This is a genomic window from Pseudarthrobacter enclensis (assembly GCF_001457025.1).
In the GTDB taxonomy this organism is placed as follows: Bacteria; Actinomycetota; Actinomycetes; order Actinomycetales; family Micrococcaceae; genus Arthrobacter; species Arthrobacter enclensis.
This window is the reverse complement of the sequence record NZ_KQ758605.1, coordinates 57,672-113,990: the sequence shown is the minus strand read 5'-3', so window position 1 is coordinate 113,990 and position 56,319 is coordinate 57,672. Positions and strand designations below refer to the sequence as shown.

At 67.9% G+C, this 56,319-nt stretch carries 54 protein-coding genes and 3 tRNA genes (2 of these 57 running past the window's edge); 16 read left to right on the top strand and 41 right to left on the bottom strand.

Features of this window, described 5'->3' with window-relative positions; all coding sequences use genetic code 11:
* Positions 1 to 745 carry the 3' portion of a DUF4439 domain-containing protein gene (locus tag AS031_RS15935; protein ID WP_228379654.1) on the top strand. 479 nt of this gene lie to the left of the window's left edge, so the window shows 745 of its 1,224 coding nt (coding positions 480–1,224); its start codon lies beyond the left edge, outside the window; its stop codon occupies positions 743 to 745.
* A gap of 10 nt (positions 746 to 755) precedes the next feature.
* Positions 756 to 1,886 carry an aminoglycoside phosphotransferase family protein gene (locus tag AS031_RS15930; protein ID WP_058269143.1) on the top strand — a complete coding sequence of 377 codons (1,131 nt, stop codon included), beginning with the start codon at positions 756 to 758 and terminating at the stop codon, positions 1,884 to 1,886.
* 8 nt (positions 1,887 to 1,894) lie between these two features.
* Here AS031_RS15930 and AS031_RS15925 read toward each other — a convergent pair whose 3' ends face one another.
* From AS031_RS15925 to dxr, 11 genes are all read right to left on the bottom strand, one after another.
* Positions 1,895 to 3,292, bottom strand: a complete 1,398-nt coding sequence (locus AS031_RS15925) for a pyridoxal phosphate-dependent decarboxylase family protein (RefSeq protein WP_058269142.1) — start codon at positions 3,290 to 3,292, stop codon at positions 1,895 to 1,897.
* Positions 3,293 to 3,380: 88 nt separating this feature from the next.
* Positions 3,381 to 4,175, bottom strand: a complete 795-nt coding sequence (locus AS031_RS15920; protein WP_058269141.1) for a sulfite exporter TauE/SafE family protein — start codon at positions 4,173 to 4,175, stop codon at positions 3,381 to 3,383.
* 9 nt (positions 4,176 to 4,184) lie between these two features.
* On the bottom strand, positions 4,185 to 5,996 hold the full coding sequence (locus AS031_RS15915) for a proline--tRNA ligase (RefSeq protein ID WP_058269140.1): 1,812 nt from the start codon (positions 5,994 to 5,996) through the stop codon (positions 4,185 to 4,187).
* Positions 5,997 to 6,407: 411 nt separating this feature from the next.
* Positions 6,408 to 7,148 carry a hypothetical protein gene (locus AS031_RS15910; protein WP_228379653.1) on the bottom strand — a complete coding sequence of 247 codons (741 nt, stop codon included), beginning with the start codon at positions 7,146 to 7,148 and terminating at the stop codon, positions 6,408 to 6,410.
* Positions 7,149 to 7,193: 45 nt separating this feature from the next.
* Positions 7,194 to 8,084, bottom strand: coding sequence for a GNAT family N-acetyltransferase (locus AS031_RS15905; protein ID WP_058269138.1), 891 nt, complete (start codon positions 8,082 to 8,084; stop codon positions 7,194 to 7,196).
* Positions 8,047 to 9,213, bottom strand: a complete 1,167-nt coding sequence (gene ispG, locus AS031_RS15900) for a flavodoxin-dependent (E)-4-hydroxy-3-methylbut-2-enyl-diphosphate synthase (RefSeq protein WP_058269137.1) — start codon at positions 9,211 to 9,213, stop codon at positions 8,047 to 8,049. Before ispG ends, AS031_RS15905 begins: the two co-directional genes overlap by 38 nt.
* A 30-nt stretch (positions 9,214 to 9,243) precedes the next feature.
* On the bottom strand, positions 9,244 to 9,537 hold the full coding sequence (locus tag AS031_RS15895; RefSeq protein WP_058269136.1) for a YciI family protein: 294 nt from the start codon (positions 9,535 to 9,537) through the stop codon (positions 9,244 to 9,246).
* Positions 9,538 to 9,631: 94 nt separating this feature from the next.
* Positions 9,632 to 10,174 (bottom strand): hypothetical protein, encoded by a 543-nt coding sequence (locus AS031_RS15890; protein ID WP_058269135.1) that lies wholly within the window; start codon positions 10,172 to 10,174, stop codon positions 9,632 to 9,634.
* Positions 10,171 to 10,908, bottom strand: a complete 738-nt coding sequence (locus AS031_RS15885; RefSeq protein ID WP_058269134.1) for a MarR family transcriptional regulator — start codon at positions 10,906 to 10,908, stop codon at positions 10,171 to 10,173. Before AS031_RS15885 ends, AS031_RS15890 begins: the two co-directional genes overlap by 4 nt.
* Before the next feature lie 191 nt (positions 10,909 to 11,099).
* The gene (locus AS031_RS15880; protein WP_058269133.1) at positions 11,100 to 12,431 is read right to left on the bottom strand and encodes a M50 family metallopeptidase; all 1,332 of its coding nucleotides are present in this window, start codon (positions 12,429 to 12,431) and stop codon (positions 11,100 to 11,102) included.
* An 18-nt stretch (positions 12,432 to 12,449) separates the two neighbouring features.
* Positions 12,450 to 13,634 carry a 1-deoxy-D-xylulose-5-phosphate reductoisomerase gene (dxr, locus tag AS031_RS15875; RefSeq protein WP_058269132.1) on the bottom strand — a complete coding sequence of 395 codons (1,185 nt, stop codon included), beginning with the start codon at positions 13,632 to 13,634 and terminating at the stop codon, positions 12,450 to 12,452.
* A gap of 86 nt (positions 13,635 to 13,720) precedes the next feature.
* Between dxr and AS031_RS15870 the strand changes: the two genes are divergently transcribed.
* A complete protein-coding gene (locus tag AS031_RS15870; RefSeq protein ID WP_058269218.1) occupies positions 13,721 to 15,190 on the top strand; it encodes a lipase maturation factor family protein in 1,470 nt (489 codons plus the stop codon).
* A 13-nt stretch (positions 15,191 to 15,203) separates the two neighbouring features.
* On the opposite strand, the gene AS031_RS15865 is transcribed toward AS031_RS15870, so the two are convergent.
* Genes AS031_RS15865 through AS031_RS15835 form a run of 7 tightly spaced genes read right to left on the bottom strand, consistent with a single transcriptional unit; the run spans position 15,204 to position 23,146 of the window.
* Positions 15,204 to 16,067, bottom strand: coding sequence for an HpcH/HpaI aldolase/citrate lyase family protein (locus tag AS031_RS15865; protein WP_058269131.1), 864 nt, complete (start codon positions 16,065 to 16,067; stop codon positions 15,204 to 15,206).
* A gap of 15 nt (positions 16,068 to 16,082) precedes the next feature.
* A complete protein-coding gene (locus AS031_RS15860; RefSeq protein ID WP_058269130.1) occupies positions 16,083 to 16,622 on the bottom strand; it encodes a MaoC family dehydratase in 540 nt (179 codons plus the stop codon).
* The gene (locus tag AS031_RS15855; RefSeq protein ID WP_058269129.1) at positions 16,619 to 17,392 is read right to left on the bottom strand and encodes a CoA transferase subunit B; all 774 of its coding nucleotides are present in this window, start codon (positions 17,390 to 17,392) and stop codon (positions 16,619 to 16,621) included. The genes AS031_RS15860 and AS031_RS15855 overlap by 4 nt, the downstream gene beginning before the upstream one ends.
* Before the next feature lie 2 nt (positions 17,393 to 17,394).
* A complete protein-coding gene (locus tag AS031_RS15850) occupies positions 17,395 to 18,162 on the bottom strand; it encodes a CoA transferase subunit A (protein ID WP_058269128.1) in 768 nt (255 codons plus the stop codon).
* Positions 18,163 to 18,207: 45 nt separating this feature from the next.
* Entirely contained in the window at positions 18,208 to 19,371 is a 1,164-nt protein-coding gene (locus AS031_RS15845) for an acyl-CoA dehydrogenase family protein (protein WP_058269127.1), read from the bottom strand.
* A 1-nt stretch (position 19,372) separates the two neighbouring features.
* A complete protein-coding gene (locus AS031_RS15840) occupies positions 19,373 to 21,532 on the bottom strand; it encodes an acetyl/propionyl/methylcrotonyl-CoA carboxylase subunit alpha (protein WP_058269126.1) in 2,160 nt (719 codons plus the stop codon).
* A gap of 6 nt (positions 21,533 to 21,538) precedes the next feature.
* Entirely contained in the window at positions 21,539 to 23,146 is a 1,608-nt protein-coding gene (locus tag AS031_RS15835; RefSeq protein ID WP_058269125.1) for a carboxyl transferase domain-containing protein, read from the bottom strand.
* A 168-nt stretch (positions 23,147 to 23,314) separates the two neighbouring features.
* Here AS031_RS15835 and AS031_RS15830 point away from each other — a divergent pair, with 168 nt between their 5' ends.
* Entirely contained in the window at positions 23,315 to 23,989 is a 675-nt protein-coding gene (locus tag AS031_RS15830; RefSeq protein ID WP_141688853.1) for an SACE_7040 family transcriptional regulator, read from the top strand.
* On the opposite strand, the gene AS031_RS15825 is transcribed toward AS031_RS15830, so the two are convergent.
* Genes AS031_RS15825 through pdhA form a run of 3 tightly spaced genes read right to left on the bottom strand, consistent with a single transcriptional unit; the run spans position 23,986 to position 27,595 of the window.
* Positions 23,986 to 25,389, bottom strand: coding sequence for a dihydrolipoamide acetyltransferase family protein (locus AS031_RS15825; protein ID WP_228379652.1), 1,404 nt, complete (start codon positions 25,387 to 25,389; stop codon positions 23,986 to 23,988). The two genes, AS031_RS15830 and AS031_RS15825, sit on opposite strands and share 4 nt — an antisense overlap.
* Positions 25,390 to 25,397: 8 nt before the next feature.
* On the bottom strand, positions 25,398 to 26,408 hold the full coding sequence (locus AS031_RS15820) for an alpha-ketoacid dehydrogenase subunit beta (protein WP_058269122.1): 1,011 nt from the start codon (positions 26,406 to 26,408) through the stop codon (positions 25,398 to 25,400).
* Positions 26,408 to 27,595, bottom strand: a complete 1,188-nt coding sequence (pdhA, locus tag AS031_RS15815; protein WP_058269121.1) for a pyruvate dehydrogenase (acetyl-transferring) E1 component subunit alpha — start codon at positions 27,593 to 27,595, stop codon at positions 26,408 to 26,410. The genes AS031_RS15820 and pdhA overlap by 1 nt, the downstream gene beginning before the upstream one ends.
* 192 nt (positions 27,596 to 27,787) lie before the next feature.
* Here pdhA and AS031_RS15810 point away from each other — a divergent pair, with 192 nt between their 5' ends.
* Positions 27,788 to 28,261, top strand: a complete 474-nt coding sequence (locus AS031_RS15810; RefSeq protein WP_058269120.1) for an Lrp/AsnC family transcriptional regulator — start codon at positions 27,788 to 27,790, stop codon at positions 28,259 to 28,261.
* A 139-nt stretch (positions 28,262 to 28,400) separates the two neighbouring features.
* The gene (locus AS031_RS15805; protein WP_058269119.1) at positions 28,401 to 29,036 is read left to right on the top strand and encodes a hypothetical protein; all 636 of its coding nucleotides are present in this window, start codon (positions 28,401 to 28,403) and stop codon (positions 29,034 to 29,036) included.
* Between the two features lie 80 nt (positions 29,037 to 29,116).
* Here AS031_RS15805 and AS031_RS15800 read toward each other — a convergent pair whose 3' ends face one another.
* A complete protein-coding gene (locus AS031_RS15800; protein ID WP_058269118.1) occupies positions 29,117 to 30,733 on the bottom strand; it encodes a solute symporter family protein in 1,617 nt (538 codons plus the stop codon).
* Positions 30,730 to 31,113, bottom strand: coding sequence for a DUF485 domain-containing protein (locus AS031_RS15795; protein ID WP_058269117.1), 384 nt, complete (start codon positions 31,111 to 31,113; stop codon positions 30,730 to 30,732). The genes AS031_RS15800 and AS031_RS15795 overlap by 4 nt, the downstream gene beginning before the upstream one ends.
* A 182-nt stretch (positions 31,114 to 31,295) precedes the next feature.
* On the opposite strand from AS031_RS15795, the gene AS031_RS15790 reads away from it, so the two are divergent.
* The 5 genes from AS031_RS15790 to AS031_RS15770 are packed head-to-tail and all read left to right on the top strand — an operon-like array spanning position 31,296 to position 35,735.
* Positions 31,296 to 32,477, top strand: coding sequence for a sensor histidine kinase (locus AS031_RS15790; protein WP_058269116.1), 1,182 nt, complete (start codon positions 31,296 to 31,298; stop codon positions 32,475 to 32,477).
* Positions 32,478 to 32,500: 23 nt separating this feature from the next.
* On the top strand, positions 32,501 to 33,217 hold the full coding sequence (locus AS031_RS15785) for a LytR/AlgR family response regulator transcription factor (RefSeq protein WP_058269115.1): 717 nt from the start codon (positions 32,501 to 32,503) through the stop codon (positions 33,215 to 33,217).
* On the top strand, positions 33,214 to 33,564 hold the full coding sequence (locus AS031_RS15780; protein ID WP_058269114.1) for a DUF485 domain-containing protein: 351 nt from the start codon (positions 33,214 to 33,216) through the stop codon (positions 33,562 to 33,564). The genes AS031_RS15785 and AS031_RS15780 overlap by 4 nt, the downstream gene beginning before the upstream one ends.
* The gene (locus tag AS031_RS15775; RefSeq protein ID WP_058269113.1) at positions 33,561 to 35,027 is read left to right on the top strand and encodes a sodium/solute symporter; all 1,467 of its coding nucleotides are present in this window, start codon (positions 33,561 to 33,563) and stop codon (positions 35,025 to 35,027) included. The genes AS031_RS15780 and AS031_RS15775 overlap by 4 nt, the downstream gene beginning before the upstream one ends.
* A gap of 18 nt (positions 35,028 to 35,045) precedes the next feature.
* Complete coding sequence (locus AS031_RS15770) at positions 35,046 to 35,735, top strand: hypothetical protein (protein WP_058269217.1); 690 nt, start codon at positions 35,046 to 35,048, stop codon at positions 35,733 to 35,735.
* An 18-nt stretch (positions 35,736 to 35,753) separates the two neighbouring features.
* Here AS031_RS15770 and AS031_RS15765 read toward each other — a convergent pair whose 3' ends face one another.
* From AS031_RS15765 to rpsB, 6 genes are all read right to left on the bottom strand, one after another.
* Positions 35,754 to 36,338: a DivIVA domain-containing protein gene (locus tag AS031_RS15765; protein ID WP_058269112.1), complete on the bottom strand. Its 585-nt coding sequence runs from the start codon at positions 36,336 to 36,338 to the stop codon at positions 35,754 to 35,756.
* Between the two features lie 91 nt (positions 36,339 to 36,429).
* Positions 36,430 to 37,356, bottom strand: coding sequence for a phosphatidate cytidylyltransferase (locus AS031_RS15760; protein ID WP_058269111.1), 927 nt, complete (start codon positions 37,354 to 37,356; stop codon positions 36,430 to 36,432).
* Positions 37,356 to 37,913 (bottom strand): ribosome recycling factor, encoded by a 558-nt coding sequence (frr, locus tag AS031_RS15755; protein ID WP_058269110.1) that lies wholly within the window; start codon positions 37,911 to 37,913, stop codon positions 37,356 to 37,358. The genes AS031_RS15760 and frr overlap by 1 nt, the downstream gene beginning before the upstream one ends.
* A gap of 124 nt (positions 37,914 to 38,037) precedes the next feature.
* The gene (gene pyrH, locus AS031_RS15750) at positions 38,038 to 38,775 is read right to left on the bottom strand and encodes a UMP kinase (protein ID WP_058269109.1); all 738 of its coding nucleotides are present in this window, start codon (positions 38,773 to 38,775) and stop codon (positions 38,038 to 38,040) included.
* 149 nt (positions 38,776 to 38,924) lie between these two features.
* Positions 38,925 to 39,761: a translation elongation factor Ts gene (gene tsf / locus AS031_RS15745; protein ID WP_058269108.1), complete on the bottom strand. Its 837-nt coding sequence runs from the start codon at positions 39,759 to 39,761 to the stop codon at positions 38,925 to 38,927.
* A gap of 126 nt (positions 39,762 to 39,887) precedes the next feature.
* The gene (rpsB, locus tag AS031_RS15740; protein WP_058269107.1) at positions 39,888 to 40,727 is read right to left on the bottom strand and encodes a 30S ribosomal protein S2; all 840 of its coding nucleotides are present in this window, start codon (positions 40,725 to 40,727) and stop codon (positions 39,888 to 39,890) included.
* A gap of 447 nt (positions 40,728 to 41,174) precedes the next feature.
* Here rpsB and AS031_RS15735 point away from each other — a divergent pair, with 447 nt between their 5' ends.
* The gene (locus AS031_RS15735; RefSeq protein WP_058269106.1) at positions 41,175 to 41,756 is read left to right on the top strand and encodes a M23 family metallopeptidase; all 582 of its coding nucleotides are present in this window, start codon (positions 41,175 to 41,177) and stop codon (positions 41,754 to 41,756) included.
* A gap of 10 nt (positions 41,757 to 41,766) precedes the next feature.
* Here the strand turns inward: AS031_RS15735 and AS031_RS15730 are convergent, their stop codons facing one another.
* The 6 genes from AS031_RS15730 to AS031_RS15705 form a co-directional block, all read right to left on the bottom strand.
* Positions 41,767 to 42,957 (bottom strand): acyl-CoA dehydrogenase family protein, encoded by a 1,191-nt coding sequence (locus tag AS031_RS15730; protein ID WP_058269105.1) that lies wholly within the window; start codon positions 42,955 to 42,957, stop codon positions 41,767 to 41,769.
* Between the two features lie 190 nt (positions 42,958 to 43,147).
* A tRNA-Ile gene (locus AS031_RS15725) sits at positions 43,148 to 43,221 on the bottom strand.
* Between the two features lie 72 nt (positions 43,222 to 43,293).
* On the bottom strand, positions 43,294 to 44,487 hold the full coding sequence (locus tag AS031_RS15720) for a glycosyltransferase (protein ID WP_058269104.1): 1,194 nt from the start codon (positions 44,485 to 44,487) through the stop codon (positions 43,294 to 43,296).
* A 116-nt stretch (positions 44,488 to 44,603) separates the two neighbouring features.
* Entirely contained in the window at positions 44,604 to 45,512 is a 909-nt protein-coding gene (locus tag AS031_RS15715) for a DMT family transporter (RefSeq protein ID WP_058269103.1), read from the bottom strand.
* Positions 45,512 to 46,135, bottom strand: coding sequence for a CDP-alcohol phosphatidyltransferase family protein (locus AS031_RS15710; protein WP_058269102.1), 624 nt, complete (start codon positions 46,133 to 46,135; stop codon positions 45,512 to 45,514). The genes AS031_RS15715 and AS031_RS15710 overlap by 1 nt, the downstream gene beginning before the upstream one ends.
* 153 nt (positions 46,136 to 46,288) lie before the next feature.
* Positions 46,289 to 47,143: a phage holin family protein gene (locus AS031_RS15705; protein WP_058269101.1), complete on the bottom strand. Its 855-nt coding sequence runs from the start codon at positions 47,141 to 47,143 to the stop codon at positions 46,289 to 46,291.
* 178 nt (positions 47,144 to 47,321) lie between these two features.
* Here AS031_RS15705 and AS031_RS15700 point away from each other — a divergent pair, with 178 nt between their 5' ends.
* The 3 genes from AS031_RS15700 (at position 47,322) to AS031_RS15690 (ending at position 49,248) form a co-directional block, all read left to right on the top strand.
* A complete protein-coding gene (locus AS031_RS15700) occupies positions 47,322 to 48,545 on the top strand; it encodes a multidrug effflux MFS transporter (protein ID WP_058269100.1) in 1,224 nt (407 codons plus the stop codon).
* 78 nt (positions 48,546 to 48,623) lie between these two features.
* Positions 48,624 to 48,791, top strand: coding sequence for a complement resistance protein TraT (locus AS031_RS15695; RefSeq protein WP_228379659.1), 168 nt, complete (start codon positions 48,624 to 48,626; stop codon positions 48,789 to 48,791).
* A 49-nt stretch (positions 48,792 to 48,840) separates the two neighbouring features.
* Positions 48,841 to 49,248: a hypothetical protein gene (locus AS031_RS15690; protein ID WP_058269216.1), complete on the top strand. Its 408-nt coding sequence runs from the start codon at positions 48,841 to 48,843 to the stop codon at positions 49,246 to 49,248.
* Positions 49,249 to 49,300: 52 nt separating this feature from the next.
* Here the strand turns inward: AS031_RS15690 and AS031_RS15685 are convergent.
* The 5 genes from AS031_RS15685 to dusB all read right to left on the bottom strand — a co-directional run bounded on the left by AS031_RS15685 (position 49,301) and on the right by dusB (position 54,179).
* Positions 49,301 to 49,373, bottom strand: a tRNA-Asn gene (locus AS031_RS15685).
* Positions 49,374 to 49,508: 135 nt separating this feature from the next.
* Positions 49,509 to 49,581, bottom strand: a tRNA-Asn gene (locus AS031_RS15680).
* A gap of 105 nt (positions 49,582 to 49,686) precedes the next feature.
* A complete protein-coding gene (dnaG, locus tag AS031_RS15675) occupies positions 49,687 to 51,639 on the bottom strand; it encodes a DNA primase (RefSeq protein WP_058269098.1) in 1,953 nt (650 codons plus the stop codon).
* Between the two features lie 52 nt (positions 51,640 to 51,691).
* Positions 51,692 to 52,963, bottom strand: a complete 1,272-nt coding sequence (locus AS031_RS15670; RefSeq protein ID WP_058269215.1) for a deoxyguanosinetriphosphate triphosphohydrolase — start codon at positions 52,961 to 52,963, stop codon at positions 51,692 to 51,694.
* 34 nt (positions 52,964 to 52,997) lie between these two features.
* The gene (gene dusB, locus AS031_RS15665) at positions 52,998 to 54,179 is read right to left on the bottom strand and encodes a tRNA dihydrouridine synthase DusB (protein WP_058269097.1); all 1,182 of its coding nucleotides are present in this window, start codon (positions 54,177 to 54,179) and stop codon (positions 52,998 to 53,000) included.
* Between the two features lie 142 nt (positions 54,180 to 54,321).
* On the opposite strand from dusB, the gene AS031_RS15660 reads away from it, so the two are divergent.
* Entirely contained in the window at positions 54,322 to 55,536 is a 1,215-nt protein-coding gene (locus AS031_RS15660; RefSeq protein ID WP_058269096.1) for a globin domain-containing protein, read from the top strand.
* Positions 55,537 to 55,542: 6 nt separating this feature from the next.
* Here AS031_RS15660 and AS031_RS15655 read toward each other — a convergent pair whose 3' ends face one another.
* Positions 55,543 to 56,319: the 3' portion of a YibE/F family protein gene (locus AS031_RS15655; protein WP_058269095.1), read on the bottom strand. It continues 753 nt past the right edge of the window; 777 of the gene's 1,530 nt are visible here — the last part of the coding sequence; its start codon lies beyond the right edge, outside the window; the stop codon is at positions 55,543 to 55,545.

The following is a 56,319-nucleotide window of genomic DNA, read 5'->3' as shown; positions in this document are numbered from 1 at the left end:
CGGCGCAGGGACCGCACAGCTCCTCGCCGCGTCGGAACTCGCCGCAGCTGCCGGGGATCCCGGTGCAGTGGCCGGCGCCGCCACCACGCCCGGCACCGCTTCCAGCCCTGTAGGCGGAGCGCCCGTGGGCAGTGCCGATGCTGCCGGAAGCCCCTCCCCCGCTCCCGGCTCCGGCAGGGGCGGGACACCGGGCCGGTGCCCTGCTCCCGCGCCCGCCGGCGGCCAGGAGTCAGCCACCGGCGCCGCCCCGACGGAGGCTGCACCGGAGCTCGGAGCGCCTTTCGCCGGGTCGGCGGACGCAGCACTGTCTGCTGTGCTGCAGGCGGGGCAGCAGGCTCTCTATGGCTACCAGGCGGCCATGCCGAGGCTCGCCCCCGCGGACGCGGGATCGGCGTCGGACTTCCTCGAACAGCACCGGCAGCTGGTGGCGGACGCTGAAACCCGCCTCCGCCAGGCCTGCGTGGCCGCCGCGCCCCAGGCGCCCGGATACGTCCTGGACGCCGCGTTTCTTGAAGATCCCGCCCGGGGGCTGGGCGCGCTCGAGGCGGCGGCGCTCCCGGCCTACGGCGACCTGGTGGCGTTGACCGACGGCGCTGACAGGGCGTGGGCCCTTGCTGCGCTGCGGCAGGCGACGGCACGGACCGTTCGCTGGGGCGCGGACCCGGGTCCTGTTCCGGGCATCGTCCTGGACACCGCCGCGTTGCCGGTCCTCCCTGACGGCGAAGAGGCACAAGCACGGCAGTAGGCTGGAGCCGATGACTCGAGCAGCGCCCATCCCCGTCCCGCCCGACCTCACGGCACGCTACAGCGGCAACAACGCCGGCCGTGACTGGCTGTCATCCCTGCAGGGCATCCTGGCTGACCGGCTGGAACAGTGGAGCCTGGAACCGGACCTGCTCCCCGGCGCCCTTCCCTGGAACGGGCACGGCGGCGTGGTGGTGCCGGTCCGCCGGGCCGACGGCACCCCCGCGGCGCTGAAGGTGGCTTACCCCCACGACGAGGCACAGGTGGAACGCCATGCCCTCGCCCTGTGGGAAGGACACGGAGCCGTGGAGCTCCTCGAGGCGGACGGACCCACCTGTTCCATGCTCCTCGAACGGCTGGACGCCGGTTCCTCCCTCAACGAGGTGCCGGTGGAGCAGGCGGCCGCCATCTGGGGCGGGGTGGTCAGGAAGCTCAGTGTGCCGCCCGACCCCAGGCCGCAGTGGAGCCATCTTGAGCATATTGCCGCGTCTGCCGAACAGTGGAGCGACGAACTCCCAGCGGACTGGGACCGGCTGGGCCGGCCGTTTCCGCGCCGGCTTCTCGAAACCGCGCTGGAGGTCTGCCAGACACGGGGCGCCGTGGGACGCCGCGCGGCGCGCGACGTGCTGGTACACACGGACCTGCACTTCCTGAACATCCTGGCCCGCCCGGGCCGGTGCCGGCCGGACGCCGACGAACCCCGTGCCGCGCAGCGGGACCACGTTCGGGCCCCGGACGCCCCGGTACCGACGGCGGCGGACGGGTACGCAGCGATCGACCCCCAGCCCATGGTCGGGGACGCTGAATTCGCCGTCGCACCCCTGCTGTGGAACCGGCTCCGTGAGCTGCCGGCCGCCAACCCCGGAGCGGGGTTGCGGCAACGGTGCGTGGACTTCAGCGCCGCGGCCGGCCTGGATCCGGAAGCGGCCCGTGAGTGGGCCGTTCTCCGGGAAGTCCGCAACGCCCTCTGGTACGCGGAGAAGCCCGGGCACGGCGGCGACCTCGCCCGTTCGCTGTGGGTGGCCAGCACCCTGGCAGGCGAAACGCTTCCCGGGCTGCCGCCTTGGGACGCCTTGCCCGAACCCGGACAGGCCGCAGCCGCAGGACAAGGCAGGACCGGTCAGCACGGCGTAGGCGGCTGAACAGGCGGCTATGCCCGGGAGCCCCGCACGGCTGCCAGTGCGGAGCCGACCGCGTCCACCGCGGTTGCGACATCATCGCCGGCTGTCCGCCAGTTGCTGACCGAGATGCGGAGGATGTCCCTGTCCCGCCAGCGGGAACCTGACATCCACACCTTGCCGTCACCGATGATGCGGGCCGTCACAGCCCTGGTGGTGGCGTCATCCCCGAAAGCCACGCTGACCTGGGTGTACTGCACGTCGTTGAGGACCTCAACGCCGTCGATGCCGCGCAGGCCCTCGGCAATGCCGGCGGCTGCGGCGGCCAGCCCGCCCACCTGGGCGGCCACGCCGTCGCGTCCCAGGCTCTTCAGCGCAGCCCATACCGGAACGCCGCGGGCACGCCGCGACAGCTCGGGCACCTTCTCGAAGGGATCCCCCGGGCCTTCGGCATCGTGCACCAGGTAACTCGCGTGCAGCCCCATCGCCGAGCGAAGCGCCGCAGCATCCCGGACAATGGCGATGCCGCAGTCATACGGAACGTTGAGTGTCTTGTGGGCATCGGTCCCCCACGAATCCGCCTCCCCGGCACCGGCGGTGAGGTGACGCAGCCCGGGAGCCGCGGCGGCCCACAGCCCGAAGGCACCGTCCACGTGCACCCAGGCGCCATGACTCCTGGCCACGCGGATGGCTTCGGGGAAGGGATCGAAGGCGCCCGAGTGCAGGTTTCCGGCCTGCAGGCAGACCAGCGCAGGGCCCGTGCCGGCACGCAAAGCGGCGTCCAGCGCTTCCGGCACCAGCCGGCCCTGCTGATCTGCCTCGACCGGCACAGGTGCCCCGAGGCCGAGGTAGCGCAGCCCCAGGTCCACGGTGTCGTGCCGTTCCCGGCCCACGAAGCAACGGATTCTCGGTGCCCCGGCCAGCCCGTCCCGGTCCAGGTCCCAGCCGGCATCGGCCAGCAGCCGCCACCGTCCTGCCGCCATGCCGGTGAAGTTGGCCATCGTGGCTCCGGTAACGAATCCGACGTCGGAATCCCCGGGCAGCCCCAGCAGCTTGAGCAGCCAGGCGCCGGCGCATTCCTCGATCGCGGCCATGGCGGGGGTGGCGTAGCGTAGCCCGGCGTTTTGGTCCCAGGCGCTGACCAGCCAGTCAGTGGCCAGTGCCGCCGGCAGGGTTCCGCCGATCACCCAGCCGAAGAAGCGGCCGGAGGGCATCGCCATGAGGCCTGGTTCGGCTGCGCGGGCCAGGAAATCCACCACTTCAGCGGCAGGCATGCCTTCGCGGGGCAGGCTGCCGCCAAACACTCCGGTGAGGTCGTAGGCCTCTGCCGCAGGTCCAACGTGCCGGTGGGCAAGGCTGTCCAGCCAGGCTGCCGAGTGCCGGACTGCCGCTTCCAGGGCGGCGCCGTAAGCGTCATCGCCGTGTGACATACGTGCATGCTACGCCGCACCGGACGTGTCCACGAGGGCCGGCCGCGGGGCCCGTCAACGTGGAGAGGCTCCCGCACCGGCGGGCCTTTCAGGCGAAGTTCTCCTGCCAGACGTCGTAGCCGAGTTTGACGATCAAGGCCGCGACCACTGCCAGGAAGACCACCCTGACGAACCTGCTGCCCTGCTTCACCGCCGTCCGGGCACCAAGGTAGCCGCCGGCCATGTTGGCCAGGCCCAGCAGCAGCCCGTGGGCCCACAGGATGGATCCGTGTGGCAGGAAGAACATCAGGGCACCGGCGTTGGTGGCCATGTTCACGATCTTGGCCTTGGCACTGGCTTCAAGGAAGGCGTAGCCCATGGCGGAGACCAGGGCGATGACCAGGAATGATCCCGTGCCCGGCCCGATCAGGCCGTCGTAGAAGCCGATGACAGCCCCGATCATGCAGGCCACCACGTAGTGCTTGCGGCCCTCGTGCCTGAGCGCGGTGATGCCGCCGACGTCGGGTTTCAGCGCGGTGAAGAGGGCCACGGCGACCAGAGCGGTCACGATGATCGGTTTGAAGACGGTGGAGGGGAGGTTGGCTGCCAGGATGGCGCCGCCGAAGCTCCCGGCAAGGGCGATCGCCGCCATGGGAAGCGCCGTCTTCAAGTCAGGTCCCACGCGCCGGTAGTAGGTGACGGCGCTGGTCGCAGTCCCGAAGATGGAACCCAGCTTGTTGGTGGCCAGCGCCTGCACAGGGGTGATCCCCGGGACCAGCAGCAGGGCCGGCAGCTGGATCAGCCCGCCGCCGCCCACCACCGCATCGACCCAGCCGGCTCCGAAGCCGGCCAGGACGATGAGGAGGAGCGTTGTCAGCTGCAGGGATTCAAGACCGAAATCCACGCCCGCGGATCAGCTGTTGCGGACGGCGTTGAGAACGTAGTCAACGGCCTTGTCCACTGCCACGTTCTCTGCCTCGCCCGTGCGCCGGTCCTTGATTTCCACGACGCCGTCCACCAGGCCGCGGCCCACGGCCAGGATGGTGGGCACGCCCACGAGCTCGGCGTCGCCGAACTTCACGCCCGGAGAGACCTTGAAGCGGTCGTCGTAAATGACGTCGAGCCCGGCAGCCTCAAGGTCAGCGGAGAGCTGCTCCGCTGCCGCGAAGATGTCCTCGCCCTTGCCGACGGCGACGACGTGGACGTCCGCCGGTGCCACTGCCCGGGGCCAGACGAGGCCCTTGGCGTCGTGGTTCGATTCGGCGAGGGCGGCGACGGCGCGGGTGACGCCCACGCCGTAGGAGCCCATGGTGACGGTGACCTGCTTGCCGTTCTGGTCCAGGACCTTCAGGTCCAGGGCCTCGGCGTACTTGCGTCCGAGCTGGAAGATGTGGCCCATTTCGATGCCGCGTGCCGTTTCGAGCGGACCGGATCCGTCCGGCGCGGGGTCCCCGGCGCGGACTTCGGTGCACTCGATGACCCCGTCCCAGGTGAAGTCGCGGCCGGCGACGAGGCCGAAGACGTGCTTGCCTGCCTCGTTGGCGCCGGTGATCCAGGCGGTGCCGTTAACCACCCGCGGATCCACCAGGTACAGCAGCCCGGTAGCGCTCTCCGAACCCAGCAGCGGCGCGTCCAGGGTCAGCCCGGGGCCCAGGTAGCCCTTGACGATCAGGGGCTGCTTCTTGAGGTCTTCCTCGCCGGCCTGTTCGAGGCCGATCTCGCCGGCCATGGGAAGGAAGGCGCCGATGTTCGCCTCGACCCGCTTGAGGTCGACTCCGCGGTCGCCGGGGACTCCGATGACCACGAGCTGCCGCTCGCCGGTGGGCAGCGTCACGGCGAGGACCACGTTCTTGAGGGTGTCAGCGGCAGTCCAGGCGCCACCGTCGGCCTCAGCCCGGGGGGCTATCTGGTTCGAGGCGTTCACGAGGGTTTCGATGGTGGGCGTGTCCGGGGTGTCCAGGACCTCGGCTGCGGGCGCACCGGTGAAGTCGATGTCCTCCGGCACCACGGTGGTGACTGCCTCGACGTTCGCCGCGTAACCGCCGGACGAGCGGACAAAGGTGTCCTCGCCGATGTCAGTGGGAAACAGGAATTCCTCGCTCCTGGAGCCGCCCATGGCGCCTGCGGTGGCGGCCACGGGGACCACCTCCAGGCCCAGCCGTTCGAAGATCTTCAGGTACGCGGCACGGTGGGCCGCGTAGCTGGCGTCCAGGCCTGGGTCGTCGACGTCGAAGGAGTACGAGTCCTTCATGATGAACTCGCGGCCGCGGAGGAGGCCTGCCCGGGGACGGGCCTCGTCGCGGTACTTGTTCTGGATCTGGTACAGGCTCAGGGGCAGGTCCTTGTACGAGGAGTACAGGTCCTTGACCAGGAGGGTGAACATTTCCTCGTGCGTGGGGGCGAGGAGGTAGTCGGCGCCCTTGCGGTCCTGGAGCCGGAACAGGCCTTCGCCGTATTCGGTCCAGCGGTTGGTGGCTTCGTAGGGTTCACGCGGGAGCAGGGCGGGGAAATGGACTTCCTGGGCGCCGATGGCGGCCATCTCTTCGCGGATCACCTGTTCGACCTTGCGCAGGACGCTGAGCCCCAGCGGCAGCCACGTGTAGATACCGGGTGCGGCGCGGCGGATATAACCGGCGCGGACCAGGAGCTTGTGGCTGGCCACCTCTGCATCGACGGGATCTTCGCGCAGGGTGCGCAGGAAAAGCTGGGACAGTCTAGTGACCACGGGTGGTATCCGTTTCTGGAAAAGTGCTGGATCAGCAGGGCCGGACAATTTCGCTGGATACTAATCTACCGGCACGGCGCCCCTGGCCGGACCGGATCATGCCCCGGCCAACGCCTTAGCGGGGACGTTCGGAGGCGGGCGGCCCTGTTAACAGATGAGCCACGCCCGGCATTGCAAAGCCCCTGGCCCCCCAAAAGGGCTGGTCATCGCAGCCGGACGTGGCTCAACGCCGTTATCGCCTAAGTACTGGTTTGGACTGGTGAGACCGCCCACTCCACTCAGCGCAGCTAGATCGAACCTATGTGATGCCGCGCACGTTGACAAGTATTTCCTGCCCGTCGCGCCATGAACATTCTCGTCGGTCGGTGCTGCTTTGACTTGCGGGGGTGGTTGATGACGCAGCCAACGCTCCTACTTGATGAGTGCCGCCGCGGAGTCCAGCAGGGCTCCTGCCTGCTCTTCGGCATTGCCGCCGGCTCCGCCGGATGCCACGGCGGTGAGCACGACGCCCTGCTGGACGCCCTGCGCGGTGGTGACCGACTGGACCTGCCCGTTGGGCAGCGTGGTGTCCGTGCGGTAGGCGGTGGCGCCGGCGACGCCGCTGACGCCTTCCAGGCGCGTGATGGACACGGCCACCTCAACGCCCGCGGCCGTCATGGTCATGTTCGAGCACTTGTCCAGCTGGTCGGACGGACCGGAAACCTTGGCCAGCAACTCAGGGCCCAGGCCGGACATCAGGGACAGGGCGGTGACGGTCCCGGACTGCTGGTCGGTGCTCAGGCCCATGGCGACGGCGGCTCCGTCCAGGGACGGTACGGTGCCGGACGCGGCGAGTTCCTTGCACTCGGCCGGCGCCACCTCGATGGAGGAGATCATGTCCTTGGACTGCTGGACGGTAGCGGCCAGCTCCTGGGCGGGGACCGCTGTCAGCCGCCGGTCCGCGGAGTCGCGGACCTGGCGCACGATGCCTTCCAGTTCCGCGGTGGTGTAGGCCTTGTCCGCCGCAGCGATTGGTTCACTGGGGGTGGCGGATGGTTCTGCCGCTGCCGAAGCGGATGTGGCGGGCGATGTGCTGCCTCCGGTTGGGCCGCCGCCTCCGCAGGCAGAGACGCTGACCGCAAGAAGCGCGGCAAACCCAAATGTACCCAGCACAGAAGTTTTCAATTTTCCCCCAAGTCAGACGCGGCCCTGCTGCCGCTAGAAAAGAACTGTAGCGAAGGTGCCCACCTGGCGGAAGCCGACACGTTCGTACGTTGACCGGGCCCGGACGTTGAAGCCGTTGACGTAGAGGCTGGTCACCGGGGCGATCTTCTGCGCCCTCTCCACGACAGCGGACATGTACCCGGAGCTGAGGCCCTGTCCGCGGTACAGGGGGTTCATCCAGACGCCCTGCACCTGGGTGACATCTGGGGTGACCGCTCCGAGTTCTGCCTTGAAGACCACTTCCTGGGCGTCGTTGAGGTGGACCAGGGAGTATCCCTGCCGGATCAGCCCTTCCACGCGGCGGCTGTAGAACTCCCGGCCGCCCAGAAAGGGCGAGTACCCCACTTCTTCCTCGAACATCGCGGCGCAGGCGGGGAGGATCCGGTCGAAGTCTGCCAGGTTGCCCAGTCCCAGCCCGGGGTTGGGCGGAATGGCGGCGGGGCCCTCAATGACCATCAGCGGCTGGTCCGGCCGCACTTCGTGCGCGCGGTGGCCCAGGCCCGTGAGCTCCCGGTGCAGGGCCAGGACGGCGTCCGCGGGTCCGAAGGCAGAGGCATACCGCCGCCCGGACCGGTTGGCGGCGTCCGCCACCGGGCCGGCGAGGTCCGGGTCCAGCTGGACCGGGACCAGGTTGGCGCCCGCCCAGCAGGCACCCACCAGGATGCCGTCGTCGAAGACACCGATGATGCCGGCACCGCCGCTTGTGGGGGCGGCAGTACCGGCAGTCCGCAGATGCGCGAGGATGAAGACGTTGGCCACGCGGTCGCGTTCGGCAAGGTGCCTGAGCGCGGCAGTGTCTTCGCCGTCCAGCGTTCGGACGGAGATCCCCGGCGGGTCAGGTGCGTCCTTACGAGACGCTAACCACGGGGCCACCTTTGACAGCATCTTCGCCATCGGCCTCCCCCATCTCTTCCGCGATACGCATGGCCTCTTCGATCAGTGTCTCAACAATTTGGCTTTCGGGCACAGTCTTGATGACTTCACCCTTCACAAAGATCTGGCCCTTGCCGTTGCCGGAAGCCACGCCGAGGTCCGCTTCGCGGGCTTCGCCCGGCCCGTTCACCACGCAGCCCATGACGGCGACGCGCAGCGGAACCTCCATGCCCTCAAGACCGGCCGTCACCTGTTCAGCCAGGGTGTAGACGTCAACCTGGGCGCGGCCGCAGGACGGGCAGGAGACGATCTCAAGCTTTCGCGGCCGCAGGTTCAGCGACTGCAGGATCTGGTTTCCCACCTTGATTTCCTCCACCGGCGGGGCCGAAAGGGACACCCGGATGGTGTCGCCGATGCCGCGGGACAGCAGCGCACCGAAGGCGGTTGCGGACTTGATAGTGCCCTGGAACGCCGGGCCTGCCTCGGTGACGCCGAGGTGCAGCGGCCAGTCGCCCTTTTCGGCGAGCATCTCGTAGGCGGCCACCATGACCACGGGATCGTTGTGCTTTACGGAGATCTTGAAATCGTGGAAACCGTGCTCCTCAAACAGGGACGCTTCCCATACAGCCGATTCGACCAGCGCCTCAGGCGTGGCTTTGCCGTACTTCTTGAGGATGCCCGGCTCCAGCGAGCCGGCGTTGACGCCAATCCGGATGGACGTGCCGTGGTCGCGGGCGGCCGCGGCGATTTCCTTGACCTGGTCGTCGAACTTGCGGATGTTCCCCGGGTTCACGCGGACCGCGGCGCAGCCGGCCTCGATGGCCGCAAACACATACTTGGGCTGGAAGTGGATATCCGCGATCACCGGAATCTGGGACTTCCGCGCGATGATGGGCAACGCCTCGGCGTCGTCGGCCGAGGGGCAGGCCACCCGCACGATGTCGCAGCCGGAAGCCGTCAGCTCCGCGATCTGCTGGAGGGTTGCATTGATGTCGGTGGTGGGCGTGGTGGTCATCGACTGCACGCTGATGGGGAAGTCCGAGCCAACTCCCACGGAACCGACCTTGATCTGGCGCGTTTTGCGGCGCGGCGCGAGGACGGGTGGCGGTGCTGACGGCATTCCCAGGCTGACCGAGGTCACGTGGACTCCTAGTGGTGAAGGTGAAGCGGCTTAGGCGGCGAGTCCGGCGAGCATGCCGGTAACGGGCGACCATTCGGTGACGCGGATGCCGGCGATGACTCCGGCGACGGCAAACGGATCCTGTTTGAGGATGGAGTTCAGGGCAGCCTCATCCGCTGCCTTGAAGATCAGCAGCGCTCCGGCACCGTCTCCGTAGGGTCCGCTGGCAAGGATGGCGCCGTCCTGGGCCAGGCCGCCGGTCCATTCGCGGTGTGCGGGCCGGACCTCGTTGCGGGTCTCGGCGGAATCGGCGGCATAAACGTACTCAACGGCAAAAACTGTCATAGCGCTACCCTATCGCTCCCCCTGCCGTCCCACCCATCCGGGGAAGGCAGCGCCTGCCGCGCCACCGGGGCGGGGCCGGGCCACACCGGGCCGGTCAGGCCAGGAAAATGACCTTGACCGCCGCCGCGATGCCCGCCGCCCACAGCATGGAAGCCAGGGTGCCGATGATGAACCGCTCAGCCGCCACCGGGGTTTCCTTGAGTTCGGCGAACCGGCCCAGGCCTTTGATGGCCACGATGTAGGCGATGGCCACGGGCTGGCCCGTCAGGATGGCCAGGCAGACGCCGAGGCGCTCCAGGACTCCGATAATGGCACCGCCGCGCAGGATGCGCGGGCCGGAGCCGCCGCCCGGAACGCCCGATGCCGGCTGGTCGGGGGCCGCGGTCAGCTCTCCGTCCACGGACTCACCGTCGGGTTGGCCGGGCTTTGCTGAGGCAGGCGGTCCTTGGGGCCGGAGGTCCGGATCCACCGTGACGTCCGCCGCGGGGTCCTCCTGCGCGGCCCGTTGCTGTTCCGCTGCCTTGGCGGCGTCTGCCCTGTCATCAATGGTCCTGGCCAGCCGGAAGACCAGCGCGGTCACCGGCCAACCGCCGAAACCCGCTGCCAGCAATGCAGCGGCGATCCAGAACGCGTTCACGCGTCTCCTTCCGTCCGGGAATGGGCCAGTGCCAGGAGCATCGCCGCGGCAGGCCTGGCAGCCCATTCTTCCTGCCAGCCGGCGCGAAGGATGGCACGGCTCACCGACTGCTCGGTGATTCCGAGTTCCCGGGCCACCTGTTTCTGGCTGCCGTGCTTCCCGGCCTGACCCGTATGCCGCAACCTGTCCACCACCCTCCATTGCGCGGCGGTCCGTTCCTGCACCAGCCGCCCGATCAGCCTGAGCACCGCCTGGGCGTTGGCGGCAGCCTCCGCCGCCTCAGCCGCGGCTCCGGCCTCCTGCGACCGTTCCTTCTGCGACCGTTCCTGCGTTGACGGTTCCTGCGTTGACGGTTCCCGTGCTGCCGGGAAGCTCTTCCCCGTGCCGGCCATGATGCCGTCCACCACTGACAGCGGGACCTGCCCGCCTGCGGCCTTGGCCCGGTCCACGGCCTTGCGGGCGGCGACGAAGCCACCGCCGGAGCCCTCCCTCGGACTTCCGTTCGGCGCCAGCCGGACCGGCCCGATGCCGATGCCGACGTACCAGTGGCCGCTCCGCAGGGCGTGCAGGGCGATGTCCACGGCATCCGCAGGGTCTTCCACGACGCCCTGTAGTTCGTCCCCGACCGATCGCTCGAATCTGGCACCGCTGAGTGCCGCCAGTTCGGTGATCAGGTCCGGGACCCGGTCCACGTCCGAACTGCTGCCCCGCTGGTCGATGGTCAGAACATACATGGATCAACCGTAGCCGCCTGATATCAGACAATCAATCACAATCAGCTGACTTACAATAATCAGCCATATTCAACTGATATGTAGTAATCAGCTGTTATTGGGGTCAGCACGCCCCGCCCGCGGAAATGACCATGCCGAACAACACCCCGCCGGCGATCCAGAGCGCTCCCGACCAGCGGGGCAGCTGCGCGCTAACCGAAGAGATTCACCGGTTTGACGATGTCCGCATAGATCAGCAGGGCGCTCATGCCCATCAGCAGCGCCGCCACCACGTAGGTAACCGGCAGCAGCTTGGCGATGTCGAAGGCACCCGGATCCGGCCGGCCAAAGAGCCGGGCCACCTGGCGCCGGGCACCTTCGTAGAGCGCCCCTGCCACGTGGCCGCCGTCCAGGGGCAGCAGCGGCACCAGGTTGAAGACCGCGAGCGCGAAGTTCAGCCCGGCGAGAAGTCCCACCAGCGTGGCCACGCGGGACTGCAGCGGAATTTCTTCCATGGCGGCCACTTCGCCGGCCACGCGCCCAACCCCTACCACGCTGATGGGACCGTTGGGATCGCGGGGTTCCTCGCTGAAGGCGGCTTTGGCCACGCCCACCACCCGGGCGGGAAGGTTGAAGATCACACCTGCGACCTGCCTGATGTTCTCCCCCGCCATGGGCAGGACGGACGACGCCGGCTGTGGCACCAGTTCGGTTTGCGCACCGATGCCCAGGAAACCTACCTCCTGGTACTGCAGGGTGCCGGAGGCGTCAGTGGCCTGCCGGCCGTCCGCTCCGATGATCGGCCGTGCGGAAAGGACCGGGGTGACCGTGGTGGACACCGGGGTGCCGTTGCGGTCCACGGTGATGGCAACCTCGCGGCCCGCCGAAGCCCGGATCCACTCGGTCAGCTGGTCCCAGCTGGTGACGGCCTTGCCGTCGAAGGACGTCACGGTGTCGTTGGGCTGCAGGCCTGCCGCGGCGGCAGGGGTGAGCCGGCAGTCGGCCGAATCGGGGTCAACGGTTTCGCCGGCGGCCACCTGGCATTTGGAGACGTCGGAGATGGTGGTGGTGGCAGTGGCCGTGCCGAAGCCCATCAGCAGGATGGCCATCAGCAGGATGCCGAGGATCATGTTCATGGCGGGCCCGCCCAGCATGACTATGATCTTCTTCCACACCGGCAGACGGTAGAACACGCGGTTTTCGTCGCCGGGACCCACCTCCTCGTGCGCCATGGACCGCGCCTCGGTGGCCAGCGTCTGGAACATCCCGGTGCTCGAGGGCCGGACGGACCCGTCCTCTTTGTTGGGCGGGTACATGCCGATCATGGACACGTAGCCGCCGAGCGGAATGGCCTTCACGCCGTACTCGGTTTCGCCCTTCCGCCTGGACCACAATGTGGGGCCGAAGCCGATCATGTATTTGGTGACCCGCACCTTGAAGAGCTTGGCGGGGACCAGGTGGCCCACCTCGTGCAGCGCAATGGAGGCGGCAATGCCGATGGCGACGAAGACGACGCCGAGGATGAAGAGGAGAACGGGGGTCATGGAGGTGCTGCTGCTTCCCTAGAGACTGCTGAGTGCTAAACGTTCGTGGGCACGGGCGCGTGCCCAGCTTTCAGCTTCCAGCACGGATTCCACCGTTAGCCCGGAAGATCCTGGGTGTTCGCTGAGTACCGCGTCCACGGTGTCCACGATGTCGGTGAAGCGGATCCGGCCGGCGTGGAAGGCGGTGACCGCTTCTTCGTTGGTTGCGTTGAAGACGGCCGGGAACGTGCTCCCCTGTTTCGCGGCGTCCTTGGCGAGCCCGACGGCGGGGAACGCCGCCGCGTCGAGGGGTTCGAAGGTCCAGGTGGCAGCGCGGGTCCAGTCGCAAGGAGCCGCAGCCTTCGCCACCCGGTCCGGCCAGCCGAGGCCCAGGGCGATGGGCAGGCGCATGTCCGGCGGTGAAGCCTGCGCAATGGTGGAGCCGTCCACGAACTGGACCATCGAGTGCACCACTGACTGAGGATGGACCACCACGTCGATCCGGTCCAGCGGGATGTCGAACAGGAGGTGGGCTTCGATCACTTCGAGCCCCTTGTTCACCAGCGTCGCGGAGTTGGTGGTGACCATGAGCCCCATGTCCCACGTGGGGTGGGCCAGTGCTTCCTGCGGCGTGACGGCGTGAAGCTCTTCCCGGGTGCGTCCGCGGAACGGGCCGCCGGAGGCCGTCAGGACCAGTTTGTCCACCTCCGCCGCGCTGCCCGACCGCAGGCACTGGGCGATGGCCGAATGCTCGGAGTCCACGGGCACGATCTGCCCCGCGGCGGCTGCGGCCTTTACCAGGGCACCGCCAACAATCAGGGATTCCTTGTTCGCCAGGGCCAGGGTGGCGCCCGATTCCAGGGCGGCAAGGGTGGGTGCCAGCCCGATGGACCCGGTGATGCCGTTGAGCACCACGTCCGCGGGCGTGCCGGCAATCCGCGTGGATGCGTCCGGTCCGGAGATGATGTCGGGGCGGTAGCCGCTCCGGCCTGCTGCCGCGGCGGCCTCATCGATCAGCCGGGCGAGTTCGCGGGGGTCGCCGGAGGCGATGCCGACGGCGGAGGCGCCGGTATGGGCAGCCTGCCGGGCCAGCAGTTCCAGGTTGCCGCCGCCCGCGCTGAGTGCCACGACCTCGAAGCGGTGCGGGGCGCCGTCGACGACGTCTATCGCCTGGGTGCCGATGGAGCCGGTGGATCCGAGGATGACGATTCTGCGTGGCTGCATGGGTTAAGTATCCCGCACTGGCCCTCGCCGCTGCGCCGGGCCGGAAGGTCCTTGACCCCGCCGGCCCCCGGCGTACCGTGGATCCTGTGGAGTGGCTCTCCTGGTTCGACGCGGCGGACTACGAATTCGCGCGGCAGGTGCTGCAGCGCGGCGTGGCGGCACTGTTTTTTGTGGCGTTCCTCTCCTCGCTGAACCAGTTTCCGGCGTTGTTGGGTGAGCGCGGGCTGCTGCCGGTTCCCGATTACCTGGCCGGTTTCAGCCGGCTGCGGCGGCCCTCGCTCTTCCGCCGGCACTATTCGGACCGCCTGCTGCGGGGCGTCTGCGTGACCGGGCTGGTGGTCTCCGCGCTGCTGGTGGCCGGGATTCCGCAGGTGGGGCCGCCGTGGGTTCCGCTGCTCGCGTTCCTTGCGCTGTGGCTGCTGTACATGTCCATCGTCAACGTGGGGCAGGCCTTCTACGGGTTCGGCTGGGAGATGCTGCTGCTGGAGGCGGGATTCACGGTGGCGTTCCTCGGCTCGGACCAGACCGATCCGCCGCGGACCATCCTGATCATGATCGTTTGGCTGGTGTTCCGGCTCGAGTTCGGGGCCGGGATGATCAAGATCCGCGGCGGGCGGGAGTGGCGCGACCTGACCGCCCTGTACTACCACCACGAAACACAGCCGATGCCCGGCCCGCTCAGCCGGCAGGCCCACCTGCTGCCCAAACCGCTGCACCGCATCGAAGTGGTGGGCAACCACGCCGCCCAGCTGGTGGTGCCGTTCCTGCTGTTCTTTCCCCAGCCGGTGGCCAGCGCCGCGGCGGCCGTGGTGATCCTGACCCAGCTGTGGCTCGTGGCGTCCGGGAACTTTGCCTGGCTCAACTGGATCGCCATCGTGCTGGCCTTCGCAGCCGTCAGCGACCCCGTGGTCCACGCGGTCTTCCCGGCGGTCCCGCTCGACTGGCATGGCGAAACGGCGCCGGGCAGGGAAACCCCGCTGTGGTGGCTGGTCCTGACACTGGCGGCCACGGGGCTGCTGCTGGTCCTGAGCTACCGGCCGCTGCGCAATCTCCTGTCCCGGCGCCAGCTGATGAACGCCAGCTTCAACCGCTGGCAGCTGGTTAACACCTACGGCGCGTTCGGCACCGTCACCAAACAGCGCATTGAGATTGTGGTGGCCGGCACCCTGGACGAGGATCCGGATGAATCCTCGGACTGGCGGGAGTATGGGTTCAAGGGCAAACCCGGGGACCTGCGGAGGATTCCGCGCCAGTGGGCGCCCTACCACCTGAGGCTGGACTGGCTGATGTGGTTCCTGCCGCTGCGGACGGTGCACGAGGAATGGTTCCATGCGTTCCTGGGCAAGCTGCTGGAAGCGGACCGGCAGACGCTGCGCCTCCTCCGCCACGACCCGTTCGACGGCGCCGCGCCGCGCTGGGTGCGCGTGCGCCTCTACCACTACCGGTTCACTGACCGGCGGGAACTCCGGGAGACCGGGAACCGGTGGATGCGCACCCTGCTGTCCGAACCGATCGGACCCGTATCGCTGCGGCGCACGCCGGGACGGCAGCGCTAAGGAGGTGCGGCAGCTACGCGCCGGGCTGCGCCGGCTGCGGCAGGTCCCGCCCGGCGCGCCTCATGATCTGCTCGGCGTGCCGGAGGATGGGACCGTCAATCATCTTCCCCTGGTGCTGGAACACGCCGGACCCCGCATCGGCGGCGGCCCGCAGCAGGTCCGTTGCGGCCGCGACGTCGGCTTCGGAGGGCGCGTACGCGGCGCGGACCACGGCAGCCTGGCTGGGATGGATGCAGGCTTTGGATCCGAATCCCGAGGCGACGGCGTCGGCTGCCTCTGCCGCCAGCCCGTCGGTGTCCGGGATGTTGACGTAGACGGCGTCAACCGCCTGTTTCCCGTGGGCACGGGCGGCCAGCAGCACCGAGGAACGGGCGTGCAGGGCCACAGCCCGGTAGCCGCCGTCGTCCGTCCTGCTGGAGGTGCCGCCGAGGGTTGCCAGCAGGTCCTCGGCGCCCCACATCAGTGCCACCACGTTGGGCGCCGCCGCGATGGCGGGGGCGTTCAGGACGCCGAGGGCCGTTTCGCACAACGCCACCACGTGGTAGCCCTCCAGCGCCTTGAGCTGTTCGGGGCTTTCCGCCTTGGCGAGCATGACGGTCCGGTAAGGGGTGTGGGCCAGGCAGTGCAGGTCCTTCCCGAATTCCGCCGACCCCACCGGGTTGACCCGGACGATGGTCCGGCTGGGGTCCAGTTCCGGGACCTCCCCCGTGGTCCCGACCTGGGCCAGGATGGCGCCGCGGGCACGCTGCTTGTCGGCAGGGGCCACCGCGTCTTCGAGGTCCAGGATGACGGCGTCGGCACGCTCGGCCGCTTTGCGGTAGCGTTCCGGCCGGTCGGCGGGGCAAAAGAGGAGGGCCGGGCCCATCACGAAGGTCATACAGCCATTCTCCGATTATTTTCCGTGCTGCGCTTCACGGTGGGCGTCCCGGGTCCACATGAGGCAACTGCGGGTTGCCAGCGCCACCACGGTCCCGTCCTGGTTCCGTCCGGTGTGTTCCATGGTGACGATCCCCTGCCCGGGCCGTGAGCCTGAGGGTCGCTTGCCGCTGATGACAGTCTCCGTGTACAGCGTGTCGCCGTGGTAGAGCGGGTGCGGGAAGGACACGTCGGTCAGGCCCAACTGGGCGATGATGGTTCCCTGGGTCAGCTGTGTGACGGACTGCCCCACCAGGGTGGCCAGGGTGAACATGGAGTTCACCAGGCGCTGGCCGAAAGGCTGCGTGGCGCTCCAGGCCGCGTCGAGGTGCAGCGCCTGGGTGTTCATGGTGAGAGTGGTGAACAGGACATTGTCCGCCTCGGTCACCGTCCGGCCGGGGCGGTGCGCGTACACCACGCCCTCTTCCAGTTCTTCGAAATAGAGACCGCGCTGTTCAACCACCCGCCGTTCGCCCTGCCCTGCCGCGGCGGCGGCGGGGATTTCCTGGCCGGTCATACCGTCAGTTCCCGGTCTTCCTCGAACAGGTCCGCCCCGGTGGCAGCCACCACGTCCTCCACGGACACGTTCGGCGCCAGTTCCTGCAGGACCAGGCGGGAGCCGGAGCTGTCCCGGACGACGTCGATCACGGCGAGGTCGGTGATGATCCGGTCCACGCAGCCCTTGCCCGTCAGCGGCAGCGAGCATTCACGGACAATCTTGGGATTGCCGTTGCGGTCCGTGTGCTCCATCATCACGATCACCCTCTTGGCGCCGAACACCAGGTCCATGGCGCCGCCCATTCCCTTGACCATCTTGCCGGGGATCATCCAGTTGGCGAGGTCGCCGTTGGCTGCCACCTCCATGGCCCCCAGGACCGCCACGTCAACGTGGCCGCCGCGGATCATGCCGAAGGACGACGCGGAATCGAAGAAGGCGGCGCCCTTGTTGACCGTGACGGTTTCCTTGCCGGCGTTGATCAGGTCCGGGTCCACGGCGTCCTCCGCCGGGTAGGGACCGACGCCCAGGATGCCGTTCTCGGAGTGGAGCACCACCTCCACTCCGTCCGGTATGTAGTTGGGGATCAGCGTGGGCATGCCGATGCCGAGGTTGACGTACTGGCCGTTGCGCAGTTCCCTGGCCACCCTGGCGGCCAGTTCGTTGCGGGTCCACCCCTTGGTTTCCGAGGTGTCCCGCCCGTCCCCGGGAGCGTCGTGCTGTGATGCTGCGCGCCGGTATTCCGGTCGTACCGCTTCCGGCCGGGGGGCGTCGGGGCTGTTGGGGTCCATGACTACTCTCCTGCCTTCCGGTTCAGTGCCACCGTCCGTTTTTCGATCCGCTTCTCCGCTCCGGCGGCGATCACCACCCGCTGGACGAAGATGCCGGGGGTATGGATGTGTTCAGGGTCCAGCTCGCCGGGCTCCACCAGTTCCTCCACCTCCGCGATGGTAATCCGGCCTGCCATGGCGCAGAGGGGGTTGAAGTTCATGGCCGTGGCGTGGAAAACAAGGTTGCCGTGACGGTCGCCCTTCCAGGCGTGGACCAGGCCGAAGTCCGGGGTGAGCGATTCCTCCAGCACATAGTCCACTCCGCCGAAGGCGCGCACCTCCTTGGCCTCGGACGCCACCGCGATGCCGCCGTCGGCGTCGTACTTCTGCGGCAGCCCGCCGTCGGACACCTGGGTACCCACCCCCGCCTTCGTGTAGAACGCCGGGATCCCCGCTCCGCCGGCCCGCAGTTTCTCGGCGAGGGTGCCCTGCGGCGTCAGGACCACCTCAAGTTCACCCGCAAGGTATTGGCGCGCGAATTCCTTGTTCTCGCCCACGTAGGAGCTGATGGTGCGGCGGATCCTGCCGTCGCGGAGCAGGATCCCGAGCCCCCAGTCGTCCACGCCACAGTTGTTGCTGACCGTTTCCAGGCCGGAGGTACCGGCGCGGTGCAGGGCGTCGATGAGGGTGACCGGGATGCCGCACAGGCCGAATCCGCCGACGGCCAGGGAGGCGCCGTCCGGGATGTCGGCCACAGCTTCATCGGCGCTGGCAACAACTTTGTCAATCATCCTTGATCCTCTCCGGCCGGCTGCAGTCCTGCCCGCGGCGACGCATCACAGCCCCAGTTCGCGCGCAATCAGCATCAGCTGCACCTCCGTGGTGCCCTCCCCCACTTCAAGGATCTTGGAGTCGCGGTAGTGGCGTGCCACGGTGAACTCGTTGATGAAGCCATAGCCGCCGAACACCTGGGTGGCATCCCGCGCGTTGTCCATGGCCGCCTCGCCTGCGACCATCTTAGCGATGGCCGCCTGGGTCTTGAACGGCTTGCCGGCGAGCATCCTGGCGGCAGCATCGTAGTAGGCAAGCCGTGCCGTGTGGGCCCGGGCTTCCATCCGGGCGATCTTGAAGGAGACCGCCTGATACTTCCCGATCTGGTGGCCGAAGGCGCTCCGTTCCTTCGCGTACTTGACGGACAGATCCACGCAGCCCTGGGCGGCGCCAGTGGCCAGGGCGGCGATGGCAATCCGGCCCTCGTCCAGGATGGACAGGAAGTTGGCGTAGCCACGACCCTCTGCGCCCAGCAGGTTGGCCTCCGGGACGCGGACATCCTTCAGTGTGAGGGGGTGGGTGTCAGAGGCGTTCCAACCCACCTTGTTGTAGGCCTTTTCAGCCTTGAACCCGGGCGTGTCGGTGGGCACCAGGATGGTGGAGATTTCCTTCTGCACTGTTCCGTCGCCGCGTTCCTTCCGGCCGGTGACGGCGGTGACGGTGACCAGGCGGGTGATGTCAGTGCCGGAGTTGGTGATGAACTCCTTGCTGCCGTTGATCACCCAGTCGCCGCCGTCACGGCGGGCAGTGGTCTTGGTTCCTCCGGCATCGGAGCCGGCTTCCGGTTCGGTGAGCCCGAACCCGGCGAGCGCCTGTCCTGATGCGAGCTGCGGCAACCACTCCTGCTTTTGCTCCCCGGTGCCGAACCGGTACACCGGCATGGCACCCAGGGAGACGCCCGCTTCGAGGGTGATGGCAACGGACTGGTCAACCCGGCCCAACTGCTCAAGGGCCAGGGAGAGGGCGAAGTAGTCACCGCCCATGCCGCCGTATTCCTCGGGGAACGGCAGGCCGAAGAGTCCCATGTCCGCCATCTGCTTGACCAATTCGTAGGGGAAGCTGTGTTCCTCGTCGTGCTTGGCGGAGACCGGGGCCACCACGTTGTCCGCGAAGTCCCGGACGGTGTCGCTGAGGTCCTGGTATTCCTCGGTGAGTTCAAAACCGGACATGTTACTGGGCTCCTTCGCCGTTCGTGGTGTTGTCCATCTGCTGTGGTGCGGGATCGTCCGCGGGTGTTTCGGGATGGATGGTCGCAAGGACCTGGCCGGACTTCACCAGGTCGCCGGGCCGGGCGGCCAGGTGCACGGTCCCGGCCAGCGGGGCCACGAGCTGGTGTTCCATCTTCATGGCTTCCACCGAGGCGAGGACCTGGCCCGCCTCGACGGTGTCGCCGTCCCTGACCGGAACGGAGACCACGGTGCCGGTCATCGGCGAGCGCACTGCGGGGTCGGTGGCGCCTTCTTCGCGCTGGACGGCGGCCAGTATCCGTTCCAGGCGCGCTTCCCTGGACAACACCTCGAACCGGCAGGACCAGCCGTCGGCGCCGAGGTGGATGACACTGGAGTCCTCGCCGGTGGCCATCCTGTAGGGGTACTCAACGCCGTCCAGCAGCAGGATTGCCCTGCCCGGCTCGGGGACGCGCAGGGAGGCTGCCTGATCGGTGCCGCCGTCGACCCTCACCCGGACCTGGCCCCCCGCAGGAGTACCGGTGACCGCCACCGCCGCCAATCCGCCGTCGGGGGTTCCGAGGCTGATCCTGCGGGGTGCGTGCGCGCCGATCCGCCAACCGGTGGCCGTGCGCCAGGGGCTGCCGTCCTGCGGTTCCTGGTCCCGTCCGGCCAGTGACACCAGGGCGGCAGCGACGGCTTCGGGCGTCCCGGCGCGGCGGAATGCCAGGTCCGGCAGCTTGCGGGCAATCAGGCCGGTGTCGAGCCGTCCGGCGCGCACGTCGGGGTCGTTGATCAGGAGCCGGAGGTATTCCACGTTGGTGTCCACGCCCAAGGCGGTGTAGCCGGCCAGTGCGCGGTCCAGCGTTTCGAGGGCGGCGGCACGGTCCCTGCCCCAGGCGATGACCTTGGACAGCATGGGATCGTAGCTGGCGGAGAGCTGCAGCCCTTCCACCAGGGACGAATCGATCCGGACCCGGCCGTCCGTTTCAGCCCCCTGTATGGGCAGTTCGTCCAGGAGGTGGACCGTGCCGGTGGCGGGCAGGAAGTTCTTCTCCGGCACCTCGGCATAGACCCGCGCCTCCACGGCATGCCCGGCCAGCCTGACGTCATCCTGCCGCACAGTGAGTGCAGCCCCGGCGGCGATGCGCACCTGCCATTCCACGAGGTCGATGCCGGTGACCATCTCGGTGACCGGGTGCTCCACCTGTAGCCGGGTGTTCATTTCCATGAAGAAGAACTGGTCCGGGGCGTCATCTGAAACCAGGAACTCCACTGTCCCGGCGCCGGTGTAGTTGACGCTGCGTGCCGCGTTGCAGGCCGCTTCGCCGATGCGCGCCCGCATGCCGGCGCCGTCCGGGAGCCCTTCAAGCAGTGGGGAGGGCGCCTCCTCGATGACCTTCTGGTGGCGGCGCTGCAGCGAACATTCGCGCTCGCCGAGGTGGATGACGTTGCCGTGGCTGTCTGCCAGCACCTGGACTTCGATATGGCGGGGGGTGGTGACCAGCCGCTCCAGGAACAGGGTGTCGTCGCCGAAGGCTGCGGCGGCGACCCGCCGTGCCGTCTGCAGGACAGCCGGCAGGTCTTCGGCCCGTTCGACGGCGTGCATTCCCTTGCCGCCGCCGCCGGCGGACGGCTTGATGAGCAGGGGAAAGCCGACGCCGGCCGCGGCGTCGGTGAGTTCGGTGTCCGTCATGCCGGGGCGGGCGACGCCCGGGACCACCGGGACGCCATACCCGGCAACGTGGTTCTTGGAACGGATCTTGTCGCCCATGACATCGAGGGCGGCCACCCCGGGGCCGATGAACACGATGCCGGCCTTGTCCAGCGCGCGGGCGAAGTCTGCGTTTTCGCTGAGGAAGCCGTACCCCGGGTGCACGGCCTCGGCGCCCGTGCGGAGGCAGGCGTCGACGATGGCGTCGGCATTAAGATAGCTCTCGCTGGCAGCGGCCGGGCCGATCCGGACGGCGGTGTCAGCCTCGCGCACGTGGCGGGCGCCGGCGTCGGCATCGCTGTAGACGGCCACCGAACGGATGCCCATGGCCCGGAGGGTGCGGATGACCCGGCAGGCGATCTCCCCACGGTTCGCCACCAGGACGGTGTGGAAGAGGTCCTGGCGCGGGTCGATGGCGGTGCCGGAGCTGGTGAGGGAAGGTGTGGTCATGGCGGCTCACATCCTGAAGAGGCCGAAGGAGGTATCCGGCAGGGGCGTGCGGGAGACGACGTCCAGGGCGAGGCCCAGGACTGTCCGGGTATCTGCGGGGTCGATGACGGCGTCGTCCCAGAGGCGGGCCGTGGAGTAGTAGGGGCTGCCCTGGTCCTCGTACTGCCGGCGGATGGGCGCCTTGAACTCCTCTTCGGCGTCAGGGGCCCATTCTTCGCCGGCGGCCTCGTACTGGTCGCGCTTGACGGTGGCCAGGACGCTGGCGGCCTGGTTGCCGCCCATTACCGAGATGCGGGCCGCAGGCCACATCCAGAGGAACCTGGGCGAATAGGCCCGGCCGCACATGGAGTAGTTGCCTGCGCCGAAGGATCCGCCGATCACCACTGTCAGCTTGGGGACCCGGGCCGTCGCGACCGCCGTGACCATCTTGGCGCCGTTCTTGGCGATGCCGCCCTGTTCGGCGTCCTTGCCCACCATGAACCCGGAGATGTTCTGCAGGAACAGGAGCGGGATGCCGCGCTGGTCGCACAGCTCGATGAAGTGGGCACCCTTGAGTGAGGACTCGCTGAACAGGACGCCGTTGTTGGCGACGATGCCCACGGGATGCCCGTGGATCCGCGCGAAGCCGGTCACCAAGGTGGTTCCGTAGTCCTTCTTGAATTCATGGAAGGTGCTGCCATCCACCAGCCGGGCGATGACCTCGTGCACGTCGTAGGGGGCGTTGACGTCCACAGGCACGGCCCCGTACAGCCCTGCCGGGTCCACGGCCGGTTCGACGGCGGCATCCACCTGCCATGCGGGGGCGGCGGGTGGCGGGAGGGTGGCCACGATGTCGCGGAGGATCTGCAGGGCGTGTTCGTCGTTGTCGGCCAGGTGGTCGGTGACGCCGGAGACGCGGGAATGCACCTCCCCGCCGCCCAGTTCCTCGGCTGTGACAATTTCGCCGATGGCCGCTTTCACCAGCGGCGGACCGCCCAGGAAGATGGTGCCCTGGTTCCGGACAATGACCGTTTCGTCGCTCATGGCCGGGACGTAGGCTCCGCCGGCGGTGCAGGAGCCCATGACGGCGGCCAGCTGCGGGATCTTGGCCGCCGAGAGCCGCGCCTGGTTGTAGAAGATCCGGCCGAAGTGGTCCTTGTCCGGAAAGACCTCGTCCTGCTTGGGCAGGAAGGCCCCTCCCGAATCCACCAGGTAGATGCACGGCAGGCGGTTTTCGAGGGCTATCTCCTGGGCGCGGAGGTGCTTCTTGACCGTCATGGGGTAGTACGTGCCGCCCTTGACGGTGGCGTCATTGGAGATCACCAGCACGTGCCGGCCGCGCACCAGGCCGATGCCGGCGATGACTCCGGCGCCGGGCGCCTCGCCGTCGTACATGCCGTTGGCCGCCAGCGGGGCGATCTCCAGGAAGGGGCTGCCGTCGTCCAGCAGCTCGTCGATGCGCTCGCGCGGCAGGAGCTTTCCACGGGCCGTATGGCGGTCCCGCGCTTTCTGCGGCCCGCCCAGGGCGGCGTCCGCCAGCCGTTTGCGGAGGTCTTCCACCAGCTGCAGCTGGGCGTCCCGGTTGGCTGCGAAAGCCTCACTGTTGGGGTCCAGCCGGCTGACAAGGGTCTCCATCGACGCGTCCTGTTCTGTATGCGGATTCAGCGGTCACGGGGCCGCCCGCCAACAACTCGGTTAGTGCCCAATAACTGAAATTCAGGTTAGTCTCTATTAACTGTGATGTCCAACACAGGGGGCGGGTTGCTAGACTCTCTGCGGGTTTGAGGAGGAACTGTGCCCAACATCAACGCCCATGCCGGACCGGCAGGCCGCAGCCCGGCACCGCAGTCCGGCGGCACCGCAGCCCGGCCCGGCGGCCCCACCCAGCGCAGCAAAGCCAAAGAGGACCGCCGCCGCGCCCTGCTCACCGCGGCCGCTTCCCTGTTTGCCGCCAACGGGTTCAACCGTGTTTCGCTGGAGGACCTCGGCGCTGCCGCCGGCGTCAGCGGCCCTGCCGTTTACCGGCACTTCCCCGGCAAGCAGGCAGTCCTCGCCGACCTGCTGGCCACCGTCAGCCGGGAACTCCTGGACGGCGGGCGGCAGGTGGTGGCCGAAACCTCCGATCCCCTCGCCGCGCTGCGGCGCCTGGTGGAATTCCAGGTTGATTTCGCCTTGGGCAAGCCGGACGTGATCCGCGTCCAGGACCGCGACCTCAGCAACCTCTCGGACCAGGACCAGGCGGCCGTGCGCGCACTCCAGCGCAGCTACGTGGAAGTGTGGGTGGAGGTCCTGTCCCGGCTCCACCCCGGCACTGACGCCGCCGAGCTCCGCACACGGGCGCACGCCACGTTCGGGCTGATCAATTCCACCCCGCATTCGGTCCGGAGCCACGGCCGCCGGATGGCGGCCGCGGCCCGGCCGCTGCTGGAACAGATGGCACTGGCCGCCCTGACGGTGGACGGTCCGGACGCCCGTTAGACCATCGTCAAAACCATGCCCGGTTCTGCCAGGATGGCGCCGACGTCGGCCAGGAACCGGGATCCCTGCTCACCGTCCACCAGCCGGTGGTCGAAGGACAGGCTCAGGGTCATGACCTGGCGCAGTGCCACCTCGCCCCGGTACTCCCACGGCATGGACCGCACAGCCCCCATGGCCAGGATGGCGGCTTCTCCGGGATTGAGGATCGGCGTGCCGGCATCGATGCCGAAGACACCGATGTTGGTGATGGAGATGGTGCCGCCGGACAGATCCGCAGGGAGCGTCTTCCCGGCACGCGCCGTCTCGGCGAGCGCCGCCAGCGCCCCGGCCAGCTGGTCCAGGGTCATGGCGTCCGCGTCCTTGATGTTGGGGACCGTCAGCCCCCGGGGAGTTGCCGCGGCGATGCCCAGGTTTACGTAGTTGTACGTGACGATTTCCTGGCGTTCCCCGTCCCAGTGTGAGTTGAGCGAGGGGTTCCGGCGCAGCGCGACCAGCACTGCCTTCGCGGCAAGCGTCAACGGCGTCAGCTTGAGGCCGCTGAAGGCGCTGGTTTCTTTGAGCGTGGCCAGCAGCTCCATGGTTGGCGTGACGTCCACGGTGAGGAACTCCGTGGCATGCGGAGCCGTGAAAGCGCTGGACACCATGGCCGCGGCGGTGTGCTTGCGGACCCCCTTGATGGGGGTCCGGGTTTCCCGCTCCCCGGGCGCAGCGGCGCCGGCTGCCGCGCCGGCTGCCGGCCGCTCACCCTCGGGCGGGACGGCACCGTGCCGGACGAACTCCTGGACGTCTTCCCGCGTGATCAGGCCGCGTGGCCCCGTACCCGGCACCAGGGCCAGGTCGATCCCCCGGTCCTTGGCCAGTTTGCGGACCGGCGGCGTGGAGCGCGGACGTTCGGCCGGCCCGGTGTCACCGGGCGGGGTTTCGGCAGGCTTGGTCCCGACCGGCTCAAGCACCGGGGGCTGGGAAGCGGCAGGCCCACCTGCCGGGGCCAAGGTCCGCGGGCGGCGGGCCGGGCGGCCGGAGCTTTCGACGACGGCGCCGTACCCCACGAGGTTGGGTTGCCTCTTCTGCGCCGCCGGCTGTTCACCTTCCGCCGGTGCCGCGGACGATGACCCCGGGGCCGAAGGCGCGGAGGGCTCCGATACTGATGGCCCGGCGTCGTCCGCCACCTCGAAGGAGACGATGGGCTTGCCGACCTCGACGACGGTGCCCGGCTGTTCGTGCAGTTCCTTGATGACCCCCGCGAACGGGGAGGGCAGTTCCACCACCGCCTTGGCGGTTTCCACCTCGGCGATGACCTGGTTGAGGCTGACGGTGTCCCCCACGGAGACTTTCCAGCTGAGGATTTCTGACTCGGTGAGCCCTTCGCCCAGGTCGGGGAGCCGGAATTCCTTGATCATGGTGGCGCTCATCCTTCCAGCCCGCTGAGCGAGTTCGGCCGGCCCAGGGCCCGGTCCACGCCATCAAGGATCCGGTCCAGGCCCGGCAGATGGTGCATCTCGAGTTTGGAGTAGGGGTAGGGAATGTCGAAGCCGGTGACCCGGACGGGAGCAGCTTCGAGGTGGTAGAAACACCGTTCGGTGATGCTGGCCGCCACTTCGGCGCCCAGCCCGCCGGATTGCCCCGCCTCGTGCGTGACCACCAGGCGGCCGGTCCTGCGGACGGAGGCCACCACGGTGTCATAGTCCACGGGTGCCAGCGAGCGCAGGTCGATGACCTGGATCGATATGCCCTCGTCAGCGGCGGCGGAAGCGGCGTCGAGTGCGGTCTTCACGAGCGGACCGTAAGCCACCAGGGTGACGTCCGTGCCGTCGGTGAGCACCCGCGCCTTGCCCATGGGGTCGGCGGACTGCAGCCCGGCGGCCTCGTCCACGTCCCCCTTGTCGTGGTAGCGGCGCTTGGGCTCGAAGTACAGGACGGGGTCGTCGCAGGCGATGGCCTGCTGGATCACCGTGTACGCGTCCTGCGGGTTGGAAACAGTGACCACGCGCAACCCGGACGTGTGCGTGAAGTAGGCTTCGGGAGATTCGGAATGGTGTTCGGGCGAGCCGATGCCGCCGCCGAAGGGCACCCGGATGGTGATGGGCATCTTCACGGCACCCCGGGTTCGGTAGTGGAGCTTGGCCACCTGGCTGACGATCTGGTCGAAGGCGGGGTAGATGAAACCGTCGAACTGGATTTCCACCACGGGGCGGTAGCCCCGGTAGGCCAGGCCGACGGCGGTTCCCACGATGGCGGATTCGGCCAGCGGGGTGTCCACCACGCGGTGTTTGCCGAAATCCTTCTGCAGTCCGTCCGTCACCCGGAAGACGCCTCCCAGGGTGCCGATGTCTTCACCGAGGAGTACCACTTTGGAGTCGTCCTCGAGCGATTTGCGCAGCCCGGCATTTATGGCGCGGGCAAAGGTCATCTGCGTCATCAGCGTGCACCTTCATCTGATACGGCTCCCTCGGGGTCACCGAACGAGGCCAGGTAACGGGCGTAGTGGTCCTGCTGCCGGTCCAGCCATGAATTGGGTGTGCTGTACACATGCTTGAAGACGTCCATCGGTTCCGGGTCCGGCATGCCGGTGCAGCCTTTGCGCATCTCGCGGGCCACGGCGTCGGCCGTGTTTCCGACCTGCTCTTCGAGTTCCGGAGTGAGGAGTCCCTTGCGTTCCAGCAGGGCGGCCACCCGGCTGATGGGGTCCTTGGCCGCCCAGTCCTCCAGTTCGTTGGCGTCCCGGTAGCGGGTGGGGTCATCGGCCGTGGTGTGCGGTCCCATCCGGTACGTGACAGCTTCGATAAAGGTGGGTCCGCCGCCGCGCCGGGCCCTGTCCAGCGCAACCCGGGTGGCCGCCATGACGGCGAGGACGTCGTTGCCGTCCACCCGGAGGCTGGGGATGCCGAAGCCTGCGGCCCGGTCTGCGAGCTGGATGTGCGACTGGAGGCGGACCGGCTCGGAGATGGCCCAGTGGTTGTTGGTGCAGAAGAACACCACCGGCGCCTGGAAGCTGGCTGCGAAGACCATGGCCTCATTGACGTCGCCCTCGCTGGTGGCGCCGTCGCCGAAGTAGGTGACCGCCACGGAATCGGCGCCGTCGTTCTGGATGCCCATCGCATAGCCGGTGGCGTGCAGCGTCTGGGCCCCGATGATGATCTGCGGTGTTGCCATGTTGATGGCGTAGGGGTCCCAGCCGCCGGAGGCGTTGCCGCGCCAGACCCGCAGGAGGTCGGTGAGGTCCACGCCGCGGCAGTAGGCCACGCCGTTCTCGCGGTAGCTGGAGAAGACGAAGTCATCGCTGCGCAGGGACCGGCCCGATCCGATCTGCGCCGCTTCCTGGCCAAGCAGCGGCGGCCAGAGCGCAAGTTCGCCCTGGCGCTGGAGGGCGGTGGCTTCGACGTCGATGCGCCGGATGACGGTCATATCCTCGTACAGCGAGCACAGCTGTTCGTCCGTAATGTCCTTGACCCAGAGATCGAACTCGGGGTGGCTTACGCGCTCACCCGCCGGCGCAACCAGCTGGACCAGTGCCCGCCCTGCGTCACCGGACGGCGCCGGCCCCTGCGTTTCCCCGGTGCCGCCGGGGGCCTCTGCCCCGTCCTGGCCCGTTTCGTCTGTAGACACGATAGCCCCGCAACCTCATTCGTTGGTGACCGGCGGAGCAGGGACTTGTGGTCCTTCCAGCCGCGGCCTTCCGGGCCCCTTCGCCCGGATACTGTGACCCTACTCACAACGCACAGGGGGTACAACTACCGCCGCATTTTCTGAGCAGAATGCACCATCCGGAGGGCCAGGACAGTGCTACCGTTGCGCATTATGCAAGCCTTGGATGGCACGGACACGCGCCTGCTCTCAGCCCTTTCCCAGGACCCGCGGAAGACGGTGGTGGCACTCGCCCAGAAGCTGGGCCTGTCCCGGAACACCGTCCAGGCGCGGATGGCGCAGCTGGAGAAGAAGCACGTGTTCCTCTCCTTCGAGCGGCGGATCAATCCCGCCGCCCTGGGCTACCCGCTGATGGCGTTCATCTCGGTCCACGTGCAGCAGCAGAAGCTCACCCGCCTGGCCGGCGAGCTGGCGGACATCCCGGAAATCCTGGAAGGGTACGGACTCACGGGGTCAGCCGACCTGCTGCTGCGGGTAGTGGCGCAGGACGCCGAGGACCTGTTCCGCATCAACGGCAAGATCCTCGCCTGCGACGGCGTGGAACGGGCGGACACGGCCTTGGCCATGGGCGAACTCATCCCCTTCCGGGTCCAGCCGCTGCTGGAACGCGGGGCGCAGCGCGGCTGACGGCTGCGCCCGTTGCGGACCTGCGCAATGAAAGTTCGACGCCGGCAGGGCAAGTTATAGGCTTGTGCCAGTTATCCGCGGGGCCGAGCGAGGATCCGCGCCAGGCGGTGCCAGGCACCACTTCCGGAAAGGCTCCATCTTGAGCAGTCCCCAGGAACCGTACCAGCCGGGGCACCCCGGCTCCGGCCAGCAGCAGCTGCCGCAGCAGCCGCAGCAGCCCCCTGCCGGGTATCCGGGTTCCGGACCGGCCCCGGCTTACGGGCAGCCGCAACCGGGCAACTACCCTGCAGGGGCCCAGCCCGCCGGCGCCGGCCCCTTTGGCCTCCCGGGAGGCGAGCCGCCAGCCAGGAAACGGCGCAAGCTGTGGATAGTCCTGACAGCCATAGGTGCCGTGCTGCTGCTGGTGGTGGCCGCCGTCGTCATCCTGGTGAACGTGGCCGGCAGCGCCACCAGCCATGCCCGTGACCTGGCCGACGGATTCACCAAGGCGGTCATCGCCGGCGACAGCTCGACGGCGTATGACACCTACCTCGACCCGGCGCTGCAGGAGCAGCTGTCCAAGGAGGCCTTCATCTCCGGCGTCGAAAGCCTGAAGATGGACAGCACCTGCCAGCCGGACTACAACAACCTGAAGGTTGGTACCGAGAACGGGGTGAAGTCGGCGGATGTTGCCGGCGTCATCACCTGCGAAGGCAAGAAGGTGGACCTGGCCTACCGCTTCGAAGGCACCGACGAGCTGAAGATGACCAACATCAAGCTGCGTCCGGCGGCCTAGGAAAGCGCGGCAAAAGGCCGCCGGCCGCGTGGGGATGTCCACGCGGGCGGCGGCCTTTCTGCTTGCCGGGCCGGGATGCGTCAGTGGTTGACGGCCTTCTCGGCGCCGACCCCGGTGAGGGACCGGACTTCCATTTCTGCCTGCTTGGCCGGATCTTCGCGGTTCTTGTCCAGCACCGTGCCCAGCCAGCCCAGGAAGAACGCCAGCGGGATGGAGACGATGCCCGGGTTGCTGAGCGGGAAGATCGCGAAGTGCGCGTCCTTGATCATCGACGTAGCTCCGCCGGACACCACCGGCGAGAAGATGATCAGGATGATCGCTGCGCCGAGGCCGCCGTACATGCTCCATACGGCGCCCTGGGTGGTGAAGCGCCGCCAGAACAGCGAGTAGATGATGGTGGGCAGGTTGGCCGAGGCTGCGACCGCGAAGGCAAGCGCCACCAGGAAGGCAACGTTCTGGCCGTTGGCCAGGATGCCGCCGAGGATGGCCAGGACACCGATGACCACCACGGTGCGGCGTGCCACGCGGACCTCGGTGGCGGCGTCGGCCTTACCCTTGGCGATGACGTTGGCGTAGATGTCGTGGGCGAACGAGGCCGCGGCGGTGATGGTCAGGCCGGCCACCACGGCGAGGATGGTGGCGAAGGCCACCGCCGAGATGAAGCCCAGCAGCAGCGGACCGCCCAGGTGGAAGGCCAGCAGCGGCGCTGCGGCATTCACGCCGCCGGGTGCCGACTTGATGGTGTCGGCCCCCACCAGTGCCGCTGCGCCGTAGCCCAGGACCAGGGTGAAGAGGTAGAACAGGCCGATCAGCCAGATGGACCACACCACAGACTTGCGGGCTTCCTTGGCCGTGGGGACCGTGTAGAAGCGCATGAGCACGTGCGGCAGGGCTGCGGTGCCCAGGACCAGGGCCAGCCCCAGGGACATGAAGTCCAGCTTGGAGGTTTCGGTCTTGCCATACTGCAGGCCGGGGTTGAGGACGGCGGGGTTGTTGGCGGTATCCACCGCCGCGCCCAGCAGGGCCGAGAGGTTGAAGCCGTAGATCGCCAGGACCCAGAGCGTCATGACGGCTGCGCCGGCGATCAGCAGGACGGCCTTGATGATCTGGACCCAGGTGGTGCCCTTCATGCCGCCGATCAGTACGTAGAGGATCATCAGGGCGCCGACGACGATGATCACCAGCGCCTGCCCGCCCCAGTCGCTGATGCCCAGCAACAGGGAGATCAGCGAACCGGCGCCGGCCATCTGGGCCAGCAGGTAGAAGAAGCACACGGCCAGCGTCGAGATGGCGGCGGCGATCCGGACGGGCCGCTGCTTGAGGCGGAAGGACAGGACGTCGGCCATGGTGAACTTTCCGGTGTTGCGGAGCAGTTCAGCCACCAGGAGCAGGGCCACCAGCCAGGCCACCAGGAACCCGATGGAGTACATGAACCCGTCGTAGCCGTTGATGGCGATGGCGCCGGTGATGCCCAGGAAGGACGCGGCGGACAGGTAGTCACCGGCGATGGCGGTACCGTTCTGGGAGCCGGTGAAAGACCGCCCGGCGGCGTAGTAGTCGGCGGCGGTCTTGTTGTTGCGGCTGGCCCGGAACACGATGACCATGGTGACGGCCACGAACAGGCCGAAGATGCCCATGTTCAGCAGGGTGGTGTCCTTGAGGGCAGCGACGTCCACTGCGGTAGCGATAGTGATCATTTGTTGGCTCCACCCACCCGGTTGCCGTGCTTGTCGAATTCGTGGCCCTCGATCTCATTCCGGATTTCGGAGGCGATGGGATCGAGTTTCCGGTTGGAGTAGCTGACGTACCAGCCGGTGATCGCGAAGGTGGACACAAACTGCAGCAGGCCAAGGATCAGGCCGATATTGACGTTGCCCCACACCTTGGTGGACATGAAGCCCACTGCATAGTCGGCGAGCAGGACGTAGGCGAAGTACCACAGCAGGAACGCCACTGCCATGGGGAAAACAAAGCTGCGGTGGCGCTTGCGCAGTTCCTGGAACTGCTCGGTCGACTGGACCTGTTCAAAGTCCACGGACGCCGCTGCGGCGTCCGGACTTTGGGCATCGTTACCCATGGTTCCTCCTCGTTGAGACATGCCGGTACACACTGGACGGCAGGCCCGGGTAAGGAAATGCCGCTGATGTGACAGGACTCACTTTGCTGGGTGTCCGCAGTCACATTCCAGTACCGCCGCGGCTGTGGTCGCTCAACGGCAGGGATGCTGCGACAAACGGCACCCGCGGCTACGCTGGGCGCATGCCGGACTCCCCCCTCCTGACCGCCGCAGCCGTGGCCGTGATCGCCCTGGCCATCGCCGTCGTCGTCGCCGTGGGGCTGAAAGTGCTCCGCTCGTTCCGCGATCTGGGGACGGACGCCGAGCGCGCCACCTACCACACACTGCACGCGGCCTCCCAGGCCGGACAGCACCTGCGCCGCGGGCTCAACCCCGCCGGCGCCGCCAAAGCCAGCCGCCACCTGCGCACCCTGCTCGGCTGCGATGCGCTGGCCATCACCGACACGTCCGGGGTCCTGGCCTGGGACGGCGCGGCCGAGGAGATGAAACCCCGGCTCATGGACCTGGCAGCGGGTGTCCTGGCCGGAGGCAGGACCGCGGTGCTGCCTCCGGGACCGGACGGCACGGGAACCGGGCTCGCCGCGGTCATCGCCCCCGTGCGCGCCGACTCGCGCGTCGTGGGCGTGGTGGCCGCCTTTGCCCCTTCCGCGGGAGCAGGCCTGGTGCGGGCGGCAGGCGAGGTGGCCGACTGGGTTGCGGTGCAGGTGGAACTCGCGGAGCTGGACTCGTCCCGGACGTTGCTGATGGAAGCCGAGGTCCGTGCGCTGCGGGCCCAGATCAGCCCGCACTTCATCTACAACTCGCTGAATGCCATCGCGTCCTTCATCAACACCGATCCGGCGCGCGCGCGTGAACTGGTGGTGGAGTTCGCCGACTTCACGAGGTACTCGTTCCGCCGCCACGGGGATTTCACCACCCTTGCGGAGGAACTTCGCTGCATTGACAGGTACCTGCTCCTGGAACGGGCCCGGTTTGGCGAGCGCGTCCAGGTGAGCCTGCGGGTGGCGCCGGAGGTCCTCAGCACCGTCATCCCGTTCCTGAGCCTGCAGCCCCTGGTGGAAAACGCCGTCCGGCACGGGCTGGAGGCGAAGGAGGGGCCGGGGCACATCACCATCACGGCCGACGACGCCGGCGCGTACGCGCAGGTCACCATCGAGGACGACGGCGTGGGGATGGACCCTGCCCAGCTGACCTCCATGCTGGCAGGCCACATCGACGGCGACCACGTGGGCCTGCGGAACGTGGACGCCCGCCTCCGGCAGGTGTACGGCGACGCGCACGGGCTGGTCATCGAGACGGCACCGGGCGAGGGGACGCTGATCACCATGCGGGTGCCCAAGTCCCAGCCTGGCCACGATGCGTAGGGAGCTGGAAGTACCCTAGGAGCATGATTAACGTCCTCGTCGTTGATGATGAGCTGCCCGCGGTGGAGGAACTGGCGTTCCTGCTGGGCAGGGACGGCCGGATCGGGAAGGTCCTGCGGGCCACGTCGGGCAGCGAAGCCCTCCGCGCCCTGGCCTCGGCCCCAATCGACGCGGTCTTCCTGGACATCCATATGCCCGCCGTGTCCGGGCTGGAGATCGCCCGCGCCATCGCCGCCGGCAGCCACCCTCCGGCGGTGGTCTTCGTGACCGCCGACGAAGACCACGCCCTGGCCGCCTTCGAACTTGCCGCCGTCGACTACCTGCTCAAGCCCATCCGTGCCGAGCGGCTGTCCCGGTCCGTGGGCCGCATCTGCGAACTGCGCGACGGCGGCAGCGCGCCCGAGATGATCACGGTGGACCAGGGCGGGACCACCAGGATGATCAGGCGCGACGACGTCACGTACGTCCAGGCGCAGGGGGACTATGCGCGGCTCCACACCGCGGAAGCCAGCTACCTGATCAGGGTGCCGTTGGCGGACCTGGAACAGCAGTGGGCCGACGCCGGGTTCATCCGCACCCACCGCTCATACCTGGTGGCGCTCAAGCACATTTCCTCGATGAAACTGGCCGCTGACGGGCCCCGCGTCACCGTGGCAGGTGCCGGGCTGCCCATCAGCAGGAGGCACCTGCCCACCGTCCGGGAGCGGCTGCAGGCCAACCGGATCAGGCCCACCGCATGAGCAGGGTCCGCGTCACGGCCCCTGCCACCGCGGCCCGGCCCGCCAAGGAAAGCCGTGAGGCGGCCCAGGAATCGGACGTTGGCCAGGTCTTCGTGCGGTCCCTGATCAGGTCCCAGCTGCGGCTTGCCCTGGTGGTGGCGGGCGGCTTCCTGGTGATCCTGGGCGCGTTCCCCCTGCTGCTGGCTGCCGTACCCGGACTGGCCGAGACCCGGATTGCCGGGATCCCCTTCGGCTGGCTGCTGCTGGGTGTGGGCATCTACCCCGTGATCGGCCTCAGCGCCTGGCTGTACACCCGGACGGCCGCCCGCAACGAGGCCCGCTACCGGGACCTGGCCGGTGACCAGTGAACGCCGGTGTTGCCGCCGCGGCACTGGCCGTGGTGTCAGTGGCGACGGCGGTGATCGGCTTTTACGGCCTGCGGATTTCGCGGACCACCGGCGACTTCTACGTGGCATCCCGGACCGTCCGGCCGTGGTGGAACGCCTCCGCCATCGGCGGCGAGTACCTCTCGGCCGCCAGTTTCCTGGGCGTTGCCGGGCTGATCCTGCTGTCCGGGACCGATGCGCTGTGGTTCCCCGTCGGGTATACGGCCGGGTACCTGATGCTGTTGCTGTTCGTGGCGGCGCCGCTGCGCCGCTCCGGCGCCTACACCATTCCTGATTTCACCGAGGCGAGGCTGGATTCGCGGGCGGTCCGCAAGGTCACCAGCCTGGTGGTGGTCCTGGTCGGCTGGCTCTACATCGTTCCCCAGCTGCACGGGGCTGCCCTGACCATCCGGATCACCACCGGGCTGCCCTCCTGGGTGGGATCGGTGGCCGTGGTGGTGGTCGTCTGCCTCACCGTGGTGGCGGGCGGCATGCGGTCCATCACTTTCGTCCAGGCGTTCCAATACTGGCTGAAGCTCACGGCGCTGGCGGTGCCCATCCTTTTCATCCTCTTCGTGCTGGCCGGGACGGGCTACTCCCCCGTGGCCGCGCCTGCCGTCAACCCGACCGGCCAGCCGCCCGCCAGCCTGTACAGCAACGTGTCACTGCTGGTGGCCCTGCTCTTCGGGACCCTGGGGTTGCCGCATGTGCTGGTCAGGTTCTACACCAACCCGGACGGCCAGTCGGCACGCCGGACCACGTTGATCGTGCTGGGCCTGCTGTCCGTGTTCTACCTTTTCCCCACGGCGTACGGCCTGGTGGGACGCATGTTCGCACCCGAACTGGGCCGTTCCGGCCAGCCCGACGCCATGGTCCTGCTGCTCCCCCGCGAGCTCGTGGGGGGCGCCGCCGGCGACCTGCTGGCGGCGCTGGTGGTGGCGGGTGCTTTCGCGGCATTCCTGTCCACCACGTCCGGGCTCGTGGTCTCGCTGGCAGGCGTGGTGAGCCAGGACGTGCTCGGCGCCGGGGTGGGTGGCTTCCGCCTCGCAGCGGTGGTGTCCGCCGTCGTGCCCCTGGGCTTCGCCCTGATGACGGACTCCCTGGCCCTGGCCGGCAGCGTGGGCCTGGTCTTTGCCTTTACCGCTTCCACCGTGTGCCCGGTACTCCTGCTGGGCATCTGGTGGCGTGGACTGACCGACGCCGGAGCGATCGCGGGAATGGTGACCGGCGGGCTGCTGTGCGGCGGGGCCATGATCGCCGGGTCGGTGGCCGGAGCCGCCAACACGCCAGCATGGCTTGCCCAACCTGCGGCCTGGTCCGTTCCTACGGCGTTCGCCGTCATGGTGCTGGTCTCCCGGGCCACGGCAGGCCGGGTGCCCGCTACCCTGTCCCGGGTCATGACGCGGCTGCACACGCCGGAAAGGCCGCTGGCAACCGGCCGTTGATGGGTGGACAATGACGGCATGTCCATCCGTGACGAGGGGCCTGCGGCCGGGCCGGATCCGGTGCCGCCGTCCGTGCGGGCGCAACTGCTCGCCACGGAACACTGGGGCCTGCTGGCCTCCCGGAGCACCGCCCAGGGCGAGGTGCTGACGCGGATCAGCATGTTCCTCACCTTCACCTCGGCCGGACTGGTCAGCGTGGCGCTGGTGGGCCAGGCCACCGGGTTCTCCGATCCGTTCGTGCTGCTGGCGGTGGTGGTCCTGTTCATCGTTGTGGGGATGGGCCTGCTGACCCAGGTGCGCGTCATGAACGTGGCGCACGAGGACCTCATGTACGTCACGGCCATGAACCGGCTTCGGGCCGCATACGTCGAACTGGACCCGGGTGTGGCACCGTACCTGATGGCGGCGCACCACGACGACGAGGCCGGTTCCCGGCAGACGTACTACTTCTTCGGCAACCGCAGCAGCCTGGGCCATGTGGCCGGGAGCAGCATGATCTTCATGACGACGGCGAACGCTGCCCTGATTGCCATCCTGGCAGGACTGCTGCTGTCACTTGCCGGGGCAGGAACCGTGGCGGCCGTCCTGGTGGGCGCGGCGTGCGGGCTGTCATTCCTGGCAGCGTCGGCGCTGGGCGGCTACCGCAGCTACCGCGACGTGTGGACCCGTTTCCAGCCGCTGTCCCCCACTCCGCCGAGAAATGAATGAAGGACGGGGACCGCCGGGTCAGTCGATGGCTGCCATGAGTTCGACGACGCGGTCCAGGAACGCGTCAACCTGAGCTTCCTCGTATCCTTCGGGGCCTACGGCCGGGCGGAACACAGCGCGGCGGACACTGTCGACGCTCAGCGGCTTGTCGTGCTCGAGGTAGGACACCAGTTCGTGGCAGAGCCGGTCCACGTCGGCGGTGTTGTAGCTGCGTGCCTTGCGTTTGGCCGGCCGGCGGAACCGTTCGCCGTCCGGCCGGTGCAGCCGGCCGCGCAGGATGCCGGAGAGCTTGCCGATTTCCCGCAGCCAGGCCTCTTCACCGCTGGCGGCGATGAGTTCATCGCGTTCCCGGCGTGCGAAGGCGTCTTCCAGCCGGTCGAGGGCAGCGTCCACCACCGCGGCGGAGTAGCCGCCCTTGACCGGATCGAACGAGACCGCACGGACATCCGAGCTGTTGATCGGCTCGGCAGCCTGCTCCGGCGTCTCCAGCGACACCCGGGCGCGCTGCAGGAACTGGTCAACCTGCTTGGCGTTGTAGCCGTATTCACTGCGCTGCACGCGCTCAAAGGACGCAGGGATCTGCCGATGAATATCCAATGCCACTTATGGTTCCTTCAATGACTCTTCAGCCGTAGCGCTGTGGCACCAGTCTATGGGTGCCGGGTTGTGGTGGTGTCCGCGCCTGCGGGGGCCGTTACCAGCTGCCGGTCACCAGCCCGTAGAGGACATAGACCAGGGGCGAGGCGAAGACGATCGAATCGAGCCGGTCCATGACCCCGCCATGGCCGGGCAGGATGCTGCTCATGTCCTTGACGCCCAGTTCGCGTTTCACCATGGACTCGGCCAGGTCTCCCGCGGTGGCGGCCGCCACCGTACCGATGGCCAGCACCACGCCCACCCACCAGGGCTTGTCCAGGATGAACAGGGAGGCCAGCACCCCGATCAGCACCGCACCGGCCACCGAGCCCGCGAAGCCTTCCCAGGATTTCTTGGGACTGATCTTCGGTGCCATGGGGTGCTTGCCCAGGGACGCGCCCACCAGGTAGCCGAAGGTGTCGTTGGACACCACCAGCAGGAGCATCACCGCGATCTGCCAGGCCCCTTCGGGGATGGTGCCGCCGGGCCACAGGCCCAGCGGAGTTGCCCCGCCGGCGGCGTGCAGCGGCAGGGAGGCGAAGCTGATGAAGAACGGCACCCAGCCCAGGGCGAACACGCCCGCGAAGATACTGTTGGCGGACCCGGCCGCGGTGTCGATGGACCTCCACAGCAGCACCGCAACGGAGCTGAGCAGCATGCCGAACAGGAGGCTTTCAATACCGCCGAAGTAGGCGACGAACGGCATGGCGACGGTCCCGGTCATCACCGGGACTATCGGCATCCTGGTGCCGTTGGCCTCCAGCGCCCGGTAGACCTCCCAGACACCGAACACGGCGAACGCGGTGACAATGGCCACGAACGCCAGCGGGAGGAACAGGAGGCCGCCGAGCACGGCCAGGAGCATGGCCAGGCCCACCACGACAGCCGCCGGAAGATTCCGCCCGGCTTTTGGCGTCGGGTTGCTCCCGGGCCGCTTCCCCCGTGTGCGGGCCCGTGCTGCGGGGGCCTGTTCTGCCTGGCCCATCAGACTTCGAGCAGCTCTGCTTCCTTGCGCTTGAGCAGTTCGTCGATGCCGTCGACATGGGCCTTGGTGATGCCGTCCAGTTCCTTCTCGGCCCGGGTGCCCTCGTCTTCACCCGCTTCGCCGTCCTTGACCAGGCGGTCCAGGGTTTCCTTGGCCTTGCGGCGGATGTTGCGGATGGACACCTTGGCGTCCTCGCCCTTGGTCTTGACGATCTTGACGTATTCCTTGCGGCGTTCCTTGGTCAGTTCCGGGATGGTGATCCGGATGACGTTGCCGTCGTTGGAGGGGTTGGCGCCAACCTCGGAATCGCTCAGTGCCCGTTCAATGTCCCGCAGTGCGGTCTTGTCGAACGGGGTGATCAGGATGGTGCGGGCGTCCGGGATGGCGAACGACGCCAGCTGCTGCAGCGGCGTGGGCGAGCCGTAGTAGTCCACCAGGACCTTGTTGTACAGGCCAGGGTTGGCCCGGCCGGTGCGGACGGAAGCGAAGTCTTCCTTGGCAACCTCTACGGCCTTGTCCATCTTTTCTTCGGCTTCGAGCAAGGTTTCTTCGATCACGGTCTCTCCTGGTGGTCTGGTGCTGTCCGGCGCGCCGGTTCACTGCACGCCTGGTTCTGTGTCGCTGCTTCCGCCGCCGCGGCGGGGCGGCAACGGAACTGTCCTGAAAACATCCTAGCCGGAGCTAGGCGGTGACCAGGGTGCCCAGCTTCTCTCCCCGGATGGCGCGGGTGACGTTGCCCTCGCCTTCCATGCCGAACACCACCATGGACAGGTTGTTGTCCTTGCACATGGTCATTGCGGTCTGATCCATGACCCGGATGTCCCGGCGCAGCGCGTCGTCGTAGCTGAGGGTTTCAAGCCGCTCGGCGGTGGGGTCCTTCTTGGGGTCTGCGGTGTAGACGGCGTCCACGCCGCTCTTGGCCATCAGGACGACGTCGGCATGGACTTCGAGGGCGCGCTGGGCGGCCACGGTGTCGGTGGAGAAGTAGGGCAGGCCAGCGCCGGCGCCGAAGATCACCACACGGCCCTTTTCCATGTGGCGGATGGCGCGGCGCGGGATGTACGCCTCGGCCACCTGGCCCATGGTGATGGCGCTCTGGACGCGGGTTTCAACGCCCGCCTGCTCGAGGAAGTCCTGCAGGGCCAAGCAGTTCATGACCGTGCCGAGCATGCCCATGTAGTCGGCACGCGAGCGGTCCATGCCGCTTTGGGAGAGTTCCGCGCCGCGGAAGAAGTTGCCGCCGCCCACCACGATGGCGACTTCGACGTCGGGGACGGCGGCGGCGATCTGCTTGGCGACGTTGCGGACGGTTTCGGGATCCACGCCCAGCTTTCCGCCGCCGAAGACCTCGCCGGAGAGCTTCAGGAGGACACGCCGTCGGCTCTTCTCCGGCTGAATGACTGTGTTGACGGCTTCCATGATGCCTTCCCGTTGGTGACGTTCGAAAAAAGGTTATCCTGCCGGCGCCGGTGGCTGGAACCGGCGCGGCTGCTGCACGGGACGTGCGGGCACCCTGTGCGCATGCAAAAGGGGCGGCCACCGAAGTGGCCACCCCCTTTCAGTTTCGACTAGGAGCCGACGCGGAAACGCGTGAACGCGGTTCCCTTGACACCGGCCTCTTCGAGGACCTGCGCCACAGACTTCTTGGCGTCCTTGGCGAATGCCTGGTCAACCAGGACCTCACCCTTGTAGAAGCCCGTCACGCGGCCTTCAACGATCTTGGTGAGCGCGGCTTCGGGCTTGCCCTCGGCCTTGGCGGTCTCTTCGGCGATGCGGCGCTCGGACTCGACGAGCTCGGACGGGACGTCCTCGCGGGTCAGGTAGTTCGGGGCCATGGCGGCGATGTGGACAGCAACGTCGTGGGCGGCGGTTGCGGCAGCTTCGCCTTCACCGTCGACAGCGAACAGGACGCCGACCTGGGCCGGGAGGTCCTTGGAGGTCTTGTGCAGGTAGGCGTCGACCGTTGCACCCTCGATGCGGGAGATGCGGCGGACAACGACCTTCTCGCCCAGGACTGCGCCTTCTTCGACGACGACCTCGGACAGCGGCTTGCCGTCGACATCGGTGGCGAGGAGGGTCTCGAGGTCGGCGGCGCCGGACTCGACGGCGACGGCCAGGACCTTGTCGGCCAGCTGGATGAACTTGTCAGCCTTGGCGACGAAGTCGGTTTCGCAGTTGACCTCGATCATGACGCCGACGCCGTTGCTCACCTTGGCGGCAACGAGGCCTTCGGCGGTGGAGCGGCCTTCACGCTTGGTGGCGCCCTTCAGGCCCTTGATGCGGATGATTTCGATGGCCTTCTCGGCGTCACCGTTGGCTTCGTCAAGAGCCTTCTTGACGTCCATCATGCCGGCGCCGGTGCGCTCGCGCAGGGCCTTGATGTCCGCGGCAGTGTAGTTCGCCATGTGAACCCCTCTGTCTAGAAATGTGTTGTGGTGTACGGACTGACAGGACGGCTGCCCGGTGTGCGGGCGGCCATCCTGTCAGCAGCTCCGGCTGCGGACAGCGCGGAGAATCCGGATTTAGTTGTGTTACTTGGCGTCTTCGGCGGGAGCCTCGGCAGCTGCCTGGGCCTCGGCCGGAGCTGCGGCGGCTTCCTCGGCCTTGCTGCCTTCGAGGAGCTCGCGCTCCCACTCGGCCAGGGGCTCTTCGGCAGCTTCTGCAGCGCCGGAGCCGCGGTTGTTGCGGGCGATCAGGCCTTCTGCAACAGCGTCGGCAACAACGCGGGTCAGCAGGTTCACGGAGCGGATGGCGTCGTCGTTGCCCGGGATCGGGAAGTCGACTTCGTCGGGATCGCAGTTGGTGTCCAGGATGGCAACAACCGGGATGTTCAGCTTCTTGGCTTCGTCGACGGCGAGGTGTTCCTTCTTGGTGTCGACAACCCACAGCACGGACGGAGCCTTGGTCAGGTTCCGGATGCCGCCCAGGTTGGACTCCAGCTTGGTGAGCTCGCGCTTGAGGAGCAGCAGTTCCTTCTTGGTGTAAGCGGAACCGGCGACGTCGTCGAAGTCGATCTCTTCGAGTTCCTTCATGCGCTGGATACGCTTGGCGACCGTCTGGAAGTTGGTCAGCATACCGCCGAGCCAGCGCTGGTTCACGTAGGGCTGGCCAACGCGGGTGGCCTGCTCAGCGATGGCTTCCTGCGCCTGCTTCTTGGTGCCGACGAACAGCACGGTGCCGCCGTGGGCAACAGTGGCCTTGACGAACTCGTAGGCGCGGTCGATGTAGGACAGCGACTGCTGAAGGTCGATGATGTAGATGCCGTTGCGCTCGGTGAAGATGAAGCGCTTCATCTTCGGGTTCCAACGGCGGGTCTGGTGTCCAAAGTGGACGCCGCTGTCAAGCAGCTGGCGCATGGTTACGACGGGCATGCCGACGCTCCTTCCGGCAGGTCATTCATGAGATAGCCGCGAGGCTTCTTACCCTGCCAATAGTTGACGGTTGATTAGCGTGGCCCGGGTCCGGGCCGTGCTCCTGGCATCCATCGTGCTTCCCATCCGTGCCGTGGCGCGGACCGCAGGAGGCGCGATCCGCCATGGGCGTGGGCCGGGGCTTTGCCGATGGCGGGCTGGATGCGCGTAGTCAGCCCGCTGCTCCCCCACACTCCTGAATGAGTTGTGCCGACGCAATCCGGACAGGCAGGAACCCCACGGAAGTGGACTGCCGGGACGGGAAGCGTTGAGGGCGCAGCAAACTGCTCCATCAAGTGTACTACAGGCGGCACCGCGTGCAGGACGGGCAGCAGGGCCGGACCTGGCTTGTCCACATAGCCTGCGGGGCCCCTGCCGGGACGGTTTTCCGGGGCCCATTCTGGACAGATGAAACCACGGATCCTGTTGGCAGCCGTCCTGATGCTTCCCGCTTCGGTATCCTCCGCAGTGCAGACGCCGCCCCCTGCCCTGCTGCCGGCCCCTTCCCCGGACCTTGCGGTCCGGACGCCCGCCGGGACGACGTCCGGCGGCAGCGTCGCGCCGGCCACCCCGTCGTGGCGGTGGCCGCTGGCACCCCGGCCGCCCGTGGTCCGGTCATTCGACCCCCCACCCAAGCCCTGGCTCAGCGGACACCGCGGGGTGGACCTTGGCATGCCCGGTTCCGAGACCGCGGTACTGTCCCCCACTGCCGGAACAGTCAGTTTCGTGGGTGTCGTGGTGGACCGGCCGGTGATCACCATAGATCACGGCGGCGGGCTGCGCAGCAGCTTCGAACCCGTGGAGAGCAGCCTCGCCGCCGGCTCCACGGTCGCCGCAGGCCAGACCATTGGGACCGCACTGCCCGGACACTGCCCGGATCCGGGATGCGTCCACTGGGGCGTGCGGCAGGGTGACGATTACGTCAACCCACTGCAGTTCATTCTGGACCTGCGGCCTTCGGTGCTGCTACCGCTGCAGGGCGCGCGCTGATGCGCGGCGGTCAGACGATGGCCGAGATCCCCGTGATGGCCCGCCCGGTCACCAGGGTGTTAATCTCCGCAGTGCCCTCGTAGGAGTAGATCGCTTCGGCGTCGGCGAAGATTTTGGCCATTCCGTAATCCGTGACGATGCCGTTGCCGCCCAGGATGCTCCGGCCAAGGGCAACGCTTTCGCGCATCCGCTCGGTGGTGAAGGCCTTGGCCAGTGCCGATTGCTCGTCCCTCGCCAGCTCGTCGTCTTCGAGCTGGGCGAGCCGGACCATCATGCCCATGGAGCTAACGGCGTTGCCGAGGATCTGCACGAGCTGGTTCTGGATGAGCTGGAAGGACGCCAGCGGCCGGCCGAACTGATGCCGTTCAACGGCGTAGTTCCGGGCCACGTCGAAAGCTGCCAGCTGCTGGCCGACGGCCTGCCAGGCGACTGCAAGGCGGGTCACCTTGAGCACCTTGTTGACGTCCCGAAAGCTGTTGGCGTTGGCCAACTTGAAGAACCCGGGCACCACCACGTTGTCCAGGACGATGTCGGCATTCTGCACCGTGCGCAGGGAGATCTTGTTCTCGATCCTGGTGGCACTGTAGCCGGGCAGGGCCGTGTCCACCAGGAAGCCCTTGACCTGGTTGTCGTCGACGTCGCGGGCGTAAATGACCACCCAGTCGGAGAACGTTGCGTTGCCGATCCAGCGCTTGGCGCCGTTGAGGATCCAGGTGTCGCCGTCACGCCGTGCCGTGGTCCGCGTGCCGCCTGCCACGTCACTGCCGCCGAGGGGTTCGGTGAGCCCAAACGCGCCGATCTTCTTCAGCGCGTAGATGTCGGGAAGCCAGGCGTCCTGCTGCTCCTGCGACGCCAAGGCTTCGATGGACCCGGTGAACAGCCCGTCGTGCACCCCCATGAAGGTGGCGATGGAAGCGTCGGCGCGGGTCAGTTCGGCGTGGACGAGCCCGGCGAAGAGGTTGGACTGCCCCTGGCGCCGGACCGGGCTGACCAGGTCCACTTCGGCGAGCTTGGGGATGAGGTCCATGGGGAACTCGCCGCGGTTCCAGCAGTCGGCCGCGATGGGCCGGACTTCGCGGGCCAGGAAGTCCCGCACCTCGGCCAGCCGGTCCTGCTCTTTGGCGGACAGCAGCTGTTCGAAGGCATAGAAATCCCCGTCTGCGTAGGGAAGGTCGCGGGAGCCTGCAGCAGTGGTGGACATGGTTGCCTCCGGGAGATCGGTGGACGCCGCAGGAGCGACGTAAGTTACTGATCAGTAACATAGCGCATGTCCGACGGTAAGCAAAGGATCGGGCCGGGATTTCCATGCCGGGTTAAATGCGGAAACCGCGGCCGACGTGAACGGTCGGCCGCGGTTTCCGCGAATCAAAGCTGCCTGCGGCAGGTGACGGTAGGGCTACTCGGACTTGAACCGAGGACCTTAGGATTATGAGTCCCGCGCTCTAACCAGCTGAGCTATAGCCCCGAGGCAGCCCTGTACCGGCGCAAGTGCGCGCGGCGGGAGGGCAGGAACACTCTAGCAAATGCCGGAGTGGGTTCAGACCACCATGTCCTCGAACCGCGCGCCGCGGTAGAGGTCCTCGAAGGTCTGCAGGGTCCCCTGGATGCTGTGCGGCTCCACCATCTGCCGGCTGGCCTGGCCCATGGCCTCCTGCTGGTCCGCGGGAAGCTCCAGGATTTGGGTGATTTTCTTGGCGAGGTCGTCACTGTCGCTGGGCGTGAACAGGTAGCCGTTCTGGCCGTCGCGCACCAGGTGGGGCAGCGCCATGGCATCCGCCAGCACCACCGGCGTGGACGCGGACATGGCCTCCAGCGTGACAAGCGACTGCAGCTCCGCGGTCCCCGGCATGCAGAACAGGTTGGCCCTGATGTAGGCCCTGCGCAGGTCCTCGTCGCTTGCCAGCCCCAAGAATGTGACCCGGTCCGCCAGGCCCAGGCGCTGCACCAGCTCCTCGAGTGCGGGCCGGACTTCGCCGCCGCCCACGATTTCCAGGTGCACCTTCAGCTCGGGGGGTGTTTTGCCGATAGCCCGGATGAGCACATCCACGTGCTTCTCCTCGGCCAGCCTGCCGGCAAAGAGGACCGTGGGGTGGGCGTGCGGTTCGATCTTCTCGCCGGGCTGCAGCTCATAGGCCGCAGAGTCAATGCCGTTGGAGAGCGGGAGCACCTTCCGCAGGAACGCGTGCTCGTGCATGGCCTTGGCTGCCAGCGGAGTGGGGGTGGTGACAACATCGGCCTGGCCCATGACCTTGCCCATGTCCTTCCAGGAGATGCGTCCCACGATGTCCTTGAACCACTGGGGGAACGGCAGGAACGGGTTCAGGTTTTCCGGCATGAAGTGGTTGGTGGCCACCACGCGGATGCCGCGCTTCACTGCCTCGTAGAGGACGTGCTCACCGATCATGTAGTGGCTTTGGATGTGCACCACGTCCGGCTTGACCCGGTCGAACAGGAGGCTGATTTCCTTCTTGATCTCCCACGGGAAGCAGATGCGGAACGTCTCGTGAGTGGGCACGCTGTGGGACCTGAGCCGGTGGACCGTTGCTTCGTCCCGGAATTCCGTGAAGCTTTTGCCCTTGCCGTCGCGGCAAGCCAGCACATGGACGTTGTGGCCGCGTCCGGTCATGCCCTTGGCCAGGCGGTAGCCGAACTGGGCGGCGCCGTTCACGTGCGGCGGATAGGTGTCCGCGGCGATCAGGATGGTCAGTGGCTGGTCGGCGGGCGTGGTCACGTGGATGGCTCCTGATGGTCACGGTGCGGACAGCGTTGACTGGCAGCACGGCGGGAATCCGGCCGGATACAGGCCGGGCCCGCGGGTTAGCTTGACGGCTCGTGGGCGGATAGGGACTAGTGCGACGGCCTGCCCGGCGCCTTCCGAGCGTCCTTCTTGCGCTTGGTGACCTCGGGGTGGTGCCGGGAAAGGGCGATAACCCCAACGATAGCAAGGAGCGCCGCCGTTCCCATGGCAATGGCCATGACGGCGTGGACGTCCGGCCGGAGTTCGCCGAGGATGAGGATGCCGATGGCGATGCCCACCATGGGGTCGATGACCGTCAAGCCGGCGATCACCAGGTCCGGCGGGCCGGTGGAGTAGGCGCTCTGCACGAACCAGGAGCCCAGTCCGCCGGCCGCTAGGATCGCCACCACGGAGTACCACTGGACGTTCAGCAGGAACAGACCGTTGGGGTCGAGCAGGTGCTTGCCGATGATCCTCGTCAGCACCGCCACGAAACCGAACAGGACGCCGGCGCCGAGGATGTAGACGAACGCGTTCATACGGTGCTTGAACATCACGGCGAGGGTTCCGAACAGGCCCACCGCCAGCGCCAGCAGGAGCACGATGGTGAGCTCGTCCTCAGGGCTGACGTGGTGGTTTTCCTGGGTGACGTTGACGGCCAGGAGGACGAACAGCGCCGACCCTGTCACACACGCAGTAATGGCCACCACCGTGGCCCGGTTGATGGTGAGGTCCTGGTCCCGCGCATTGACGATGGTGGTGATCACCAGTGCGATCGCCCCAATGGGCTGGATGACGGTCAGGGGCGCCGAAACCAGCGCCACGGCGTTCATCGCCATCCCTGCACCCAGGAGGAGAAGGCCAAACACCCAGCGCGGGTTGCGCAGCAGGCGCAGGAAACCGTTGGAGCTCAGGGCCAAACCGCCGGTATCGGCCTTGACGGCGCTGCCCTGCCGCTGGGCGCCAAGGGCCAGGCAGAAGGCGCCGAGGACCGCGAGGAAAACGGCCAGCCACACCATCAGGAGGTCCCGCCGTCGGGCCTGGGCCTGTTCCGGCCTTTGCGCAGCATGGCCCAGAAGTAGTTGTAGGCGGCGATCCAGTGCCCCACCAGCCCCAGGCCCAGCACGATCCAGGCGGCAACGAAAAGCGGCCCGGCATACCCGGTGTCCAACCGGGAGAGCACCAGCATTGGGGTGCCAAGGAGCAGCAGGCCGGTACGCACTTTGCCTACCGCACTGACGGGCAGGTCCGGGTGGCCGCGGAACAGGGACAGGGTCAGCACCAGCAGGATGGCGTCCGGAACCACCAGGGCGGCCAGGTACAGCCAATTGACGACGCCGGCAATCACCAGGGTCACGGCGACGGCAAGCAGCGCCAGCCGGTCGGCGATGGGGTCCAGTACCCGGCCCAGCCTCGAGGCCTGGTCGAAGCGGCGGGCGACGTAGCCGTCCACCCAGTCGGTGCACGCCATGACGGCGAGGACGATGACGCCCGCTCCGTATTCACGTTGGGCCAGGACCAGCCAGATGAAGAGCGGTACCCCCATGAATCGCACCACGGTGAGCAGGTTGGGGATGGTGAACACGAGGTCGTGGTCCACCTGGGGTCGGTCCGGACGGGAACCGGCACCAATGAACTTCACTGGTCCCCCTTCCTGTCGCCGCCCTGGGGCGTAGTCCTGCCAAGCTGCTGCCGGTCCCCCGGGACCGGGATCTTCGTGCCGTACCAATACTGTCCGCTACCGCGTCCGGGCGGAGCGTGCGTCACGCCTGCGCCCGGACCAGCGGCCGCGGTGCTAGAAGGTGCGCAGCAGCCTGCGAAGCAGCACTGCCAGCACTGTTCCGGCTGCAGCCAGCGCAGCCAGGGGCTTCCAGCGGTCCTGCAGGCCACCGGTGGATTCGGACAGCCCTGCCAGTTTCCGGGCTGCTGCGTCCTTTCCGCGTACTGCCATTGCCTGTCCCTGCTGCGCGGCGTCCCGGGCGGCGGCCGCCAGGTAGCGGGCCTGGGTCTTGACGTCCAGTTCGGTGCCCAGTTCGTCGCGGACTTCGGTCAGGTGCTGGCGCCGCTGGCCCAGGCGGCGCGCCAGTTCCGGTTCGGAAGCGTGCGGGAATTCCTTGTCGTGCTCGGCGGCCTTCGCAGCCTTCTCGGCCTTTGCCTTCGCCGCGGCCTCCTCCTTGGCGGCCTTCGCTGCCTTGGCTTCCGGGCTTGCCGGGTCCAGCACGGCGGGGTTGAAGGCCGAGCCCTCCTTGGCGACCCCAATGTCATGCCGGATGCCGCGGATGGTTTCCTCCGGCACCAGCGGCATGGCCTTCTTGAACCTGCCCAGGCCGATCAGGCCGCCGATGAGGGCGATCAGCAGGAACGCCGCGGAAACCAGCAGCGCCGCCAACCAGGCGGGCATGATGGTGGCCAGGCCCATGATGGCGGCAACGATCAGCCCAATGACCAGGAAGACCAGGAAAACCAGGGCCACGGCGAAGAACGCGGCGGCCACTCCAAGCTGCACGCCCTTGCGTTTGAGTTCGATTTTGGCGAAGGCGATTTCGTCATTGATTTGCCGGGGAGCCAGCCTGGCCAGGAGCCTGAGCGTTCCTGGCAGCGCCGTGATGCGCAATCCGGGTCTGGTCTGCCCGCTGTGACGTCCGCTCATCGGTTCCGCCTAACTGGTGTGTGTGATCGATCCGGCTTTCCTTTACTGCAGGAATGTGCACCGGCACAGTCCCCGCCACAAAACTACCATTCAGGTTCAGGCCGAACTTCGGGGCTTGCCGGGCGGCGCGGACTACAACGCTGCAAATCGCTGCGTTCCGGGCCTAGGATTGACATCCGTGACCACTCCCCCCAATCCGGGCGACTTGCTCAGCCGGCGCCGCAAACTCCTGTACATCCTCCTCCTCGGCGCCCTGACCGCCCTGGGTCCGTTCACCATCGACCTGTACCTGCCGGCCTTCCCCGCCCTGGAGGCGAGTCTTGGGGTGTCCGAGGCGCAGGTCCAGCTCACCCTGGCCGGCACCACGCTGGGATTCGCGTTCGGGCAGTTGGTGGTGGGTCCGTTCAGCGACAAGTTCGGCCGCAGGAACCCGCTGATCATGGCCACCGCCCTGCACATCGCGGCATCGATCGGCGCTGCCCTGTCAACTGACATCACCACGCTGGGGGTCTTCCGCGTGCTCATGGGCGTGGGCGCCGCCGGCGGCGGCGTGGTGGCCATGGCCATGGTGCGGGACCTGTTTTCCGGGTACGCGATGGTGCGGATGTTCTCCCGCATGGCGCTGGTCAACGGCCTGGCCCCGATCCTGGCCCCGGTGATCGGCTCCCAGCTGTTGCTGGTCATGCCGTGGCCCGGCATCTTTGTGTTCCTCGCCTCCTACGGCACGATCGTGATCGTGGCTGCCCTGTTCCTGGTCCGCGAAACACTGCCGCCGGAAAAGCGGGGCCAGAGCGGCCTGACGGCCCGGCAACGGTACCGCGTACTGTTCGGGGACCGGATCTTTGTGGGCCTGCTGATGGTGGCAGGCCTGAACTTTGGCGGCCTGTTCACCTACCTGTCCGCCTCGCCGTTCCTGTTCCAGGACGTGTTTGGCTTCTCGGCCCAGCAGTACGGCCTCCTGTTCGGCATCAACTCCCTGGGCATTGTGGCGGGCGTGCAAACCAGTTCACGGCTGGTCCGGCGGGTGCCGCCGCAGTGGATCCTCGCTGCGGCCACGGCCTGGATGTTCCTGATGGCAGCGCTGATTGTGGTGTTCGACCAGCTGGGGCTTGGCCTGTGGGGCGTCATGGTGCCGCTGTGGTTCTACATCCTGGGCACCGGGTTCATGTTCCCCTGCGTGCAGGTCCTGGCCCTGTCCAGCCATGCCTCGCAGGCGGGAACCGCAGCTTCGCTGCTGGGCGCCGCAACCTTCATGATGGCGGGCCTCATCTCCCCCGTTGTCGGCTGGCTGGGCATCACCAGCGCCACTCCCATGGGAGCCGTCCAGGCCGCCTGCATCCTGCTGGCCATGGCGGCGCTGTGGCTGGTGGTCCGTCCCCGCACCGTCCCGCCCATCCAGTAGCCGCCCGGTGAACCCATGACCAGACCGCGCAGGAGACACCAGCACCCCGGCCAACCGCCCCAGGCCGCGCCGCGCAGGCTGCACCGGAACGGACGGGGACTGTTCCTCGGCGCGGTGCTGGGCGCCGTCGCCGGTTACTTCGCCGGACGCGCCGCAGGGAACCCGGCGATGGGCATCATCCTGGGCGCCCTGGCGGGCTCAGCCCTGCTGTACCGCGTGAACCCGGGCGGACGCCGCCGGCGCTGACCGGCAGGGTCTTTACCTGCGCAAAAGGGGGCGGGATAAAATAGTGTCCGTGTCCAGTCGGCAGGATCGGCCCCAGATCCCGGCCACATGGCAACGGTGCGACACCCGCATCCTTCCCTTGTGGTGGGACCGCACCTGCGCCCAGATGGGCGAGCAGTCGGCAACCCTCTACGCCGCCGGGCTGTTCACCGAGGACCGTCGCCGGCCGATAGCCCAATGGTTCAACCCCGCGTTCAGGGCCGCCCTGCTGGTGGCGCCTGAGACGTCCCCGGAGTGGCCCGTGCAGCGCTTCGGGATCTTTTACGCCCCGCCCGAGGAGGGTTTTGTGCGGATCCATTCGGCGCCGCACGAGTGGAACCCCCGGCAACCCCGCACCTCGCCCACCGAGCAGGAAGCATTCCAGGCTGCCATTGCCGAGGCCGAGCGGTTCCTGCAGGTTGAAATGGACTTTGTCTGACGCGCAAAAAGTCCCCGCCCTCCAGAGGAGGACGGGGACTTTTCCGGTGAAGCTCCTCCTGCTGGACTTGAACCAGCAACCCTTCGATTAACAGTCGAATGCTCTGCCAATTGAGCTAAGGAGGAATGAAGCAGGTACGACCTTAGCAAAGGATTCCGGCAAAAGTGAAATCGGCGCAGACGCGGCCAGCGCGGGCCCGCGACGGCCGGCAAAGGGGCATAAAAAATCCCCGCTCCGGAGACCGGAGCGGGGATCGGAAGCTCCTCCTGCTGGACTTGAACCAGCAACCCTTCGATTAACAGTCGAATGCTCTGCCAATTGAGCTAAGGAGGAATGAAGCGGGTATCAGCCTAGCAAACAGTTGCCTCCGAAACGAAATCGGCTGCCCGCCCGGGGCGCCCGGGTGGGCAGCATCACAGGGATGGCCGCCGGCCGGGTTCAGGTCTCGGCGCGGAGGGCCCGGCGTTCCATCTCCAGCATCAGCAGCTCACGGTTCAGCCGCTGGTACGTTTCAGGGTCCGCCGAGGGATCCAGCCGCTGGAGCTGACCCATCTTGTCCGCTTTGGTCCTGGTGATCTGCAGTTCGAACAGGCGGGACAGGATGTCGCGGCAGTACTTCAGCACCGCCTCTTCCGTATGGGCCGGCAGCGGCACCACCGACAGCTCGGACACCAGCGGCCGCAGCGGCTCCGGGACCTCATGCATGACGTGTTCCACCCACCGCACCGGGTCGGTCACCATGCCCGGACCGGTGGCGCGCATGGCGTCGTGCACGGCCTGGAACGCAGGGGTGGCGAACCTCGCCTCGGCGAAGCGGTCCCAGACGGCCCCGGCGAGCAGGGAGGGCGCCTGCAGCGCCACTTCCAGCGCCTGCCGCTCCATGGACGCCACAGGGTCCCGCGGGTCGGGCCGGTGGAAGGACGGCACGGCTTCCAACGGCGGTCCGGCGGCAACACCGGGGGCGCCGGCATGGTTGGGGGCCCCTTGGTGCTGGGCACCGTGGTCCGGGCGGCCGGCTCCCTGGGGACCCGGCGTGCGACCGCCGTCCTGGCGCCGGGCGGCGTTCTTGACTTCCGCGTTGACCAGGCGCAGCACTTCGTTGGGGTCCGGCATGCCCAGCCAGCCTGTCAGCGCCTGGCAGTAGCCTGTCCGGGTTGACCCGTCGCGGATGGCCGCCACCACCGGCACGGACGCCTTCAGGCCCTGCACGCGGCCTTCCACGGTGTCCAGGTTGAACTGCTTCAGCGTGGTGCGGATGGCGAACTCGAAGAGCGGCCGCCGGGACTGCACCAGCGCATGAACGGCGTCGTCGCCGCGGCTGAGCCGGAGGTCGCAGGGATCCGCGCCCGTCGGTTCCACGGCCACATAGGTCTGGGCCGTGAACCGCTGGTCCTCTTCGAAGGCGCGCAGGGCCGCCTTCTGTCCGGCGGCGTCGCCATCGAAGGTGAAGACGACCTCTCCCCCGGTGCCGTCGTCGGAGAGGAGCCGGCGGGCGATCTTGATGTGTTCGGTGCCGAACGCCGTCCCGCAGGTGGCCACCGCCGTCGTGATTCCTGCCAGGTGGCAGGCCATGACGTCCGTGTAGCCCTCCACCACCACCAGCTGCCGGTCCTTGGCGATGCTCTTCTTGGCCAGGTCGATCCCGTACAGCACCTGGGACTTCTTGTAGAGCGTGGTTTCCGGGGTGTTGAGGTACTTCGGGCCCTGGTCGTCCTCGTAGAGCTTGCGGGCACCGAAGCCGATGGTGTCGCCGGCGATGTCCTTGATGGGCCAGATCAGGCGGCCACGGAAGCGGTCGTAGATGCCCCGGTTGCCCTCGGAAAACATACCGGTGAGCTTGAGCTCGGCGTCGGTGAAGCCGCGGCCCCGGAGGTGCTTGAGCAGCGCATCCCAGCCCTGCGGAGCGTAGCCGCAGCCGAAGTGTTCCGCGGCGGCACGGTCAAAGCCGCGGCCGAACAGGAAGTTCCGCGCCTCCGCCGCGCCCGGGGTGAGCAACTGCGCACGGAAGAACTCGTCCGCGATCTTGTGGGCGTCCAGCAGGCGCTGGCGGCGGCCCACCTCTTCCCGGTTGGGCCCGGTTCCGCCGTCCTCGTAGCGCAGCTCGTAGCCGATGCGCGCAGCCAGCTTTTCCACGGCCTCCTGGAAGGAGCTGTGGTCCTGCTTCTGGACGAAGGAAATGACGTCCCCGTCTTCGCCGCAGCCAAAGCAGTGGTAGCGGCCCACCTGGGGGCGGACGGTGAACGACGGCGAGCGCTCATCATGGAAGGGGCACAGCCCTTTGAAGGTTCCCAGCCCGGCGCCCTTGAGCGTGACGTAGCCGTCCACCACTTCCTTGATGTCCGTGCGCTGGCGTACTTCGTCGATATCTTCGCGTTTAATCAGCCCAGCCACAGAGCAATCCTAGTCCCGCGGGCCGGCCGGCATGGGCTGAAGGTAACGCCGGTCACCACAGCGAGGGCAGGCTCCCCACCAGGCGCTCGTACATGGCCAGGGCCGAGCCGTCGGTCAGCGATGCAACCTGGTCGATGACCACGCGCAGCCGTGCGCCGTCGTCCTCCGCCGCCCGCCAGTCCGCCGCGAACATCGGTTCGAGGTGCCGGTCGCCGGTGGCGCTCAGGGCGGTGACCAGGGCGTGGAGCACTTCGCGCTGGCGCTCATAGATGGGCTGCCGGTGTTCGGTGGTCATCACGAAGGTGGTGGCCAAGCCCTTCATCACCGCGATTTCCATCACCGTCTCGTCCGGGACCATCAATTCGGCGCCGTAGCGGGTGAGGCGGCCGGGACCGTAGACGGCACGGGTGGTTTCCAGGGCGGACTGGCAGAACCTGCCGATCAGCTGGCTGGTCATGTTCTTCAGCGCCGCCATGGACTTGCGGCTGCCGTCGGCCTCGCGCACCCACACGTCGGTGGCTTCCAGCCGGGCCAGGGCGGCGTCGATCGCGGCGGGGTCGTTGTGCGGCAGGTACCACTGCCGGGCGTAACCCACCACCCGGGCACGGTGGTCCGGGTTGTCCATCCAGCGGAGCTGGAAGTGGCCGGCAACAATCGCGTCCTCCACGTCGTGGACCGAATACGAGATGTCGTCGGCAAGGTCCATCACCTGCGCTTCCAGGCAGGTGCGGCGTTCCGGCGCTCCGGCACGGATCCAGTTGAAGATGGGCAGGTCGTCCTCGTAGGCGCCGAACTTGCTGGTCCGCTGGCCATGGATTACGGGCGCTTCGAGGGCGGACCAGGGATATTTCGACGCCGCGTCGAGGCTGGCGCGGGTGAGGTTCAGGCCAGCGGGCTGCCCGTCCGCCGTGAGCAACTTGGGTTCCAGCCGGGTCAGCAGGCGCAGGGTCTGGGCGTTGCCTTCGAAGCCGCCAATCGCGTGGGCCACCTCGTTCAGGGCCGATTCGCCGTTATGACCGAAGGGCGGGTGGCCCAGGTCGTGGCTGAGGCAGGCGGTGTCCACCACGTCCGGGTCGCAGCCCAGGGCACGGCCGAGCTCGCGGCCCACCTGGGCCACCTCGAGGCTGTGGGTGAGCCGGGTACGGACAAAGTCGTCCGTGTCCGGCGCCACTACCTGTGTCTTGGCGCCCAGCCGCCGCAGCGCGGACGAGTGCAGCACCCGGGCGCGGTCCCGTTCGAAATCCGACCGGTAGGTGCTCTTGGGCGGTTCCTCCACCCAGCGGGCGGAGTCATCGGCACCGTAGCCGGCCGAGGCCATGGCCATGGGCGGGACGGTGGCGTGCTCGGCGACGGGAACCTCAGCCACCGGACACGTCCAGCTCAGCCGCGGCAATGTCCCGCGACTGGTCCTCGTTCAGGGCACGGGAGTCCAGCCAGTCCTTGGGCAGGGCCGGCTTCTTGGGGGATCCGGCACGGCCGCGGGGGCCCTCGGAATCCACTCCGGGATAGGCCACGTCCGGGTCCAGTTCGTCCAGGAGTCCGCGCAGTACCTCCAGGGTGGGCACGGTGGCCAGTTTGGCACGCAGGTCCCCGCCCACCGGGTAGCCCTTGAAGTACCAGGCCATGTGCTTGCGGATTTCGCGGAGGGCCTTGTATTCGTCCCCGCCGAAGGTCTCGATCATGAGCTGGGCGTGGCGGTACACGCCGTCGGCGACCTGCCGCAGGTTGGGCCGGTGCCGCACGTCGCTGCCTTCAAACGCGGCCTGCAGGTCACCGAAAAGCCAGGGCCGGCCCTGGCAGCCGCGGCCCACCACCACGCCGTCCACGCCGGTCTCGCGGACCATGCGGACAGCGTCCTCGGCGGACCAGATGTCCCCGTTGCCCAGCACCGGGATGTCTGGGAGCGCTTCACGGAGCCGCGCGATGGCGGACCAGTCGGCCTGGCCCGAGTAGAACTGGGCTGCCGTCCGGCCGTGGAGGGCGACGGCGGCGACACCGGCATCACGCGCGATCCGGCCGGCGTCCAGGTAGGTGAGGTGGTCGTCGTCGATGCCCTTGCGCATCTTGATGGTCAGCGGGACGTTGCCCTTGGAGGCTTCCCTGACGGCAGTCTGCACGATGGAGGTGAAGAGGTCGATCTTCCAGGGCAGGGCAGAGCCGCCGCCGCGCCTGGTGACCTTGGGGACGGGGCAGCCGAAGTTCAGGTCGATGTGGTCCGCCCTGTCCTCCTCCACGAGCATCCTGACGGCAGCGCCCACGGTGACGGGGTCAACGCCGTACAGCTGGACCGAGCGGACCTTTTCGTCCTCGTCATGGGAGATGATCCGGAGCGACTCCGGGGTCCGCTCCACCAGGGCGCGGGAGGTCACCATCTCCGCCACGTACATGCCACCGCCGTATTCACGGCAGAGCCGGCGGAACGCGGAGTTGGTGATGCCGGCCATGGGCGCCAGGATCACCGGCGTGTCCACGGTGAGGGGACCGAGCTTCAGGGGCGGAAGTTCCAGCTTCGGAGCAGGTGCGGTTGCTGCAAGAGTCACCTTTCCATTGTTGCAAATCCGGCCAAATCGGGGCCGGCACCAGTGCCGATTGGTCCTGTCGCCGGCCCGTCGGCGGTATTAACGTGGCCCGGAACGGTGCGCTGCAGCATGGAAAGCGGCCTGGAACCCCGAAGGAGTAACGATGCTCTCAGATACTTCACTGCCTGTGGTCAAAGCGACGCTGCCCGTCGTCGGGGAGAACATCGGCGAGATCGCGTCACGCTTTTACGCGCACATGTTCCAGGAGCATCCGGAGTTGCTGGACGGCCTGTTCAACCGCGGCAACCAGGCGGACGGGCGGCAGCAGCAGGCATTGGCAGGCTCCGTGGCAGCCTTTGCCGGGTTCCTGGTGAACGATCCGACGCACCTGCCGGACCATTTGCTGTCCCGGATCTCGCACAAGCACGTGTCGCTGGGGTTGGCTCCCGACCAGTACCAGGTGGTCCATGACAACCTGATGTGGGCGATCGTGGATGTCCTGGGCGATGCCGTCACCCCGGAGGTGGCCGCTGCCTGGGACGAGGTGTACTGGCTGATGGCCAACATGCTCATCAACAAGGAGCGGGGACTCTACGATGCGGTCCGGCTGGGCCCGGAGACCATCTGGCGCACCTGGCGGGTGGCCGAAAAGATCCAGGAGACCGATGACGTTGTCAGTTTCGTCGTGGAGCGCATCGACGAACGTGAGGTCAAGCCCTCGCTGCCGGGCCAGTACGTGACGATCCGGATGGAGATGCCCGACGGCGTCCTCCAGCCCCGCCAGTACAGCCTCACCCAGGCCGACGACGGCCGGCACCGGCGGTTCGCGGTCAAGCGCGTCCGCGGCGACGCCGCTGCCGGAGCACCGGACGGCGAAATGTCCACCCTCCTGCATGACCATGTCAACGTGGGCGACGAGGTGACCCTGTCGGCCCCCTTCGGCGACGTGGTGCTGGAGTACACGGACCGGCCGCTGGTGCTTGCGAGCGCCGGCATCGGCATCACACCCATGGCCGGCATGCTGTCGCATCTGGTGAAATCCGGGTCCCAGCGGAAGGTGTGCTTCCTGCACGCAGACGACTCCCCCGGATCCTTCGCCCTCCGGAACCAGGTCACGGCGGATATTGCCACGCTGCCGGACGCTGCCCTCAATGTGTGGTTCCTGGATGCTGACGGCGGCGCCGCCGATCCCACCATGCACCGGGGTTTCATGAACGTCCGCGACGTCGAACTGCCCTCCGACGCCGAGTACTACCTGTGCGGCCCGGTTGCCTTCATGCAATCGGTCCGCAGCGCGCTGATCGGCCTGGGCGTGCCGGCCAGGGACATCCAGTATGAGGTGTTCGGCCCGGATCTCTGGCTGGCCGACTACCAGTAGCAGCGGTCAGCCGCGGTCGGCCCTGCGGCCCCGGCGCGTGGGAAGGGTGCCGTCACCGGAGTGGTCGGGTCCGTCCGCGTCGGGTCCGTCCGCGTCGACGCCGGCTGCCGGAGTGCCCTCCGGGTGTTCCGCAGCCCTGCGGGACCGTGCCTCGAGGGCGGCGGCGGCCAGCGCCCCCGTGTCCTCGGCGCCGCCTGGAGCCAACTCCCCGCCGTCGTCCGTCCGTTCGATTGCCCCGCGCTGCCGGAATCCGGACGGCGCAGTCCGCGATGCGCCCGGCGCAGCGTTGGCAACCGCAGGGGTCACGACGGCGGCGGCCGGTTCCCGGATGCCTGTCGCCTTGACCACCAGCACGGCAATCAGCGTGGTGACCGGGATGGCCAGGACCAGGCCGATGGAACCGACCAGCGTGCGGATGACTTCCTCGGACAGTTCGGCGCTGGTCAGGGTTTCCCCCAGCGGCCGGTCGTACAGCATCACAATGATGAGGGTGGGCAGGGCCGCCCCGGCGTAGGCGAACGCGATCGTGTAGACGGTGGAGGCGATGTGGTCGCGGCCGATCCGCATGGCGGAGGTGAACAGTTTGCGTGCGCTGCTGTTGGGGGCGAGTTCGTACAGTTCCCAGACGGCCGAGGACTGGGTGATGGTGACATCGTTCAGGACGCCCAGCCCGGAAATGATCAGCCCGCACAGGATGACCCCGGAGATGGAGATGTTGGCCGAGGTGTTGATCAGGGTGGTGGCCTCATGGTTGCCCACCCCTGCCAGGTTGGCGGCCCCGGT

Coding starts and splice junctions, on each gene's coding strand:
- AS031_RS15825 (WP_228379652.1), bottom strand. CDS start 25,389: ATGATCAAGGAATTCCGGCTCCCCGACCTGGGCGAAGGGCTCACCGAG.
- AS031_RS15885 (WP_058269134.1), bottom strand. CDS start 10,908: ATGTATGTTCTGACCATCGACCAGCGGGGCAGCAGTTCGGACGTGGAC.
- AS031_RS15670 (WP_058269215.1), bottom strand. CDS start 52,963: ATGGCCATGGCCTCGGCCGGCTACGGTGCCGATGACTCCGCCCGCTGG.
- AS031_RS15895 (WP_058269136.1), bottom strand. CDS start 9,537: ATGACAGTTTTTGCCGTTGAGTACGTTTATGCCGCCGATTCCGCCGAG.
- AS031_RS15845 (WP_058269127.1), bottom strand. CDS start 19,371: ATGTCCGGTTTTGAACTCACCGAGGAATACCAGGACCTCAGCGACACC.
- AS031_RS15860 (WP_058269130.1), bottom strand. CDS start 16,622: ATGACCGGCCAGGAAATCCCCGCCGCCGCCGCGGCAGGGCAGGGCGAA.
- AS031_RS15810 (WP_058269120.1), top strand. CDS start 27,788: ATGCAAGCCTTGGATGGCACGGACACGCGCCTGCTCTCAGCCCTTTCC.
- AS031_RS15930 (WP_058269143.1), top strand. CDS start 756: ATGACTCGAGCAGCGCCCATCCCCGTCCCGCCCGACCTCACGGCACGC.
- pyrH (WP_058269109.1), bottom strand. CDS start 38,775: ATGGAAGCCGTCAACACAGTCATTCAGCCGGAGAAGAGCCGACGGCGT.
- AS031_RS15785 (WP_058269115.1), top strand. CDS start 32,501: ATGATTAACGTCCTCGTCGTTGATGATGAGCTGCCCGCGGTGGAGGAA.
- AS031_RS15820 (WP_058269122.1), bottom strand. CDS start 26,408: ATGACGCAGATGACCTTTGCCCGCGCCATAAATGCCGGGCTGCGCAAA.
- AS031_RS15855 (WP_058269129.1), bottom strand. CDS start 17,392: ATGGACCCCAACAGCCCCGACGCCCCCCGGCCGGAAGCGGTACGACCG.
- AS031_RS15770 (WP_058269217.1), top strand. CDS start 35,046: ATGTCCATCCGTGACGAGGGGCCTGCGGCCGGGCCGGATCCGGTGCCG.
- AS031_RS15780 (WP_058269114.1), top strand. CDS start 33,214: ATGAGCAGGGTCCGCGTCACGGCCCCTGCCACCGCGGCCCGGCCCGCC.
- rpsB (WP_058269107.1), bottom strand. CDS start 40,727: ATGCCCGTCGTAACCATGCGCCAGCTGCTTGACAGCGGCGTCCACTTT.
- AS031_RS15850 (WP_058269128.1), bottom strand. CDS start 18,162: ATGATTGACAAAGTTGTTGCCAGCGCCGATGAAGCTGTGGCCGACATC.
- AS031_RS15730 (WP_058269105.1), bottom strand. CDS start 42,957: ATGTCCACCACTGCTGCAGGCTCCCGCGACCTTCCCTACGCAGACGGG.
- AS031_RS15800 (WP_058269118.1), bottom strand. CDS start 30,733: ATGATCACTATCGCTACCGCAGTGGACGTCGCTGCCCTCAAGGACACC.
- dxr (WP_058269132.1), bottom strand. CDS start 13,634: ATGCAGCCACGCAGAATCGTCATCCTCGGATCCACCGGCTCCATCGGC.
- AS031_RS15760 (WP_058269111.1), bottom strand. CDS start 37,356: ATGGGCCAGGCAGAACAGGCCCCCGCAGCACGGGCCCGCACACGGGGG.
- AS031_RS15660 (WP_058269096.1), top strand. CDS start 54,322: ATGCTCTCAGATACTTCACTGCCTGTGGTCAAAGCGACGCTGCCCGTC.
- AS031_RS15840 (WP_058269126.1), bottom strand. CDS start 21,532: ATGACCACACCTTCCCTCACCAGCTCCGGCACCGCCATCGACCCGCGC.
- tsf (WP_058269108.1), bottom strand. CDS start 39,761: ATGGCGAACTACACTGCCGCGGACATCAAGGCCCTGCGCGAGCGCACC.
- AS031_RS15735 (WP_058269106.1), top strand. CDS start 41,175: ATGAAACCACGGATCCTGTTGGCAGCCGTCCTGATGCTTCCCGCTTCG.
- AS031_RS15865 (WP_058269131.1), bottom strand. CDS start 16,067: ATGACCTTCGTGATGGGCCCGGCCCTCCTCTTTTGCCCCGCCGACCGG.
- AS031_RS15705 (WP_058269101.1), bottom strand. CDS start 47,143: ATGAGCGGACGTCACAGCGGGCAGACCAGACCCGGATTGCGCATCACG.
- AS031_RS15795 (WP_058269117.1), bottom strand. CDS start 31,113: ATGGGTAACGATGCCCAAAGTCCGGACGCCGCAGCGGCGTCCGTGGAC.
- AS031_RS15925 (WP_058269142.1), bottom strand. CDS start 3,292: ATGTCACACGGCGATGACGCTTACGGCGCCGCCCTGGAAGCGGCAGTC.
- AS031_RS15715 (WP_058269103.1), bottom strand. CDS start 45,512: ATGGTGTGGCTGGCCGTTTTCCTCGCGGTCCTCGGCGCCTTCTGCCTG.
- AS031_RS15905 (WP_058269138.1), bottom strand. CDS start 8,084: ATGCTGTCAAAGGTGGCCCCGTGGTTAGCGTCTCGTAAGGACGCACCT.
- AS031_RS15835 (WP_058269125.1), bottom strand. CDS start 23,146: ATGGAGACCCTTGTCAGCCGGCTGGACCCCAACAGTGAGGCTTTCGCA.
- AS031_RS15790 (WP_058269116.1), top strand. CDS start 31,296: ATGCCGGACTCCCCCCTCCTGACCGCCGCAGCCGTGGCCGTGATCGCC.
- AS031_RS15880 (WP_058269133.1), bottom strand. CDS start 12,431: ATGACCCCCGTTCTCCTCTTCATCCTCGGCGTCGTCTTCGTCGCCATC.